This is a genomic window from Pseudodesulfovibrio karagichevae (assembly GCF_041414475.1).
Taxonomy (GTDB): Bacteria; Desulfobacterota; Desulfovibrionia; order Desulfovibrionales; family Desulfovibrionaceae; genus Pseudodesulfovibrio; species Pseudodesulfovibrio karagichevae.
Window position 1 is genome coordinate 56,270 of sequence record NZ_JBGLYH010000002.1, and the last position, 57,671, is coordinate 113,940.

At 63.4% G+C, this 57,671-nt stretch carries 50 protein-coding genes (2 of these 50 running past the window's edge); 15 read left to right on the forward strand and 35 right to left on the reverse strand.

What is annotated here, in order from left to right; translation table 11 throughout:
- From AB6M95_RS01060 to rfbC, 14 genes are all read right to left on the reverse strand, one after another.
- Positions 1 to 727 carry the 5' portion of a 2-oxoacid:acceptor oxidoreductase subunit alpha gene (locus AB6M95_RS01060; protein WP_371384876.1) on the reverse strand. 419 nt of this gene lie to the left of the window's left edge, so only the first 727 of its 1,146 coding nucleotides appear in the window; it begins with the start codon at positions 725 to 727; its stop codon lies beyond the left edge, outside the window.
- Between the two features lie 5 nt (positions 728 to 732).
- Positions 733 to 1,020, reverse strand: a complete 288-nt coding sequence (locus tag AB6M95_RS01065) for a 4Fe-4S dicluster domain-containing protein (RefSeq protein WP_338666528.1) — start codon at positions 1,018 to 1,020, stop codon at positions 733 to 735.
- 234 nt (positions 1,021 to 1,254) lie between these two features.
- The gene (locus AB6M95_RS01070; protein WP_371384877.1) at positions 1,255 to 1,893 is read right to left on the reverse strand and encodes a precorrin-8X methylmutase; all 639 of its coding nucleotides are present in this window, start codon (positions 1,891 to 1,893) and stop codon (positions 1,255 to 1,257) included.
- 147 nt (positions 1,894 to 2,040) lie between these two features.
- Positions 2,041 to 2,757 (reverse strand): amino acid ABC transporter permease, encoded by a 717-nt coding sequence (locus AB6M95_RS01075; protein ID WP_371384878.1) that lies wholly within the window; start codon positions 2,755 to 2,757, stop codon positions 2,041 to 2,043.
- A 12-nt stretch (positions 2,758 to 2,769) separates the two neighbouring features.
- The gene (locus AB6M95_RS01080; RefSeq protein ID WP_371384879.1) at positions 2,770 to 3,537 is read right to left on the reverse strand and encodes an amino acid ABC transporter permease; all 768 of its coding nucleotides are present in this window, start codon (positions 3,535 to 3,537) and stop codon (positions 2,770 to 2,772) included.
- A 78-nt stretch (positions 3,538 to 3,615) separates the two neighbouring features.
- A complete protein-coding gene (locus AB6M95_RS01085) occupies positions 3,616 to 4,422 on the reverse strand; it encodes an ABC transporter substrate-binding protein (protein ID WP_371384880.1) in 807 nt (268 codons plus the stop codon).
- 38 nt (positions 4,423 to 4,460) lie between these two features.
- A complete protein-coding gene (locus tag AB6M95_RS01090) occupies positions 4,461 to 5,189 on the reverse strand; it encodes an amino acid ABC transporter ATP-binding protein (protein ID WP_071546915.1) in 729 nt (242 codons plus the stop codon).
- A gap of 307 nt (positions 5,190 to 5,496) precedes the next feature.
- The gene (locus tag AB6M95_RS01095; protein ID WP_371384881.1) at positions 5,497 to 6,564 is read right to left on the reverse strand and encodes a TAXI family TRAP transporter solute-binding subunit; all 1,068 of its coding nucleotides are present in this window, start codon (positions 6,562 to 6,564) and stop codon (positions 5,497 to 5,499) included.
- A gap of 320 nt (positions 6,565 to 6,884) precedes the next feature.
- Complete coding sequence (qrcD, locus tag AB6M95_RS01100; RefSeq protein ID WP_371384882.1) at positions 6,885 to 8,111, reverse strand: menaquinone reductase integral membrane subunit QrcD; 1,227 nt, start codon at positions 8,109 to 8,111, stop codon at positions 6,885 to 6,887.
- An 11-nt stretch (positions 8,112 to 8,122) separates the two neighbouring features.
- Complete coding sequence (gene qrcC / locus AB6M95_RS01105) at positions 8,123 to 8,935, reverse strand: menaquinone reductase iron-sulfur cluster-binding subunit QrcC (RefSeq protein WP_371384883.1); 813 nt, start codon at positions 8,933 to 8,935, stop codon at positions 8,123 to 8,125.
- Positions 8,936 to 8,947: 12 nt separating this feature from the next.
- Positions 8,948 to 10,894: a menaquinone reductase molybdopterin-binding-like subunit QrcB gene (gene qrcB, locus AB6M95_RS01110; protein ID WP_371384884.1), complete on the reverse strand. Its 1,947-nt coding sequence runs from the start codon at positions 10,892 to 10,894 to the stop codon at positions 8,948 to 8,950.
- A 13-nt stretch (positions 10,895 to 10,907) separates the two neighbouring features.
- The gene (locus tag AB6M95_RS01115) at positions 10,908 to 11,657 is read right to left on the reverse strand and encodes a cytochrome c3 family protein (protein ID WP_371384885.1); all 750 of its coding nucleotides are present in this window, start codon (positions 11,655 to 11,657) and stop codon (positions 10,908 to 10,910) included.
- Positions 11,658 to 11,827: 170 nt separating this feature from the next.
- Entirely contained in the window at positions 11,828 to 13,258 is a 1,431-nt protein-coding gene (locus tag AB6M95_RS01120; RefSeq protein ID WP_371384886.1) for a mannose-1-phosphate guanylyltransferase/mannose-6-phosphate isomerase, read from the reverse strand.
- A 3-nt stretch (positions 13,259 to 13,261) separates the two neighbouring features.
- Positions 13,262 to 13,831, reverse strand: coding sequence for a dTDP-4-dehydrorhamnose 3,5-epimerase (gene rfbC, locus AB6M95_RS01125; protein ID WP_371384887.1), 570 nt, complete (start codon positions 13,829 to 13,831; stop codon positions 13,262 to 13,264).
- A gap of 190 nt (positions 13,832 to 14,021) precedes the next feature.
- On the opposite strand from rfbC, the gene AB6M95_RS01130 reads away from it, so the two are divergent.
- Positions 14,022 to 14,543: a CvpA family protein gene (locus AB6M95_RS01130; RefSeq protein ID WP_371384888.1), complete on the forward strand. Its 522-nt coding sequence runs from the start codon at positions 14,022 to 14,024 to the stop codon at positions 14,541 to 14,543.
- Positions 14,544 to 14,590: 47 nt separating this feature from the next.
- Positions 14,591 to 15,397: a nucleoside triphosphate pyrophosphohydrolase gene (gene mazG, locus AB6M95_RS01135; RefSeq protein WP_371384889.1), complete on the forward strand. Its 807-nt coding sequence runs from the start codon at positions 14,591 to 14,593 to the stop codon at positions 15,395 to 15,397.
- Between the two features lie 180 nt (positions 15,398 to 15,577).
- Here the strand turns inward: mazG and AB6M95_RS01140 are convergent, their stop codons facing one another.
- The gene (locus tag AB6M95_RS01140; RefSeq protein WP_371384890.1) at positions 15,578 to 15,766 is read right to left on the reverse strand and encodes a hypothetical protein; all 189 of its coding nucleotides are present in this window, start codon (positions 15,764 to 15,766) and stop codon (positions 15,578 to 15,580) included.
- A 137-nt stretch (positions 15,767 to 15,903) separates the two neighbouring features.
- Between AB6M95_RS01140 and AB6M95_RS01145 the strand changes: the two genes are divergently transcribed.
- The 3 genes from AB6M95_RS01145 to AB6M95_RS01155 all read left to right on the forward strand — a co-directional run bounded on the left by AB6M95_RS01145 (position 15,904) and on the right by AB6M95_RS01155 (position 18,273).
- Complete coding sequence (locus AB6M95_RS01145) at positions 15,904 to 16,188, forward strand: hypothetical protein (protein ID WP_371384891.1); 285 nt, start codon at positions 15,904 to 15,906, stop codon at positions 16,186 to 16,188.
- A 165-nt stretch (positions 16,189 to 16,353) separates the two neighbouring features.
- Complete coding sequence (locus AB6M95_RS01150) at positions 16,354 to 17,445, forward strand: ADP-ribosylglycohydrolase family protein (RefSeq protein WP_371384892.1); 1,092 nt, start codon at positions 16,354 to 16,356, stop codon at positions 17,443 to 17,445.
- A 9-nt stretch (positions 17,446 to 17,454) separates the two neighbouring features.
- On the forward strand, positions 17,455 to 18,273 hold the full coding sequence (locus tag AB6M95_RS01155) for a DODA-type extradiol aromatic ring-opening family dioxygenase (RefSeq protein WP_371384893.1): 819 nt from the start codon (positions 17,455 to 17,457) through the stop codon (positions 18,271 to 18,273).
- Between the two features lie 116 nt (positions 18,274 to 18,389).
- Here the strand turns inward: AB6M95_RS01155 and AB6M95_RS01160 are convergent, their stop codons facing one another.
- From AB6M95_RS01160 to AB6M95_RS01200, 9 genes are all read right to left on the reverse strand, one after another.
- The gene (locus AB6M95_RS01160; RefSeq protein ID WP_371384894.1) at positions 18,390 to 21,071 is read right to left on the reverse strand and encodes a molybdopterin-dependent oxidoreductase; all 2,682 of its coding nucleotides are present in this window, start codon (positions 21,069 to 21,071) and stop codon (positions 18,390 to 18,392) included.
- Entirely contained in the window at positions 21,068 to 22,048 is a 981-nt protein-coding gene (locus AB6M95_RS01165; RefSeq protein WP_371384895.1) for a radical SAM protein, read from the reverse strand. The genes AB6M95_RS01160 and AB6M95_RS01165 overlap by 4 nt, the downstream gene beginning before the upstream one ends.
- A complete protein-coding gene (locus AB6M95_RS01170) occupies positions 22,045 to 23,166 on the reverse strand; it encodes an ABC transporter ATP-binding protein (protein WP_371384896.1) in 1,122 nt (373 codons plus the stop codon). Before AB6M95_RS01170 ends, AB6M95_RS01165 begins: the two co-directional genes overlap by 4 nt.
- Complete coding sequence (locus AB6M95_RS01175) at positions 23,166 to 24,278, reverse strand: ABC transporter ATP-binding protein (RefSeq protein WP_371384897.1); 1,113 nt, start codon at positions 24,276 to 24,278, stop codon at positions 23,166 to 23,168. Before AB6M95_RS01175 ends, AB6M95_RS01170 begins: the two co-directional genes overlap by 1 nt.
- Positions 24,275 to 25,135: a carbohydrate ABC transporter permease gene (locus AB6M95_RS01180; RefSeq protein ID WP_371384898.1), complete on the reverse strand. Its 861-nt coding sequence runs from the start codon at positions 25,133 to 25,135 to the stop codon at positions 24,275 to 24,277. The genes AB6M95_RS01175 and AB6M95_RS01180 overlap by 4 nt, the downstream gene beginning before the upstream one ends.
- The gene (locus AB6M95_RS01185) at positions 25,136 to 26,065 is read right to left on the reverse strand and encodes a carbohydrate ABC transporter permease (RefSeq protein ID WP_371384899.1); all 930 of its coding nucleotides are present in this window, start codon (positions 26,063 to 26,065) and stop codon (positions 25,136 to 25,138) included.
- 59 nt (positions 26,066 to 26,124) lie between these two features.
- Positions 26,125 to 27,690, reverse strand: coding sequence for an extracellular solute-binding protein (locus tag AB6M95_RS01190; RefSeq protein WP_371384900.1), 1,566 nt, complete (start codon positions 27,688 to 27,690; stop codon positions 26,125 to 26,127).
- A 71-nt stretch (positions 27,691 to 27,761) separates the two neighbouring features.
- Positions 27,762 to 28,859, reverse strand: a complete 1,098-nt coding sequence (locus tag AB6M95_RS01195; RefSeq protein WP_371384901.1) for a C45 family autoproteolytic acyltransferase/hydrolase — start codon at positions 28,857 to 28,859, stop codon at positions 27,762 to 27,764.
- 82 nt (positions 28,860 to 28,941) lie between these two features.
- On the reverse strand, positions 28,942 to 30,318 hold the full coding sequence (locus tag AB6M95_RS01200) for a glutamine synthetase family protein (protein WP_371384902.1): 1,377 nt from the start codon (positions 30,316 to 30,318) through the stop codon (positions 28,942 to 28,944).
- Positions 30,319 to 30,692: 374 nt separating this feature from the next.
- Here AB6M95_RS01200 and AB6M95_RS01205 point away from each other — a divergent pair, with 374 nt between their 5' ends.
- The 7 genes from AB6M95_RS01205 to AB6M95_RS01235 all read left to right on the forward strand — a co-directional run bounded on the left by AB6M95_RS01205 (position 30,693) and on the right by AB6M95_RS01235 (position 40,084).
- Positions 30,693 to 32,585 carry a hybrid sensor histidine kinase/response regulator gene (locus AB6M95_RS01205; RefSeq protein ID WP_371384903.1) on the forward strand — a complete coding sequence of 631 codons (1,893 nt, stop codon included), beginning with the start codon at positions 30,693 to 30,695 and terminating at the stop codon, positions 32,583 to 32,585.
- A 7-nt stretch (positions 32,586 to 32,592) separates the two neighbouring features.
- On the forward strand, positions 32,593 to 33,987 hold the full coding sequence (locus AB6M95_RS01210; RefSeq protein ID WP_371384904.1) for a sigma-54-dependent transcriptional regulator: 1,395 nt from the start codon (positions 32,593 to 32,595) through the stop codon (positions 33,985 to 33,987).
- A 282-nt stretch (positions 33,988 to 34,269) separates the two neighbouring features.
- Entirely contained in the window at positions 34,270 to 35,253 is a 984-nt protein-coding gene (locus AB6M95_RS01215; RefSeq protein ID WP_371384905.1) for an ABC transporter substrate-binding protein, read from the forward strand.
- Positions 35,254 to 35,265: 12 nt separating this feature from the next.
- Positions 35,266 to 36,054 (forward strand): ABC transporter permease, encoded by a 789-nt coding sequence (locus AB6M95_RS01220; protein ID WP_371384906.1) that lies wholly within the window; start codon positions 35,266 to 35,268, stop codon positions 36,052 to 36,054.
- Between the two features lie 16 nt (positions 36,055 to 36,070).
- Entirely contained in the window at positions 36,071 to 37,921 is a 1,851-nt protein-coding gene (locus AB6M95_RS01225) for an ATP-binding cassette domain-containing protein (protein ID WP_371384907.1), read from the forward strand.
- Positions 37,922 to 38,036: 115 nt separating this feature from the next.
- Positions 38,037 to 38,735, forward strand: a complete 699-nt coding sequence (locus tag AB6M95_RS01230) for a molybdopterin-dependent oxidoreductase (protein WP_371384908.1) — start codon at positions 38,037 to 38,039, stop codon at positions 38,733 to 38,735.
- Between the two features lie 101 nt (positions 38,736 to 38,836).
- Positions 38,837 to 40,084 carry an alpha/beta hydrolase family protein gene (locus AB6M95_RS01235; protein WP_371384909.1) on the forward strand — a complete coding sequence of 416 codons (1,248 nt, stop codon included), beginning with the start codon at positions 38,837 to 38,839 and terminating at the stop codon, positions 40,082 to 40,084.
- A gap of 22 nt (positions 40,085 to 40,106) precedes the next feature.
- Here the strand turns inward: AB6M95_RS01235 and AB6M95_RS01240 are convergent, their stop codons facing one another.
- From AB6M95_RS01240 to AB6M95_RS01250, 3 genes are read right to left on the reverse strand one after another with little or no spacing between them, the layout of a single operon-like run.
- Complete coding sequence (locus AB6M95_RS01240) at positions 40,107 to 41,507, reverse strand: efflux transporter outer membrane subunit (protein ID WP_371384910.1); 1,401 nt, start codon at positions 41,505 to 41,507, stop codon at positions 40,107 to 40,109.
- A gap of 14 nt (positions 41,508 to 41,521) precedes the next feature.
- Positions 41,522 to 43,465 carry a MacB family efflux pump subunit gene (locus AB6M95_RS01245; RefSeq protein WP_371384911.1) on the reverse strand — a complete coding sequence of 648 codons (1,944 nt, stop codon included), beginning with the start codon at positions 43,463 to 43,465 and terminating at the stop codon, positions 41,522 to 41,524.
- A 2-nt stretch (positions 43,466 to 43,467) separates the two neighbouring features.
- Complete coding sequence (locus AB6M95_RS01250) at positions 43,468 to 44,655, reverse strand: efflux RND transporter periplasmic adaptor subunit (RefSeq protein ID WP_371384912.1); 1,188 nt, start codon at positions 44,653 to 44,655, stop codon at positions 43,468 to 43,470.
- Positions 44,656 to 45,015: 360 nt separating this feature from the next.
- On the opposite strand from AB6M95_RS01250, the gene AB6M95_RS01255 reads away from it, so the two are divergent.
- Entirely contained in the window at positions 45,016 to 45,294 is a 279-nt protein-coding gene (locus AB6M95_RS01255) for a hypothetical protein (protein WP_371384913.1), read from the forward strand.
- Positions 45,295 to 45,746: 452 nt separating this feature from the next.
- Entirely contained in the window at positions 45,747 to 45,968 is a 222-nt protein-coding gene (locus tag AB6M95_RS01260; protein WP_371384914.1) for a hypothetical protein, read from the forward strand.
- 371 nt (positions 45,969 to 46,339) lie between these two features.
- On the opposite strand, the gene AB6M95_RS01265 is transcribed toward AB6M95_RS01260, so the two are convergent.
- From AB6M95_RS01265 to AB6M95_RS01300, 8 genes are all read right to left on the reverse strand, one after another.
- Positions 46,340 to 46,591, reverse strand: a complete 252-nt coding sequence (locus tag AB6M95_RS01265; protein WP_371384915.1) for a hypothetical protein — start codon at positions 46,589 to 46,591, stop codon at positions 46,340 to 46,342.
- A gap of 321 nt (positions 46,592 to 46,912) precedes the next feature.
- Positions 46,913 to 48,799 (reverse strand): methyl-accepting chemotaxis protein, encoded by a 1,887-nt coding sequence (locus AB6M95_RS01270; RefSeq protein ID WP_371384916.1) that lies wholly within the window; start codon positions 48,797 to 48,799, stop codon positions 46,913 to 46,915.
- A gap of 732 nt (positions 48,800 to 49,531) precedes the next feature.
- Entirely contained in the window at positions 49,532 to 50,188 is a 657-nt protein-coding gene (locus tag AB6M95_RS01275; RefSeq protein WP_371384917.1) for a ferredoxin-like domain-containing protein, read from the reverse strand.
- Positions 50,189 to 50,291: 103 nt separating this feature from the next.
- The gene (locus AB6M95_RS01280; RefSeq protein ID WP_371384918.1) at positions 50,292 to 51,236 is read right to left on the reverse strand and encodes an aldo/keto reductase; all 945 of its coding nucleotides are present in this window, start codon (positions 51,234 to 51,236) and stop codon (positions 50,292 to 50,294) included.
- Between the two features lie 68 nt (positions 51,237 to 51,304).
- Positions 51,305 to 52,603 (reverse strand): TRAP transporter large permease, encoded by a 1,299-nt coding sequence (locus AB6M95_RS01285; protein ID WP_371384919.1) that lies wholly within the window; start codon positions 52,601 to 52,603, stop codon positions 51,305 to 51,307.
- Positions 52,603 to 53,046 carry a TRAP transporter small permease gene (locus tag AB6M95_RS01290; RefSeq protein WP_371384920.1) on the reverse strand — a complete coding sequence of 148 codons (444 nt, stop codon included), beginning with the start codon at positions 53,044 to 53,046 and terminating at the stop codon, positions 52,603 to 52,605. Before AB6M95_RS01290 ends, AB6M95_RS01285 begins: the two co-directional genes overlap by 1 nt.
- A gap of 127 nt (positions 53,047 to 53,173) precedes the next feature.
- Complete coding sequence (locus tag AB6M95_RS01295) at positions 53,174 to 54,085, reverse strand: TRAP transporter substrate-binding protein (RefSeq protein WP_371384921.1); 912 nt, start codon at positions 54,083 to 54,085, stop codon at positions 53,174 to 53,176.
- Between the two features lie 900 nt (positions 54,086 to 54,985).
- Positions 54,986 to 55,816 (reverse strand): amidohydrolase family protein, encoded by an 831-nt coding sequence (locus AB6M95_RS01300; RefSeq protein WP_371384922.1) that lies wholly within the window; start codon positions 55,814 to 55,816, stop codon positions 54,986 to 54,988.
- Between the two features lie 473 nt (positions 55,817 to 56,289).
- Here AB6M95_RS01300 and hpsG point away from each other — a divergent pair, with 473 nt between their 5' ends.
- Positions 56,290 to 57,671, forward strand: the 5' portion of a protein-coding gene (gene hpsG / locus AB6M95_RS01305) for a (2S)-3-sulfopropanediol dehydratase (protein WP_371384923.1). It continues 1,090 nt past the right edge of the window; the window shows 1,382 of its 2,472 coding nt (coding positions 1–1,382); its start codon is at positions 56,290 to 56,292; its stop codon lies off the right edge, out of view.

The following is a 57,671-nucleotide window of genomic DNA, read 5'->3' on the forward strand; positions in this document are numbered from 1 at the left end:
ACCCGTTGCGGTCGTGGGTCAGGCCGGTGACGTGGAAACGGTAGCCCGAGCCGATGGGCGGCATGGGCGGCACGCCGCGCACGGTCTCCTCGTAGGGCTTGTACCACTCGGGCGGCATGCTGGGCACGGTGCGCGAAAAGACCTCGTACTCGCCCTCGTTGGGCAGCTCGATCTTCTCGCGGGTGTGGGAGGTGACCTCGTCCAGGAGCAGGATGACCGGGGTGCGGTATTTCTCGGCCATGTTGAAGGCCGTGATGGTCATATCCAGGCACTCCTGCACGTTGGAGGCGGACAGGACGATGATCGGGTGGTCGCCGTGGGTGCCCCAGCGGGCCTGCTGCACGTCGCCCTGGGCCGGGCTGGTGGGCAGGCCGGTGGACGGCCCCCCGCGCATGACATTGACCAGGACCATGGGAGTCTCGGCCATGACGGCGTAGCCCAGGTTCTCCTGCATCAGCGAGAAGCCGGGACCGGAGGTGGCGGTCATGGCCTTGCGGCCGGACAGGGACGCGCCGATGACCGCGCCCATGCTGGCGATCTCGTCTTCCATCTGCATGAACACGCCGTTTTCCATCTTGGGCAGACGGGCGGCCATGATCTCCATGATCTCCGAGGACGGGGTGATGGGATACCCGCCGAAAAAGGTGCATCCGGCCAACAGCGCGCCCTCGACGACGGCCTCGTTGCCGAGCGCGAAAATCTCGGTGCGTTTCTTTGGTCTGGGCATGTCTCTCAAGCCCCCTTCCCGGCCGTTTTCTTCTTGGGCGGCGCTGTTTCGGCGTCCTTTTCGGACAGCCCGTTTTCCATGGGTTCCTTGTCGCTGACCACGATGGCGAAATCCGGACAATGCAGTTCGCAGAACCCGCACCGGATACAGTCTTCCTCGCGCTCGACCACGGCCTTGCCTTCCAGGCTCAGGCCCAGGACCTTGCCCGGACAGAACTCGACGCAAATGCCGCAGCCTTTGCACCAGTCCGGGTAGATGGTCACCTTGTTCTTGCCTTTGTTCTTACGGGACATGGCTCCTTCCAGGGCTGCTAAAATTCCTCAGGCTCGGCCCGAGTGAAATGGAAAAATTCTCCCAGGGCACCTCTTCCTAATGGTACCCAGCTGATTTTCTAACAGGAAATTCCGTCGTGTCCAATGATTTCAAAAAATTGATTTTCACCTCGCAAAAATCGATGGCGAAAAAACGCGAAATGCGCCCGAAGGATTTCCCTTCGGGCGCATTTTTCAACCGGATAAAATCGAAAATCAGGCGGCGAGCACGGCCAGGGCGTTGATCACCGAGGCGGCCAGGGCGCTGCCGCCCTTGCGCCCTTCCACGGAAATGTACGGGATGTCCCGGCTCATGAGCAGCGCCTTGGACTCGGCCGCATTCACGAATCCGACGGGCATGCCGACCACAAGCGCAGGGTTCGCCGCACCGTTATCCACGTGTTCCACCAGCCGGATGAGCGCGGTGGGCGCGTTGCCGACCACCCAAATATCCGGCTTGAGCTCGGCCACGGCCACGTCCACGGCCGCCTTGGCGCGGGTTATTCCCTCGTCTCTGGCGCGGTCGATGACGCGCGGGTCGTTCATCAGGCAGTGCACGGCGCAATGCAGCGGATCGAGCCTGCGCACGGGCATGCCGCGCTTGGCCATCTCGGTGTCGGTGACGATCACGGCCCCGTTTTTCAAGGCGTTCAGGCCGTTTTCCACGGCCTTTTCATGGAACCGGACCAGCGTCAGCATCTCGAAATCCGCCGTGGTGTGGATCATGCGGCGGACGACGGCCCACTGCGCGCCCTGGAACGGGCGGGGTTCGGGCACTTCGGAATCGATGATCCGGAAGGATTCGGCCTCGATATCCTCGGGTCTCTGGAAGTTCTGGAAGGTAATGTCGGTCAAGGCGGTTCACTCCCGGTACACGTTTTCAGCGTTTTCTCATTCGTTTCTTACGCAAAATCGAAACGGTCCGGAACGGTTTTCACTCGTTTCCCGGACCGTTTCGGCTTGATGCAATCGATGTTCGCGGGACTACCCCGCTCCCGTTCCCTAGCGGTCCCGGGCCTGGTAGCGCGACAACTGGGCCTCCAGGCGGCGGCTGTAGGAGGTCAGGATGTAGCAGATCATGAAGTACAGACAGGCGATGGTGATCCAGATCTCGAAGGAGGCGACCATCTCGCGGTTGTCCACCTGGATGCCGGTGCGGGTCAGTTCGATAACGCCGAGGATGGCGGCCAGGGAGGTGTCCTTGGTCAGGGAGACGAACTGGTTGACGAAGGACGGGATCATGTTGCGCAGGGCCTGGGGCAGGATGACCAGCTTCATGGCCTGCGCGTGGGACAGCCCGGTGGACCGGGCGGCCTCCATCTGGCCCCTGGGCAGCGCCTTGACGCCCGCGCGGACGATCTCGCCCACGTACGCCCCGGTGAAGACCATGAAACAGAACATGGTCGTGGTGAAGGCGGGCATGGTCTCGCCGGTGATGACCGGGGCCAGGTAGTAGAACCAGAAAATGAGCAGGAGCAGCGGCATGCCGCGGATCACTTCGATGTAGCAGACCGCCGGGATCTTGACCCACCACCGCTTGGACATGCGCATCAGCCCTGCGGCCATGCCGATCCAGAAGGCGCCGAAGATGCCGAAGAAGGCCAGGATGACGCTGGCCACCAGCCCTTCCGGGGTGTGGATGAAGGGGAAATGCCAGTCGAGGGTCGTTGTCCCGTAGAGAAAATAATCCAGGTTGTCGAGCGCGATATTCCAATGCATGACAAGCCCTCCCTAATACATGACCTGAATCATGAAGTGCTTGTTGTACATGGTGATGCAGAACGAAACGACCAGGGAGATCGCCAGGTAGATCAACAGCGCAACGGTGAAGGCCTCGAACGGCATGGCGTGGTAGGACTCGATCTGGGTGGCCTGGTACATGAGGTCGGTGACTCCCAGGACCATGACCAGGGACGAGTTCTTGATCAGGTTCAGGGCCTGGGAAATGAGCGGCGGAATGACGATGCGCAGGGCCTGGGGCAGGATGACGTAGCGGTACCCCTGCAGGAAGGAGAGGCCCACGGCGCGGGACGCCTCGAGCTGGTTCTTGGGGATGGAGAAGATGCCCGCCCGGATCTCCTCGGCGATAAAGGCCGAGGTGTACACGGTCAGGGCGATGATGCCCATGAACAATTCGACGTTGAAAAGCATCCATTCCCCGGCGAAATGGTGGCCGAACAGGGTGAACGGGCCGGGGAACCAGTAATAGAGGTCGTTCATCCAGTCGTTGATGACCTTGGGGATGACGAAGGACGACGCGTTGTACCAGAAGAAAATCTGCACCAGCAGCGGCGTGTTGCGGAAAAATTCGGTGAAGGCGAGGCTGAACCACTTGAAGGGCTTGAACGGCGTCATGCGCATGACGCAGATGATAACGCCGAGAATCATGGCGCAGATCAGGGAGATCGTCGAGATCTGCATGGTGGTGCAGAACCCTTCCCACATCCACTGGGCGGGTTCGCCCGTGAACATCCTGGCCCAATGAAAAGTATAATCCAAAATACGATCCGTAGGTTGAAGTTGCGGCAAAAACCGGGAGCGCCGTAGGCGCTCCCGGTGAATCGGGCTAAATCAGCCTTACATGGGCCAGAGTTCCATCTCCCAGCCGGCGGGCAGGTCGTACCCCATCCACTTCTTGAAGAGCTTCTGGTAGGTGCCGTCGAGCCACATCTCGTTCAGGCTCTTGTTGACGAAGTCGCGGAACGCGGAATCGTTCTGCGGGACGCCGAGGCCGTAGGGCTCGGAGGAGAAGAAGGCGCCGACGATCTCCCACTTTTCGGGATGGTCGTCACCGGCCTTGAGACCGGCCAGGATGCCGGAGTCGGTGGTCACAGCCTTGACCTTGCCCTGCTTCAACGCCATGAAGGCCTGCGGGTACTCGTCATAGGAGATGACCTGGGCCTTGGGCTGGGCGGCCTTGATGTTCTTCTCGGAAGTGGAGCCCTTCACGGTGCCGACCTTCTTGTTGGCCAGATCGTCGGTGGACTTGATGCCGGAGCCCTTTTCGACCAGCAGCTTCTGGCCGTCCATGAAATAGGTGATGGAGAAGTCGATCTGCTCGTCACGGGAGAACTTGTGGGTCATGGTGGCGGCCAGCAGATCCACGGAACCCTGGGCCAGCATGGGGATGCGGTTCTTGGAGGTGACGACCTTGAACTCGGGCTTCACGCCGAGCTTGTCGGCGATGTACTTGCAGATGTCCACGTCGAAACCGACCAGTTCCTTGGTGTTGGGATCGACGAAGCCGAACAGGTTGACGGAGTCCTTGACGCCGCAAACCAGCACGCCCTTGGCCTTGATGTCCTCGATTTTTCCCGCGAAGGCGGCGTTGGCCGCGAACGCAAAGGACAGGACCAGTGCCAGAATAAGTACCAAACGTTTCATGAATCCTCCTCTCTCTAGAGATTCCAGTGTTATGCCGATTAAAGAATTTCCTTCAGGAAGTTCTTTGCGCGCTCGTGTTGGGGATTGCGGAAGAATTCGTCCGGTGCGGCCTGCTCGACCACCACGCCGCCGTCCATGAACAGGACCCGGTCGGCCACTTCGCGAGCGAAGCCCATCTCGTGGGTCACGCAGAGCATGGTCATGCCCTCCCGCGCCAGGTCCTTCATGACGTTGAGGACCTCGTTGATCATCTCCGGGTCAAGGGCCGAGGTGGGCTCGTCGAAGAGCATGACCTTGGGCTTCATGGCCAGGGAGCGGGCGATGGCCACGCGCTGCTGCTGGCCGCCGGAGAGCTCGGCCGGATACTTGTGGGCCTGGTCGTGGATGCCCACCCGTTCGAGCAGGGAAAGAGCGATCTCCTCGGCCTGGTCCTTGGGCATGTTCTTGACCTTGGTGGGGGCCAGGGTGACGTTGCGCAGCACGGACAGGTGGGGATAGAGATTGAACTGCTGGAATACGATGCCGATCTCGGCCCGCAGATCGTTGATATTGACGTCCTTGTCCAGGATGTTCTTCCCGTCGAACAGGATCTGCCCCTTCTGGTATTCCTCGAGCCTGTTGATACAGCGAATGAAGGTGGACTTGCCGGACCCGGACGGGCCGCAGATGACCAGCACCTCGCCCTTGTTCACGGATTCGGTGATCCCCTGCAGAACGTGAAAATCGCCATACCATTTGTGCAGTTTCTGCACTTCAATCATTGCCATTTGCAGCTGTCTCCGGACCTGAATGTGATAAGAAAAATAAGAGCCCCCTCCAATCCGCCACGTGCCAAGACAGACCGACGGAGCCTCAGTCACAGACAAAAAATATTGTCTGAAATTGAAATAAAGTCAAGGCGTCCGGGGAAAAATACAACTTTGTCAACACCCGCTTCGAGACGATTTCGTGTCGGATTTCTGGGCCTGATCCGCTGCGGGAGGAACCGTTTCCATCCCCTGCCCCGGGGAATTCCGATCACGCCGGATTCCGGCCGGACAGCTCGGACACCGACCGCCGGGCTGTGCGTGGCGGCTATTCCAGCCCGGCTTCGCGGTAGTAACGCGCGGCCCCCTGGTGGATGGGCGCGGACAATCCCTGGAGCATGCCCATTTTTGTCAATCCGGCAAAGGCGGGCTGCTGCGCCTTGAAGGCCTCGAGGTTCTCGAAGACCTCCCGGGTCACGGCGTAGACGATGGACGCCGGAACGTCGCTCGACGTGACCAGCGTGGCCTTGACCCCGAAGCTCTCCACGGCCGTGCCCGCGTCGGCCGCACCGGGGTAATAGTGCATGTTGATGCTCGACGGCACATAATAGGGATGCAGGACGAACAGGGTGTCCACCCCGACGATGGGCACGATGCGCACCTTGCGCTTGCCTCGGGCGATCTTCAGGATGGCCGCCGAGGGATGGCCCACGGTGTAGAAGAAGGCGTCCAGGGTGCCCGCCTCGAGCATCTCGATGGCCTCCGTGGCCTTGACCTCCACGGCCTGGATGTCGCCGAGGTCCAGTCCTGCGGCGTTCAGGGCGTCCAGGGAATTCTGGTGCTGGCCCGAACCGGGGTTGCCGATGTTGACCCGCCTGTCCTTGAGGTCGCGGATGTCCCGGATGCCGGTGTCCTCTCCGGCCACCAGGGTTACGGTCTCGGGATGCAGCGAGAACACGGCGCGCAGCTTCTTCTGCGGGCCCCGCTCCTGCCACTCGGCGATGCCGTGCACAGCCTGGAACTGGCGGTCGGCCTGGGCGATGCCGAACTGGAGGTCGCCCGCGATGACCGCGTTGATGTTGAACACGGACCCGCCCGTGGCCTCCACCGTGGCCCGGATGTTGTACTTGTCGCGCTTGAGGTTGACCATGTTGGCGATAGCCCCGCCCGCGGGATAATAGACCCCGGAGATGCCCCCGGTGCCGATGGTCACGAAGGTCGGCTCCCCGGCCTTGTAGGCGTCGGCCGGAGCCTCCGCCGAGGCCGTTTCCCGCCCCGCCGCCCCGCCGCCCGATTCCGCCCGCTCCTCTTTCGGCGCGTCCCCGCAGGCGGACAGCAAAAGGGCCGAAGCCAACAGCACTGCAACCGCCACGATCGTCCTGACACTCGCCGTCATGGTCCCTCTCCTCCGCTGAAAGGTGTGCCGCCCCGTTCCCGCCCTCCGGTCAAGGGCAGTCTATTGCACAATGAATACGCCCTTTTCGACCATCAGGCAAACCGGGTATAAATCCTCATCAGGCACTCCGCCCCCGTCCGGGAACGGCCCGCCGCGCCTGGACAACCGGAATTCCGCCCTTCGCGCCGCGAAAAAAAAAAAGACGGGGACTCAGTGCCCTTGCACGGGAGGGGAAGGCGAGGCCGGAAGCCGTTCCGCCCTTGCCCCAAAAAAAAGACCGCTCCGGGGAGCGGTCTCTTGTTGGTGATGGGGAGACGGACCTAGTTCAGCTCGCGTTCCTGCGGGAACAGCGGCAGATAGCGGTACACCAGGGTCAGGACCAGGAAGCCGTAGGCCACGATCATGATCGAGGAGGCGTACTCCACCCAGTTGGGGGCGTAAACCTGCCAGGAGTCGAACGGCATGGCCGGGAAGGCGATGGTCTGGACGGTGAAGATGTACCGGTTCAGGGACACGCCCGCGCAGTCCAGGATGGCCGCGGTGTACAGCAGGGCCGGACGGTTGCGGATGGACGGGGTGATCAGCATGATGGCCGGAACCACGCCGCACAGGACGATCTCCGTGTAGAGCAGCCACTTGCCGTAGACCAGGCCGTAGAACATCTCGTCGAAGGTCAGGCCCACGGAGGGCAGGTAGCCGGTGGCCCACGCCCAGGTGTCCAGGATCTTGAAGAACATGTAGACGGTCAGCATGGTGCCGGCGATCTTGCCCATGAGGGCCTTGGTCTTGTAGTCCACGAGTTTCTTGCCGGTCAGCTTCTCCATGAAGGTGGCGACCAGGACGGTGAAGACCGGCCCGGAACCCACGGCGGAGAGGACGAACAGGAAGAAGGTCCACGGCCAGATGAAGAAGCCCTCGCGGAAGGCAAAGGGACGGCCGATCAGGACGCCGTACATGCCGCCCAGGGAACCCTGGTGGAAGGTGGACAGGAACGCGCCGATACCGGCGAACAGCGCCATGTTCACATGCATGTTGTGGGCCAGAGCGTGGATGAAGGGAATTTTGTTCAGCTGCTTCTGCTCCAGGACCAGCGGGATGAACTCGATGATCAGGACGGTGCAGTAGCAGGTGATGCAGAAGATGACTTCGGTCAGCATGGAGTGGACGTTCGGATGCCAGTACCCGAACCATGCGCGGCCGGGCTGCCCGATGTCGAGCGTCAGGACCAGCATGGCCCCGGAGTAGCAGATGAAGCCCACGACGACGGTCAGGTTGATGATCTTCTCAAGCTGTTTGATCTTGAGGATGTACTTGAGCAGGCCGGTGAAGAACGCGCCGGCGCCCAAGGCGATCACGGCCAGGTCGAAGGTGATCCAGGCACCGAACCCGAAGTAGTTGTCCAGGCCGGTGGTGCCGATTCCATTGTAGAGGACGAGCACGGCGGCATAGAGGCCCCACAGGAAGAAGGCCAGAATGACGGCTGTCCAAATCAGGAACTTGCCGAAAGAGCAGCGCTGCGCCCCTTCCGGGAAGAGTTTGCTATCCATTGTTCAGCCTCCTAGTGGTGTCCGCCGGCTTCGGCGTTGTAGTTGTCGCCCTGCTTGCGGACCCATTCGCGCTCGGACATGTAGTAGACCTGCGGGTGCAGACCCAGCTTCTCGAGCAGACGGAACGCGTGCGGGCTCTTGGACAGCTCATGCACCTTGTGCTCCGGGTTGTTCAGGTCGCCGAAGGTGATCGCCTTGGTCGGGCAGATGTCTGCACAGGCCGTGGTGTACGCGCCCTCGGGCAGGTTCATCGGATCCTCGCCGTCCAGGCGGGCCTTGTCTTTGGCCTGCAGGTAGCGGGAGTGGCAGAAGCTGCACTTCTCGACCACGCCGCGCGGACGCACGGAGGTGGACGGGCTCAAGCCCTTGTCCATGCCTTCCGGCCAGAGGGGATCCCACCAGTTGAAGTACCGGGCATGGTAGGGGCAGGCGGCCATGCAGTATCTACATCCGATGCAACGGGGGTAGATCTGGGAGACGATGCCGCCCTCCTCGTTCTTGTCCGTGGCCACGACCGGGCAGACGGGCACGCAGGCCGGGCTGCCGCACTGCATGCAGGGACGCGGCAGGTAGGCGGTCTCGTGTTCCGGAAACGCCTTGCCGTTGGACAGTTCGTAGACGTTCATCCACGTCAGGGTCCTGAGCTTGTTGGACGCGTCGTCGCGCGGCTTGGTCAGGGCCTGAACATAGTTATAGGGGTCGCTCTTGGTCATGGGAGCGATATTGTTCTCCACCTGGCAGCCGACCATGCAGGCCCCGCAGCCGGTGCATTTGTCAATATCAATGACCATGCCCCATCTGATTTTGAATTCTTTCGTTTGCATTGACGGTTCCCCCTAGATTTTGGCGACGTTCACAGTGGAACCGGCCCATGTGGAGGCGCCGGCGGCAGCCTCCGAGCTCACCGTGAGGATCTTGTAGACATTATCGCCCTTGCCCTTCGAGAACTCGTCGCCCACGGTGTGGCCCAACCCCAGGGGAGCGGCCACGACGCCGGGCATGACGCCTTCGAAGATCTGCACCAGGGCTTCGCATTCGCCCTTCCCGCCGGAGAGCTTGACCTTGGACCCGACGGATACGCCGAGCTGCTTGGCGGTGGCCGAACCCATCATCACGACCATGTGGTCGCCGACCAGCTGGTTGTTGCTGATGGTGCACGGCGCGTTGGGCGTGGTGGCCTGGTTGGCGGTGCCGACGTTGAGCAGGGTGTAGGGAGCCAGCCCCACGGCGCCGGTGCCCTTGACGGGAACCGCAGCCTTGCCCAGCACGTTGGCAGCAAGAGAGGCGGCCATCGGGGCCTCGCCCTCGACCACGTAAGCCTCGCCGCCCTGCAGGGCATCCATGTCCGCGCCGATGGCCTCCACCTTGGCGCCGAGGACCTCTTCGAAGGACTCGAAGCCGAGGTCGGCCAGGCCGAGGATGAAGGTGGCGGCGGAGGACGCGTCGACCGACGGTTTGCAGACCGGCACGCCCAGGGAATAGGTGGCGGCGGCCATGCCGTAGGGGCTGACCAGGTCGTCGAACCGCTCATAGGGATGCAGGCTCGGCAGGACCAGGTTGGCCGTGGCCGTGGTTTCGGTCTGGACCACGTCGAAGGCGACGGTGAAGCCGGCCTTGACCTTTTCGGGCAGGGCGTAGGCGGGGTTGGCCTCGTAGACGAACAGCAGGTCGGTGTCCACGCCTTCCAGGATGTCCGCCTTGAGCATCTCGGAGCGGCTCATGGCGGAGGGGATGGCCTTGGCGAACTCGGGCAGGGCCTTCATGGCGCCGCCGAGCAGCAGGTTCAGCGCGAACGCCGCGCCGTGGGCCGCGACCGGGCCGGCCGGAACGACCACCGGGTTGGAGGCGGTCAGCAGCTGCTTGGCCAGGGCGGCCATCTGGTCGGCCTTGACGCCGGTGGCTGCCTCGACCTTGGCCGGGGTGTACTCGCTCATGACCATGGCCTTGAACTGGCCGAAGTCGTCCGTATTGACGGACTTACCGGCCTGCAGGACATAGTAGGCGATGCCCAGGGTGAAGGCGGCCATGCCCTCGGCCGGAACCGGGACCCACTTGGAGGTCACGGAAGCGGTCTTGGTCTGCATGGGACCGGCGAAGATGAACTTGCCGGACTCGTTGGCCGCGAACGACTTGAGGTTGGCGACCGTCGGCCCCCAGGATTCCAGGGCGTCGGCCCCGGCCAGGAGGACCAGGTCGGCCCCTTCCAGGTCGTAGCCGATCTGGCCGGAGCCGCCCATCAGGCCGGTCCAGGCCTTGTCGGCCGCCTGCATGTCGCAGGGCATTACATAAAAGGCGTCGCTGCCCTTGTCGGCCAGCAGCGCGGAGAAGACCTCATTGGCGGTGCCGGTCTGATCGCCGGAGATGACCGCGATCTTGGAACCGGCGGCGGCCAGCTTTTCGGCCACGACCTCCCGGGCTTTCTCCCAGGAAATCTCTTGGCCGTCCAGCATGGGGGCCTTGATCCGGTTGGGGCTGTTCTTGACCTGGACGCCGTTGGCGCACAGGGGGCAGATGCCGCCTCCCGAGATCGGGTTGTCAACGTTGCCCATGGTCCCGAAGGGCTCACCGGCAACGGTCCGGACCTTCACGGCGCAACCGGACTCGCACATCTTGGACACGGTGGGCCTGTTCTCGACCGCCCCGTATTTCAACGTGGGGATCCAGGGCCAGTTCTGCGTCCAGATGGAGACATCATCAAGGGCTTTCCAGACCGTCGGAGTAAAAAGAATACCGACGGTGGCGCCCGCACCCAACTGAATAAAAGTTCTGCGTGCTACGCTCATTCTCAGTACCCCTTTACTTGTGACAGGTGTAGCAGGCGTTGGGCTGGCCCTTGAGGGCGTGACACCGTTCGCACTTCCACATCTTCATGGTGGTCTTGCTGTACCCGGACAGGATGTTGCGCTCCAAGGCCGGCGGCACATCGTTCGCCTGGATGTCCTTCGGATGGCAGAGGTTGCAGTTCTGCTCGGGGGCCTCGCCCTCGAAGACCGAGGGATCGACCACGTCGGACAATTCCTTCTTCAGGCTCGCCAAGTCCTCGATGGAGAGGCTCATGTGCGAAGCGTGCGAGAAGTAGACGTTGTCCGGCTGGTACTGGTAATTCAGCCAGGGGACTTCCTTGCCCTGGATAAGATACTTGACCACGTACTCGCGTTCGGCCTGCATCTTGTCCTCGTCCGAGGAAGCCAGATTGTCCTCGATGGCGCCGATGCCGGCCTTCATGATGGCGTCGTAGTCGGTCGGGTCGATGCCTTCCTCCGCAATGGCCGCCTGGGCCTCTTCGGGATCGACCGCGTGACATTCGGCGCAGACTTCGTTGGTCGGGAAACCGGCGTAGGTGCCGTCATCCCGGAAATAGTGACAGCTTTCGCAATCCATTCCCTGACCTTCCACGTGCACGGCGTGGCTGAACCAAACGGGTTGTTCCTCCTTTTCGAAGAACAGACCGGGGATAACAGCCCACCCCAAGACGCAGGTAGCCAGGAAGCCGATGATAAAGGGGAACACCCCTCCACACCGTTTTGATGCTTTTCTTTCCTCCATAACCTCGCCCCATCACTCTAAAGTTAATGTGAAAATCACACCAATTGAACTACGTTTCCATAAGGCACCAATCGTTTTGGTGTCAAGAGAATATGAAAATTTTCACGAACTCTTGAGCAGGTAAAACACTAAATATTCCAATTGGTAGCCAGCAACAATCGACCGGAAATCTATTTCTTCACCCGGCCGTAGACATCGTCGAAACGGACGATGTCGTCTTCCTCCAGGTACGGCCCGCTCTGTATCTCGATGATGTTCAGCGGGACCTTGCCCGGATTGGCCAGCCGGTGCTGGGAGGCCTTGGGAATGTCAACCGACTGGTTCTCCACCAGAATTCGCGGCTCGTTGTCCACCTCCACCTCGGCCGTGCCGTCCACCACCACCCAGTGCTCGCTGCGGTGATGGTGCATCTGCGAACTCAGGCGCGCCCCGGGCGTGACCTGGATGCGCTTGATCTTGTACTGCGGCCCCTCCTCCAGCACCGTGTAGTTGCCCCACGGGCGGTACACCGTGGTGTGGCTCTCCACCAGCCGGCTGCCCTGGGCCTTGAGGGCGGCGACCACGTCGCGCACGGTCTGCACCTGGTCCATGGGACAGGCCAGGGTGGCGTCCCGGGTCTGGACCATAATCATATCCTTGAGCCCGGACACGGCCAGCTTGCCGCCCTCGCTGATGAGCAGGCAGTTCGCGCAGTGCATGGCCAGGACGTCGCCCCGGACCACGTTGCCGTCCGCGTCCTTGTCGCCCAGCCGGTACATGGCCTCCCAGCTGCCCAGGTCGTCCCACTCGAACCCGGCCTTGACCACGGTGATGTTGTCGATCTTCTCGACCACGCCGTAGTCCACCGAGATGTTGGGGATGTCGCGGTACCCCTGGACCAGCGGGGCCTCGTCCCGGCCCATCCACCACTCCCACAGGGCAGGCTCGCACCGGGCCACCTGGGTCAAAAAATGCTTGGCCGAGAACAGGAACATGCCGCTGTTCCACAGGTGGGTGCCCTCGCGCAGGAACCGGTCCGCGGTCAGGAAGTCGGGCTTCTCCACGAACCCCTGGACCGCAAAGGCGTTGCCCCCGAGGTCCTCGCCCAGGGCGATGTACCCGTAGCCGGTCTCGGGCTTGTCCGGCTGCACGCCGAAGGTCACGAAGCGCTTTTGCGCGGCCAGCTCGGAGGCGCGCGCCAGGTCGCGGGCCCACGCCTTGCCGTCGCTGACGAGATGGTCGGACGGGAACACGGCGGCCAGGGCCTTGGGATTGGCCTCCACCACCCTGTCCAGGCCGAGCATGATGGCGGGCAGAGTGTTGCGGCCCAGCGGCTCGGCCAGGACCTGCCCTTCCAGCCCCTTGTCCAGGCCCGCCACTTGCTTGCGCACCTCGAAGACGTGCTCCTCGTTGGTCACCACCCAGATATGGTCCGGGGGGAAGACCGCGAGCACGCGGGCCACGGTCTGCTGCAACAGGGTGGACGTGCCCCCCAGGACCAGCAGCTGCTTGGGCAGCAGGTTCCGGGAGAGGGGCCACAGCCGGGTGCCGGACCCGCCCGCCAGGATGATGGCGTGGCAGTCCTCGGCGAACGACGGAGCGACCGGATCGGTTCGGGTCATGGATCAGTCCTCGAAGGTAAAGGGGGATTCGAAACCGGCCAGTCCGGGCAGCCGCCGGTCCTTTTCGGAAAGAATGGGCTCCCTGCCCTGCAGGGCGGGCGTCCAGTCCATGCCGATGTCCGGGTCGTCCCAGGCCAGGCCGCCCTCGTGGGCAGGCGAATACGGCGCGTCCACCTTGTACTGGAACTCGGTGTCCGGCATGATGGTCACGTACGCGTGGCCGAAACCCTTGGGGATGAACATGCGCTTGAAATTGGCGGCGCTCAGGATGACGTGCTCGGCCTGTCCGTAGGTGGGCGCCCCCTTGCGCAGGTCCACGACCACGTCCAGGACCGCGCCCCGCGTCACCCAGACCAGCTTGGCCTGGGCCATGGGCGGCACCTGGAAATGGAACCCGCGCAGCACGCCGACGTCCCTGGAGTAGGCGTGGTTGTCCTGGACGAACCCGCAGTCTATGCCGATCTCACGGAAATGCCCGGCGTTGTAGCTTTCCAGAAAAAAGCCCCGTTCATCCTGGAATACCTTGGGAACCAGGACGAGCAGACCGGGGAATTCCGTCTCATGGACCTGCATTCACGACTCCTTGCAAAAAGACAGGCGATTGGTGTTCATGTAGCCGAGTTCAGCAAGGGACACAACCCCGGCGCGAATTTCCCGGGACGACCCCTTGCAAAAATATGTCTCGAATCCGGTTCACATTTCAGCCTCAGTTTGCTAGGGCTCTGTGAGGAAGTTCACTTCAGCCGACCATGGGTGCATTTACATGAATTTTCTGGACATCATTCTCATCTGCATTGTCGCCCTTTTCGTCCTGCGCGGTCTCTTCCGCGGCCTGGTGCAGGAAGTCCTGTCGCTGATCGCCGTGGTCCTGGCCATTTTCCTGGCCTCCCGCTTCGACGACGCCCTGGCCCCGCACCTCAAGATGTACATCTCGAGCGACATCACGGTCAGCGCCCTGTCCTACTCGCTGATCTTCATCGGCACCCTGGTGGTGGTCTGGCTGGTGACCAAACTGATCCGCAGCGTGCTGGAGATCTCCCTGCTCGGCTGGATCGACCGCACCCTGGGCGGCGTCTTCGGCCTGCTCGAAGGCATGCTCATCTGCCTGGTGGGACTGATGTTCCTCCAGACCTTCGCCCCCAAGTCCGACATTCTCAATGAATCGTACATCGTGCCCAAGGCGCAGCACATGGTGGACAAGATGGGCGAATACGTCGACCTGCCCCAGGCCCTGGACTCGGCCAAGAGCGCGCTGGGCATCCGGCGCAGCGACGACGCCGAGTAGTGCCGGTTTTCACAACCCGCTTTCCCTTTCTTGCAAGGAGATTCGCCATGAGCGAAACGAAACATGACGCCCCGGCCCTGGCCATGCGCGAGCTGCTCGGGGTCATCGACGCCCTGATCGCGCCCGGCGGCTGCCCCTGGGACAAGGAACAGACCCCGCTGACCCTGTGCGACTACCTGGCCGAGGAGGCCTTCGAACTGATCGAGGGCATCCGCTCGGGCGACGCCCGCGAGGCCATGGAGGAACTGGGTGACGTCATGTTCATCCTCCTGTTCATGGCCACCCTGTACGAGCGGAAGGGCTCCCACACCCTGGCCGACTCGCTGAACTACAGCGCGGCCAAGATGATCCGCCGCCACCCCCACGTGTTCGGCGACAAGCACTTCGACGACATCACCGAGCTGTGGGACAACTGGGAAAAGACCAAGCGCGAGGAGAACAAGGGCACCAACCGCAAGCGGGTCTTCGACTCCCTGCCCTCGGGCCTGCCGCCCATGCTCAAGGCCTACCGCATCAACTCCAAGGCCGCCCGCAATGGGTTCACCTGGGAATCCGACCGGGACGTGGAGGCCCACCTCAAGGAGGAATGGGACGAATGGCAGGAGGCCATGGCCTCGGGCCACGCCGAGGAATCGGAAAAGGAATTCGGCGACTACCTGTTCACCCTGGTGGAGCTGGGCAGGCGCAAGGGCATCAAGGCCAACGCGGCGCTCGACTTCGCCAACCAGAAGTTCCTGGCCCGGTTCGCCAAGATGGAGGAGCTGGCCGAGATGCGCGGCCTCGTCCTGACCGACCTGGGCCTGGACGAGATGAACGGACTGTGGGACGAGGTCAAGGACTGGGAACAGTCCTAGCCGAACAGATACTCGAGAATATAGAACACGACGATACCCGCGCCGATGGCCGCGTACGTCAGCACTCACGGCGCGCAGCGCGACTTGAGCCTCCAGACGGCCAGGGCGGCCACGCCCGCTCCCGCCGCCACGGCGGCAATCAGCATCAATGTCCTGTCCATCGCTCCCTCCCAAGCGGCATCATGGCCAACCCGTGCGGCCGGTCCCAAAAAACACGTTTAATATGTAATAGGTGGCGAACAGAGTCCCGGCCAGGGTGATCCAGACGTAGAGCCTGGGCAGCACCGGCCGCTGCCAGCGGTGCAGCACCACGCCGACGACGGCGGTGATCGCGAAGGCGACGACGAGCCATATATAATCGATGTTCATGGGCCTCTCCCTATTCTCTCCATACACCCGTTTGTATTCATTGGCTATATTTTTCCTCAACCTACCCTAAAGATATACGGGAAAATGCCGAAAAGGCGGATAGGCGTTATTTCCGCCCTGAAGGCAGGAGAGTGCGTATGACCATGGCAATCGGCGGATTCGGAAGCTACTCGCCGTTCGACCAACAGACGTTCGGCGCTGCCGTGGTTTCCGAGACCCTGGACTACATGAACGACAGCGGCCCGAGCCCCGCTCCGGTGGACAAGGTCTCCGCCGAGGCGTCGCTCGTCTCGAAAACCCTGGATTACATGAACCCCGGGACCTCGACGGCGGACAAGGCCGGCCTGGCCCAAAGCTACAACTTCCAGACCGACGTCCTCGGCCCCTACGCCAAGGGCTCGGTCGTCAACACCATCATCTGACGGTTCGGAGATAACGCCCCGAAAGGACCCCCGCCCTTCCGCAATGGAGGGGCGGGGCTACTCTTTGGCGCAATGCGGAAAAAAACTTCCGAAAAATATCCATCCGCCGTACGCTGTGCATGGGACGGCGATCCGCCTTCCCCGACCGGCAACATCGGAGGCGACATGACGAACGAGGGCATGCGGGACCGCGCGGCGGGCGCGCTGATGGGCGCCTGGATCGGCGACGCGCTGGGGCTGGGCCCCCACTGGTACTACGACCTGGACGAACTGCGCCGCGACTACGGCCCGTGGATCACCGGCTACACCGACCCCAGGCCGGGCCGCTACCACGACGGCATGAAGGCCGGGCAGTCGTCCCAGTCCGGGTTCATCCTCGAACTGACCGCCCGCTCCCTCACCGAGCGCGGCGAATACGACGAGGCGGACTTCTGCCGCCGCATGGACGAAGAGCTCTTCCCCCTGCTCAACGGGCAACCGGCCAACGGTCCCGGCGGCTACACCAGCCAGTCCATCCGAGAGGCCTGGCGCAGGCGGGTGGAGCAAAAACTCCCCTGGGGCCAGACCGCCGGGCACGCCGACACCACCGAGGCCATCGAGCGCACCCTGGCCATCGCCGTGCGCTACGCCCTCGATCCGGGCCGCCTGGCCGAGGCGGTCAGCCGCAACGCGGCCCTGACCCAGTCCGACGACCTGGTCCTGTCCCTGACCGTGGCCTACGGCGCGGTGCTCGCCCAGCTCGTCCAGGGGAACGCGCTCGACGCGAGCCTGTCCGACAAGCTCATGGACCTCGTCAAGAAAAACGCCCTGCCCTTCCACGCCGTGACCCGCGACGGGCTCAAGCCCCCGCGCCCCGGCGACCCGGACCCGCCGCGCGCGGGCCGCTTCGCCTCGCCCGACGCCCTGCTCTCGCCGAGCTACATGGCCCGGGCCGCAGCCGATCCGGACATCCGCATCGAGCCCGCCTGGAAGGTCTCCCTGGTCTACGGCATGCCCTGCGCCATCTACCACATGCTCCCGGCGGCCTATTACCTGGCGGCCCGCTTCCGTGACGACTTCGAATCGGCCGTGCTGCACGCGCTCAACGGGGGCGGGCAGAACCAGGTCCGGGCCATCCTGGCCGGGACCCTCGTCGGGGCCCAGGTGGGGCTGTCCGGCATCCCCCAACGCTTCCTCGACGGCCTGGAACGGGGCGGGGAGCTGCGCGCCCTGGCCCTCGAACTGGCCGAACAGGCGGCCGAGCCGCCCGAAATATAAGGAAACGCCATGAACGATACCCGACACGGCTCCCCGGCCGTGATCTACGTCTCCCACGGGGCGGGCCCCCTGCCCCTGCTGGACGACCCCGGCCACGCGGAGATGATCGACAACCTCAAGGTCCTCGCCTCGCGCATCGTCAGGCCGTCCGCCATCCTGGTGGTCAGCGCGCACTGGGAGGAGGCCGCGCCGACCGTGACCGTCGGGGCCGACCAGCCGCTCTATTACGACTACTACGGCTTCCCGCCGGAGTCCTACGAGATCGCCTACCCCGCCCCCGGGGACGACGCCCTGTCCGGCGCCGTGCGCGAGGCCCTGGCCGCGCGCGGCTTGCCCTGCGGCACGGAGGGGGAGCGCGGCTTCGACCACGGCCTGTTCGTTCCGCTAAAGATCATGTACCCCGAGGCGGACATCCCCTGCGTCCAGCTGTCGCTGATCAAGGGACTCGCCCCGGCCGCGCACCTGGCCCTGGGCGAGGCCCTGGCCGGGCTCGATATTGAGAACCTGCTCATCCTCGGCTCGGGGTTCTCCTTCCACAACATGCGCGCCTTCTTCACCCCGGACACGGCCGAGACCACCAAGGCCAACGACGAGTTCCAGCACTGGCTCGTCGAAACCTGCGCCGACCCGGCCCTGAGCCAGGACGAACGCTCGGCGCGGCTGGTCCATTGGGAGGACGCCCCGCACGCCCGCTACTGCCACCCGCGCGAGGAGCACCTGCTGCCCCTGCACGTCTGCTGCGGCGCGACGGGCCGCCCGTGCGACGAGCACTTCCGGCTGACCATCATCGGCAAGGCCGCGAGCACCTATCTCTGGCAACCGGCCTGAACGGATTGAAGGGGAATCGGACCATTAGGCCCGGCCCCGCCGGGGAATGCCGACAAAACGACAAAAAAGGGGAGCCTCCCGGAAGGAGGCTCCCCTTTCCCTTTCGGGCGCGGGGCCTAGAGCTTGAGCCAGTTCCGGGCCACGTTCCGGCAGAAGTCCCCGGACTGCGGAACGAGCAGCGGAAACCGGCTGCGCATCTCGGCGAAAAACTCTTTGGTGAACTGGCCGCGATACTTGGCGTAGGCATCGATGTCGCCGCGCTCGAACTCGTCGAACCACGCCTGCGCACCGAGGGAATCCAGCTCCAGGTGGAACTGGAACCCGTAGGACGCGCGGCCGACGCGGAAGCACTGATTGGCGCAGTCCGCGCCCGTGACCAGCAGTTCGGCCCCCTCGGGCAGGTCGAAGGAGTCCTCGTGGAATTCCATGAGCGGCGGCACCGGCCCGGCCTGGCCCAGGACGGGGTCGGCACGGCCCGCCCCGGTCAGGGAGAGCGGCACGTAGCCGAACTCCAGCGCGGGCATGGTCCAGGCCCCGGCGCCGTGCGCGCGGGCCAGGAGCTGGCAGCCCAGGCAGATGCCCGCCACGGGCTTTCCGGCCGCGTCGAAGTCGCGCATCAGTTGCAGCAGCGCCGGGAAATGCGGCGTCTTCTCGTCGTCGAAGGCGTGCTGCGGGCCGCCCAGAACCACCAGCCGGTCGAAGCCGTCGGGCGTGGCCGGAAGCGGGTCCCCTTCCGTGGGCATGATCGTGGTCAGGACGCAGCCCTGCCGCGCCAGCTCCTTGGTGAAATTGCCGCCGGGCGACTCGTCCGAGTGCTGGACCACCAGCACGCTCGAACCGACGACGCCGTCCTTGGGGCACGGCTCCACCGTGACCCTGGACTCGTAGAACGGGGTGCCCTGGCCCACCACGGACGCGATGTCCTTGGTCAGGAAATTGAACCCGTGGCCCGCCTTGTTCCAGCCGCCGCGCTCGGTGATGAGCACGTCGTGGCGCATGGCCTCGTCCACCTTGAGCAGGGCCATGAGTCGGCCGTATGGGCTGCGCACGACCACATGGCCGCCGTCGGTCAAGCCCCGCTTGCGGGCCTCGGCCGTGCTCAGGACGACCTCCGGCAGGGCGTCGTGCTCGGCCAGGGTGCGCTCGGAACAGATGTAACCGTGAGGCGCGATGGTCAGGAGCTTGTAGGGGTACTCCGGGTCCTCGTCCTGGAGCACGGCCGGATCGAACTCGGTCATGAACCGGAACTTGCCGGACTCGGTGGGGAACATGCCGTCCGCATACGGGACCATGGGCGCTTCCAGGCGGAACGGGCCCTTGCGCAGGCTTTCGAGGTCCGTGCCCTGCTGCCAGAGCGGGGCGCAGATGGCCTGCAGCCATTGGTCCACGGACCGCTGGTATTGGCAGGCGAACGTGAACCGCCCGGCCAGTTCCTGGAACATTTGGAATTCGGATTTGGTCTCGCCCACCGGCTCGATGGCCGCATTGACCGGCCCCACGAAATTGTGGCCGTAGCTGGCCATGAGGTCGTCTTCCTCAAGAAAGGTCGTGGCGGGCCAGAATATATCGGCCAGTTCGGCGGTGTCGTCCAGGAAATGGCCGGAATAGACGACCATCTGGGCCTTCCTGAACGCCCTGACGATCTTGTCCGCGTTGGGGGCCATGCACACCGGGTTGCCCGCCGTGACCACGATCATGCGGATCTCCGGGTCGCGGGCGTTCAGGATCTCCTCGCCCACCTTGGCGATGAGCAGGGTCCGGTGGTCCGGGTGCAGGTGGTCGCCCCAGTACGCCTGATCGTAGGGGCCGTATTCCTCGAACCCCTGGCTGACCCCGCCGCCCGCCACGCCGAGGATGCCCGCGACGCCGCCGAGCGCGTCGATGGGCCGGATGGCGTAGTGGGCGTACTCGTGGCGGTGCAGCCCCCAGCCGAGCAGGATGGAGGTCGGAAACTGGTTCATCAGCGTGTCGGCCAAAAGCTCCGCGTCCGTGACCGGGACTCCGGCCAGGGAGCAGAGCTCGGGCACGGAAAAGGAATCCAGGATACCCTTGTACTCGGCCCAGCCCTCGGCCCGGTTCTCGATAAAATCGCGGTCCTCGGCCCCGGCCTCCAGGATGAGCTTGGCCGCGGCCATGGCCAGGCAGCCGTCGCGGCCGGGCTTGGGCCGCACGTGATGGGTGGCGATGTTCACGGACAGGCTGCGCGCCGGGTCCACGACCACCACGCGGCCGCCGCGCTTCTTGATGTCCTTGGCGATCCTGACCAGGGAGATGTTGGTGGACACCGGGTTGCGCGCCCACAGGATCATGGATCTGGAATTGAAGTGGTCCAGCGGGTCGTGGGACACGCGCTCGCCGAAGTCGAGGTTCTGGGCCCCCTGCCCCGCCCCGCCGCACAGGGAGCCGCGCATGGTCGTGGCCCCGCCGAGCAGGTTGAAGAAATACTTGTTCAGGAGCTTGAGGGCCGTGCGCTCGCCGTACCCCTGGTAATAGAGGACCGCCTCAGGCCCGGACTCGGCCACCACCGATTTGAGCTTATCGGCCACCAGGTCCAGGACCTCGTCCCAGGTGGCCCGCCGCCACTGCCCGTCCACCTTGCGCAGGGGGTGGGTGATCCGCTCGGCGCTGTACACGCGCTTGATGTACTTGGCGGTTTTGTGGCAGGCCGCGCCGCCGGTCAGGGGATGGTCCGGATCGCCCGAGAGCTTGACCAGCCGCCCGTTCTCCACGGTGGCGATGAGCCCGCAGGAGTTGGGACAGTCGCGGGTACAGGTGGTGACGATCTTGCGTTGGCTCATTCTTCTGTTTCCTTTTCTTGACCGTCTGAGTCCGGTTCACAACAGGCCAGGCCCGAGGCCCGGCGCAGGGCCATGCACCCGCCCTGGCAGCGGCGCATGAAGTCCCGGCATTCCAGGCAGTCCGTGGACACGTTGGCCTTGCGGATGGGCCGCACCCGCTCGGCGAAATGCCACATGACCGCGTCCTGGTTGGGGAAGGCGGTCACGTCCGGCACCGAGATGTCGCGCATGGGCAGGCAATAGGACGCGGACAGGTCCGGGTGCACGTCGATGGACGGATGGCAAACCCCGGAAAACTTCATGGACACCCGCTCCAGGTAGTTCCGATCCTCGATCCTGAGGTCGCACAATCGAACGCTGCAATCAAGCCCGGTGCGCACGCCCCGCTCCTCGCACGCCTTCACGAAACGGACGATGTGCGAGATGATCCGCCGGGTGTCGTCGTTGGTGAAGTGGTCATTGCCCGCCGAGATGGACGGCCGGGAGATGTCGTAGCGCACGGACTGCACCCCGTATTTCGCGCACGCCTCGAGCAGGTAGTCGTACTCGCAGTACCGGCTCGAGAAGTTCTTGGAGAAGGTCAGCCGGGCCCCGGAGGCCGCTATGCGCGACAGGTTCGCGTCCAGCAGCGCGGCCTGCTTTTCCGTGTACATGGACGGCTCGTTGCAGTTGACCACGAAGTTGGAGACCACGGGCGCGAGCCGGTCGGCCAGTTCCGAGGGGAACAGCCCGTTGGTGAACAGCACCGGGGAGATGCCCGCCTCGGCCGTGCGCTCGATCATGTACGCCAGCAGCGGGTGCAGGGTCGGCTCGCCGCCGATGAAGGCCGCGGCCGGGAGCTGCGCCCGTTCCATCCATTCGAGGAGCCGGTCGAAGCCGGCCTCGGTCAGGTCCTCGGGGTACTCGGCGTGCAGCTCCCTGGCGAAGCAGTAGGAACAGGCCAGGTTGCACCGGTAGGTGACGAAGATGTTGATCATGCCCGCAGCCGCAACCCTGTCTCGATGTCGAAGGCGACCATGCGCTCGGTGTGCACCGGGGTCACGCCGATGGGCTCGTTGAGCGCCAGGCCGGGCACGTCGCGGCTGTCGATGAGCACGCGGAACTCCGCGTCCTTGACGCGCACCGTGGCCACGGACTTGGGCCCGAGGGGCTCGATGTCCACCAGCTCGCCCGCCGCCGGGGCGTCCTCCGGGGAGGTCAGGGCCAGGTTCTCCGGGCGGATGCCCAGCTCGAACCCGCGGCCCTTGGCCTTGAGTGCTGCGGCCAGGTGGGCGGGAGCGGCCAGGGTGACCCCGGCCGCCGCGATGCGGACGTTGCCCGTACCTTCGTCATAAACGCCCTCGAACAGGTTGATCTGGGGCGCGCCCACGAAACAGGCGGTCTCGCGGTCGGCGGGCAGGTCGTAGATGGTCTGGGGCGCGTCCACCTGGACCACCCTGCCCTTGCTCAGCATGATCACCGTGTCGGCGATGGCCATGGCCTCGTGGTAGTCGGGGGTGGCCATCAGGAAGGTGTAGCCCTGCTCGCGCTGCATGCGCCGCAGTTCCGCGCGCAACTCGATGCGCAGCTTGGCGTCCAGGCTGGACAGAGGCTCGTCGAGCAGGAAGAGCTGGGGCGTGCGGATGAGCGCCCGGCCCAGGGCCACGCGCTGCTTCTCGCCGCCGGACATGGTCTTGGGCAGCCGCCCGAGCACGTGGCCGATCTGCAGGGTCTTGGCGATGGCCTCCACCCGCTCCCTGATAGTGCCCTCCGGCTCCCTGCGGATGACCAGGGGCGAGGCGATGTTGTCATAGCCGCTCTTGTTCGGATACAGCGCCAGGTTGTCGAAGATCATGGCCACGTTGCGGTCGCGCGGCTCCCACTGGCCCACGTCCTGCCCGCCCAGGAGCACGCGCCCCTGTTCCGGCGTCTCGAGCCCGGCGATGATGCGCAGGGTCGTGGTCTTGCCCGCCCCGGCCGGGCCGAGGATAACGGTCAGGGAGGCGTCGGGCACGGTGAAATCCACCTCGCCCAGAGCCTGGTTGTCCCGGAACCGCTTGCTCACGGCTTCCAGGCGCAGTACGGGGGGCCGGCCCCCGGTGTTGGCGGTCGTCATCAGAATAACCTCCCCGCCACGGCGATTTCCTCGCGGCGGTTGCTGTCCCCGCCGAAGAAGACCAGGGAGTCGAAGTCTATGTCCAATCCCACGGGGTCGCCCGTGCGCAGGCAGTCCGAGGGCGGCGTGACCAGGGTCAGCGTCTCGTTGCCCGTCTCCACGGTGACGACCATCTCCGGGCCGCGCGGCTCCACGTTGTGGACCCGGCCGGTGATGGCGGGCGACGGCGAAGCCGAGAGGCACAGGGCCTCGGGCCGCACGCCCAGGGTGTAGTATCCGGTGGGGGCCGAACCGTCGGCGCTCTCCCCCATGGCCAGGCGGAAGCCGTCCTTGCGAAACTCGACGGCCCCGCCTTTGGTCGCGAACTTGCCGCGCAGCAGGTTCATGGGCGGCGAGCCCAGGAACCCGGCCACGAAGGTGTGGTCCGGCCGGGCGAAGATGGCCGAGGTCTCCTCCACCTGGAGGATGTGGCCCGCGTTCATGACCGCAATGCGGTCGGCCAGCGACAGCGCCTCCACCTGGTCGTGGGTCACGTAGATGATGGTCAGGCCGATCTCGCTCTGGAGCCGCCGCAGCTCGCGGCGCATGGCCAGCCGGGCCTCGGCCTCCAGGTTGGACAGGGGTTCGTCCAGGAGCAGGATCTCCGGCTTGGTCACCAGGGTGCGGCCGATGGCCACCCGCTGGAGTTCCGAACCGCCCAGCTCACGCACGCTGACGTCGAGCTTGTCCTTCATGCCGAGCAGTTCGGCCACGCCCTCCACGGCCCGGTTGATCTCGAGCACGTACTTGCCGCGCACCTCCAGGCCGAAGGCCAGGTTCTTGCGCACGGTCATGTGGGTGAAGACCGCGTAGTCCTGGAAGACCAGCCCCACGTTGCGCTTGCCCGCCGGGGTGTTGACCACGGTGGCCCCGTCGATCTGGATGTCGCCGCCGGTGGGCTGCTCCAGGCCGACGATCATGTTCAGGGTGGTGGACTTGCCGCAGCCGCTTGATCCCAGCAGGGCCACGGTCTCCCCGGCCTCCACGGCCAGGTCGATATTGTCCACGGCGATGACGTTGCCGTCGGAATATTCCTTGCGCAGCTGCACCAGTTCCAATTTGGGTCTACTCATTGCTTGATCGCTCCGAATGTCATGCCACGGGCGAGGTGGCCTTGGATGAGGTAGCCGACGATGACCAGGGGAACCATGGCCAGCACGGCCAGGGCGGCCTGCACGCCGTACAGGGTCCCGGCCGTGGCCGTGACGTACTTGGCGAGCTGGACCGGGATGGTCGAGATGTTCGAATAGGACAGGACCAGGGCGAACATGAACTCCGACCAGTTGAGGATGAAGATGAACATGGTCGTGGCGAACAGCCCGCCCCGGATGAGCGGGATGGTCACGGTCAGGTGCGCGGCCAGCTTGCCGCGCCCGTCGATCATGGCCGCCTCCTCGATCTCGCGCGGCAGGTCGTCCACGAAGGATTTGAGCATCCAGGTGGAGAACGGCAGCGTGACCGCCACGTAGATGGCGATGAGCCCCGTGTAGCTGTCGATGAGCCCGACGTTCGAGAAGATGATCACGAACGGCACGGCGATGGCCGCGGGCGGAAACATGCGCCCGGACAGGATGATCAGCGGCGTGGACTTGGAGTTGTTCCCGTAGCGCGAGATGCCGATGGCCGAGAAAAGCCCGATGATCACGGACAGGGTGGTCGAGACGATGGTCGCCAGCAGCGAGCCGAAGACCGCCTTGGTGGCGGGCTGGCTCACGCCGCCCACGCCGTACTTGCCGAGCGCGTCCGGGTCGAACAGGGTCTGGAAGTTGACGAAGGTCGGTTCGGACGGGACCCAGATGGCCGGGGAGGCGTTCCAGTCCGTGGGCGGCTTGATGGCCGTCATCAGGATCCAGAAGACCGGGAACAGGACCACGACCAGGGACACGCCCATGATCACGGTCTGCACGGGGGTGAGTTTCTTGTCTTGCATTTACTTGTCGCCCTCCAGGAGCTGGTTGCGCACCGGGGCGAGCAGCATGTGGACCAGCAGGAGCGATCCCACCAGGACCAGGAAGGCCGCGGCCGCGCCGTAGGCGAGCTGAAAATCGTTGAAGGCCAGCTTGTAGATGTACAGGCTGATGGTCTCGGTGGAGGAGCCGGGGCCGCCCCGCGTGAGCATGTAGACCTCGTCGAAGAGCTTGATGACCTCCATGGCCCGGATGACGAAGGCCACGATGATGACCGGCTTGAGCGTGGGCATGACCACGCGCCAGAACACTTGGCGGGGGTTGGCCCCGAGGATGACCGCCGCCCGGATCGGGTTCTCGGGCACGGAGTTGAGCCCGGAGAGCAGGATCAGGAAGAAGAGCGGCGTCCAGTGCCAGACCTCGGTGACGATGACCGCCAGGATCGCCGGTGCGGCGGACCGGAACCAGTCCATGGCGGCCTGGGCCCCGAACACAAATTCGAGCATCTGGTTGATGGGCCCGTTGGACTGGAAGAGCATCCAGAAGATGTACCCCACCACCACGGGCAGGATCATCATGGGCGTCAGGAAGGCCGAGAAGAGCACGGACTTGCCCCGGAATTTCCGCAGGAACAGGACCGCCAGGCCGAGGCCGAAGGTGAACTCGAGACACAGGCTGATGCCCGAGATGAGGATGGTCCGGATGACCGCGTAGATGAACCGGGTGTCCCAGACGAGCAGTTCCGAATAGTTGTCGAAGCCCACGAACGAGGCGTCGAACAGGGAGCCGCGCGTGGGGGACCAGTCCGTGAAGCTCATGTACAATGCCACCAGAAGCGGCATGACCAGGACCAGCAGGGAGACCACCTGTCCCGGCACGGTAAAGACGCGGGCGATGGCCTTGTTGCTGAACCCCTTGCGGTTTGACGAAGTGCCGATAGCTGTTTGTGTCACGTTTTCCACCTTGCCGGTCCGGGGCGCGCGCCCCGGACCGGCTTGAGGTTAATGATTGATCAGGACCACTGGTCGACGCCGGCGGCCTTCTTGATGGGATCGGCCAGGTGGCTGGTCAGGGCGAGCCAGGCGCCCTTGACCTTGTCCCTGCCGATGCGCCGGGTGATGCGGTCGAACTTCTGGGCGGCCCGGTCCAGGGCCTCCTTGGGCTTCTTGGAGCCGGTCATGCAGGCGTGCACTTCCTTGTCCAGGGCGTCCTGGTACTCGAAACCGCCGGGCAGGCAGAAGTCGGGCACGGTGTTGACCATGTTGTTGTACAGGGTGTTCAGGTACGGCTTGGTGTAGGTCTCGACCAGCCGCTCGGTGGGCTGGAGCATGTGGTTGACGCGGTACGGGTCGGAGTAGCCGCCGAGGTACGGGATGGCGTCGGCAGAGATGGTCGGGGAGGTCATCCACTGGGCGTAGGCGTAGGCCAGCTCGGGGTTGGCGGAGTACTTGGAGACCGCGTAGCCGTAGCCCCAGCAGAACATGCCCGCGTACAGCTTGGTGCCGTCCTTGGTGTAGTCGGCGGGCATGACCGTGGCCGCGATGTGGCCGGTGGTGGCCGGGCCGGTGGACGGGGCCTTGGAGTACTTGAAGCCGGACGGCCAGACGATGTTCATGAAGCCTTCGCCGCGTCCGAACGCGTTGTAGTTGGAGGACCAGGTGAAGGAGAAGGCGTCGGGATGCAGGAACTGGTTCATGGCGAGCATGTCTTCCAGGGCCGCCACGCCTTCGTCGGAGTTGAAGGTCGGGTTCATCTCGCCGTCGAAGTAGAGCATGCCCTTGGACACGAGGCGCTGCATGAACATCCACTTGACGTAGTACGGGGAACGGTACTCCAGGGAGCCGTAGAAGCCGTTGGCCGGATCGTGCATGAAGGAGGCCAGCTCGTAGTATTCCTTCCAGGTGTCGGGCACGGCCAGCTTGCGGCCGAACTTGTCCTCGAAGGCCTTGGCCTTGGCGGAATCCTCCAGGTAGTCCTTGCGGCACAGCAGGGTGATCTGGTCGCCGTCGTTGAGCAGACCGGCCACGCGGCCGTTGTACAGCTGGGCGTGGTGGGAGGCCGGGAAGACGACGCCGTATTCCTTGTTGAACAGCTCGGGGTCGTACTTGTCGGTCCAGTCGGTCAAATCGTAGATGACGCCGGAGTCGATCCAGTCCGGGTAGGACATGGCCGTGGGCATCATGACGTCGTAACGGCCGGTCTTGGCCACGGCCTCCTGCATGCCCTTGGTGTGGACGACCTCGTCCGGCTCCTCGATGAACTCCAGGGTGATGCCGAGTTCGTTCTTCCACTTGTCCACATACGGGGTCATGTTGCCGATGGAGCCGGTGGGGATGAGCAGGGTCAGGGTCTTTTTCGTGGCCTTGGCGGCGGCCACCTTGGCCAGGGCCCAGGCGCGCTCCTCGGGGCCGTTGATGGCCGCGAACGCCTTGACCGCGCCCAGCGGCGACAGGGCCACGGCGTTGGCCACGGCCGCGGCCACGCCCAGGGTGGTCATGGTCTTGAGGAACGACCGGCGGGTCATGCCTCCGGCCTCATACTCCTGCAGGGTTTTTTCCAGCTTCGGGTTCTTTTCCATTGCACACCTCAACTTGCTTAATATGTTGAAATCGCTTGCCAGCTACCGAACATCAGCCGATTTGCGCCGCGTCAGAGGACGTGGCGCTCGTAGGTATTCTCGCAGGGGTTGCCGGAACACAGCTCCAGCCACCCCGCTTCGGGGTCCATGATCACGGCGAACACGGTGTGAAAGGCCGTCTTCGGGTCCTCGCCGGGGAACCCGTGGGCGCAGATGCACCGGGGATGGTTGGTGTGGTCCCGGGTCAGCTCCTTGAGCTTGTCGGGATTCAGCACGCCCCGATGCCTCTTCAGGAAAGCGTCGGCCACCTGTTTGCGCACCATGGAGCCGCCGTGGGACAGCCAGTTGGGGGTCTCGAAACGGCGCATGTCCCGGCCCACGAAGTGGTTCGTGTGGGCGATGCTCCCGTCGATGTCGAGAAGCTGGTAGCAGGCCGCCGAGGTCTCGGCGCAGAAGGCCACCCCGCTCCCGGCGAACTGGTAGTTGATGCCGCCCGCGCGGGGTGAAAAGATGGCCGCGCCCAGCGCGTCGCCGATGCGCATGCTCGCCAGCGCCTTGCGCATGATGAACGGGTAGACCACTCCGGGCCGGGCGTCCGTGGCCGTGACCTTGTTGATGACCGCGCCCACGCCCGCAGAGTTCAGGCCGTTCAGGCCGAGGATTCCGGCGAACGACACCACCAGCTGGGTCGGGCCGTTGTCGGGGGTGATGCGCAGCAGGCAGAGAAATTTCTCGTAGTACTTCTCCATGTCGTAGGTCTGGCCGATGTAGGCCCGGCCATTCTCCCCCGCCTCATTCGTGACGTTGAAGGTGGTGCACCCCCACAGCCCGTCGGGCAGGACCGTGCCGCCGATGCCGGGCGCGCGCAGGTCCTCCAGCTCCAGGAAGGAGTTGAGGTAGAGAATTTCCCTGAAGGTCACGCTCGCGCCGTCAGCGATGCCGCGCATCTCCTCGACGAGGTCCGGCGAGAACTTCTCCAGGAAACCGAGATTCTTCATGCAAAAGGTTTCGAGCCGGTCCTTGTCCACGCGGATGAACCCGTTGTTCATCTGGTGGACCGAGGTCACGGACTCCACGAACTCGACGATCAGGTCCTTCAGGGCCTGGCCGTGGGCGCGCCCCATTTCGAACGGGGTGCCGGACAATGCTATGACGGGGATGGTGCTCATTGATGCTCCTGTTGATGGGGTCACCGCACGGGGAGGGGGCCGTTGGAAGGAATCCCCCTCCCCGGATCGGGAGGTACGGTGCCTAAAGCAGTTCCATGTAGTAGTCCCATTCCCAGGGATCGACGCGGTTGTTGAATGCCGGGGTGCCGTAGTCCTCGAACCGGGCCCTGGCGGTCTCGATCTCGAACTTCTTCACGGCCAGGACCAGCTTGATGAACTCGGGGTCGAGCACGGCGTGCAGGTCGATGTCGTTCTCGAAGGCCTCCACGGCCTCGTCCAGGGTGAACGGGAGCCTCGGCAGGGTGTCGTCGTCGTAGGCGATGCCCAGGACCGGATCGGGCAGTTCGGGCTTGGAGCGGATGCCCTCCAGCCCGGCGGCCAGGGTGGACAGGGCCAGGAGGTACGGGTTGGCCCCGCCGCAGGCCAGGCGGTTCTCGAAGTGGGTGGACTCGCCCCGGCAGCCCTTCAGGCGGATGCCCACGGTGCGGTTTTCCATGCCCCAGGTGGCGGTGTGCGGGGCAAACGAGTTGACCCGGTAGCGCTTGTAGCAGTTGACGGTCGGAGCGGTGAACACAGTGTTGGCCCGGGCGTGCTTGAGCATGCCCGCCAGGAAGTCGCGGGCCAGGTCGGACAGGCCGCATTCGCCGTCCGGGGCGTTGAAGGCGTTCCTGCCGGTCTTCTTGTCGATGAGCGAGACGTGGAAATGGGAGCCCGAGGCGCTGGAGTTGATGAACGGCTTGGTCAGCCAGGTGGCGATGTAGCCGTGCTGAAGGGAGATCTCCTTGCAGCCCATCTTGTAGAGGAAGGCGGTGTCGGCTGCGGCCAGGCCGTCCTGATAGTAGAGGTTGATCTCCTGCTGGCCGGGTCCGTGCTCGGAGTTCTGGGTGATGATCCGCACCCCGGCCTGGTCCATCTTGCGCATCAGGTCGTAAGTGTAGTCGATGTCGAAGTTGTTCTTCAGGGTGACGAAGATGGGCTGGCCGTCGTAGACCGGCTTTTTGGTCTCCTTGTCGAGCACGTAGAACTCGAACTCGTAGCCCAGGCGGCAGATGTAGCCCATGGCGTCGAACTCATCGATGATCTTCTTGAGCAGCAGGCGCGGGGAGGCCATGGCCGGACGGCCGTCGTACCAGTACGGGTCCACGGTGATGTTGGCGGTGTTGGGCACCCAGGGCAGGACCGTGAAGGTGGACAGGTCCGGCACGGTGCAGTGGTCCTCGAAGGCGACCTCCTCGGCATAGCCCGTGCCCTTGGGGACCATGGACTGGATGTCCAGGCCGAGCAGCCCGCCGTAGAAATTCAGGCCGTTTTCTATGTAGTCCATGAACGCGCCGACCGGCACGGTCTTGCTTCGGGACACGCCGTACAGATCCGCTTGCTCGAAACGGACAAAATGGATGTCGTTGTCCCGAATCTGCTTCTTGATGCTGTCGATGGAAGTGGATTTTGGCAGGCTCATCGTCTCTTTCCCTCATTTTGGCAATTTATGGTCGCGCTTGCCCGGAACGAATCCCGAACAATTTTCATCAATGTAATTTTTCCTCTTATTACAATCGCCGTGCCATTTGCCTCCATTTCAAATTAAACCCTTTAAAACAAATGTATTAAGACAATCTCTTCAAATTCCGGCATCTCTATCTCCCCATTTAATTCTGTCTCGATTATTAAAAACGATACTTGTATTCTCAGAAATTTAATCCGCTGATCAATTCGTATTTCTAAAATAAACCACATTAAAACAGGTAATTATTTGCCATATTATTGTGATTGAAAAAAATCCTTGAAAAAACTATAGTCAGCGTAAGAGCAAAATGTAGAAAAATGTAAATCAGTATGCACAAGCAGATGAACACGCCCTCCGACCTCCAGGCATTCGCCCGGCTGAGCCCGACCCCCATGGCCGTGCTCGGCCCGGACGGAATGATCGCCTTCGCCAACAACGCCTTCAGCCGGCTGCTCCCGGCCGATGCGCCGTTCCCCGAGGGACGGCGGCTGGGAGCCCTCCCCTTCGGGCTCCGGTTCCTGCGCGCCCTGGAGGACGGCCTGGCCCAGGTCGCCCTGACCGGTGCGGAGGAGCTGGTGGAGATCGGCGACCCGGCGGCCCCGGACCGACAGATGGTCTCCTGCCGCCTGGTGCCCCTGCGCGGCGGCGAAATAGTCATCGAGGTCCACCGCCACGCCGAGGTGGAGCGGCTGCGCAACGCCCTGCGCGACGAGAAGGTCCTGCGGCGGCAGTCGGACATGCTCCGCGAGCGCGGCCGCCAGCTCTTCTTCGACGTGGTCAACGAGTTGCCCGTGTTCGTCTACATGCAGCGACGCGACTACTCCGTGGCCTACGCCAACAAGAAGACCCTGGCCTTCTACGGCGAGGCGGGCGGACGGCGCTGCTACCAGATGTTCGGCGGCCGCGACGACCCGTGCCCGCACTGCCCGACCTTCCGGGTCTTCGACACGGACGAGCCCGTGGACTGGCAGTTCACCGACGACGCGGGCCGGACCTTCCACATCTACGACTATCCCTTCGAGGACGAGAACGGGGAGCCCCTGGTCATGGAGCTGGGGGTGGACATCACCGAGCTGAAGCGGGTGGAGCGGGAGCTGTTCCAGGCCCAGAAGATGCGGGCCATCGGCGTGCTCGCGGGCGGCATCGCCCACGACCTGAACAACAACCTGGTGCCGATCATCTTCAATATAGACTACGCCCTGGGCAAGGCGGACGGGACTGCCATGGAGGCCCCGCTGTCCGAGGCCCTCAAGGCCGCGTACAAGGCCTCGGAGCTGGTCGAGCAGGTCCTGGAGTACAGCCGCCAGCAGGAGGTCACCCGCTCGCCCCTGCACCTGAGCCCCCTGGCCCGCGAGAACCTGGCCATCCTGCACGGCACCCTGCCCGACCACGTGGCCCTGGACATGGACTGCTCGGCCATGAACGACTGCGTGCTGGCCAACCCCTCGCAGATCCAGCAGGTCCTGCTCAACCTCTGCCGCAACGCGGTCCAGGCCATGCCCGGCGGCGGCACCCTGTCCGTGCGCCTGTCCAACCTCCACCTGGACTCGCAGAAGGAGGCCCCGCACTCGGGCCTGGCCCTGGGCGACCACGTGGTCCTGACCGTGACCGACACGGGCCACGGCATCGAGCCGGGCACGGCGGAGCGCATCTTCGAGCCGTTCTACACCAGCAAATCCAAGAGCGGCGGCACGGGCATGGGGCTGGCCGTGGTCCACGCCATCGTGACCTGCAACGGCGGGTCCATCCACGTGGACTCCACGCCCGGCCGGGGCACGACCTTCACGGTCTACCTGCCCTGCACGGCCACGCCCGAGACCAAGACCCTGGCCCGGGACACCCGCCCGGCAGCCCGGTCCACCGGCCGCCTGCTCCTGGTGGACGACGACGCCGGGGCGCTGCAGGCCATGCAGCGCGTCCTGCGCGACGCGGGCTACGAGGTCTTCACCGCCAACAACGGACGGGAAGGGCTCAAGGAATTCTTCCGGGGCAAGGGGCGCTTCGAACTGGTGGTCACGGACCAGTCCATGCCCGCCATGACCGGCATGGAGATGGCCGCCCGCATCCTGGAGAACGCGCCGGACTCCAAGGTGGTCATCTGCACCGGTCACGTGGAGCCGCAACTGGAGGCCCAGGCCCGCAGGACCGGGGTGGCCGGGTTCATCATGAAGCCCATGTCGCCCCGCACGCTGGTGGAAAACGTCAATAAATTCCGCTCATAGGATCACCATGGCACGCATACTGATCATCGACGACGACGAACTCATCTTGAGCGGCCTGTCCCGCTGCTTCGGCGACCTGGGGCACGAGATCCTGACCGCCGACAGCCTCGGCCGGGGGCTGGTCCGGGCCCGGACCGGCGTGGACGTCATCTACCTGGACCTGAACCTGCCCGACGGCGACGGGCACATGTCCATCAACGAGCTTTCCGCCGCGCCCGGCGGCCCGGAGGTTATCGTCCTGACCGGCCTGAAGGACAACTTCGGGGCCCAGGAGACCCTGACCAGCGGGGCCTGGGACTACATCCAGAAACCGGCCACGCCCTCGGTCCTCAAGGCGTCGCTGGAGAGTGCGCTCAAGTACCGCAGCGACAAGTTCGCGGCCCAGGCCCCGGCCCGTGCCTTCGACGACGGGGGCATCATCGGCAAATCCCCGGCCATGGACCGGGCCCGGCAGCTCATGGCCCGGGCGGCCGAGAGCGAGGCCGGGGTGCTCATCCTCGGCGAGACCGGCGCGGGCAAGGAGCTGGCCGCCCAGGCCATCCACCGCAACAGCGCGCGGCGCGACAAGCCCTTCGTGGTGGTGGACTGCTCCAACCTGACCGAGACCCTGCTCGAGAGCGTGCTCTACGGCCACGTCAAGGGCGCGTTCACCGGTGCATCGGCCGACCACCGGGGTTTGGTGGCCGAGGCCGACGGCGGCACCCTGTTCCTGGACGAGATCGGCGAACTGCCCCCCTCCCTGCAGAAATCCTTCCTGCGCGTGCTCCAGGAGCACCGCTTCCGGCCCGTGGGCTCCACCCGCGAGCAGGCCAGCGACTTCCGGCTCATGGCCGCCACCAACCGCGACCTGGAGGCCATGACCCGCGCCGGGACCTTCCGCTCGGACCTGCTCTTCCGGCTGCGCACCCTGGAAATCCCCCTGCCGCCCCTGCGCGAGCGCGGCCAGGACGTCCTCCTCCTGGCCCACCACTTCGTCAAGGCGGCCTGCGGCCGCTACCGGCTGCCCCCCAAGAAGTTCTCCAAGCAGCTGGAAAAGGTCCTGCGCCCCTACACCTGGCCCGGCAACGTCCGCGAACTGGGCAACGTCATGGAGGCCGCGGTCATCAACGCGGGGCAGGAGCCGGTCATCTACCCCAAGCACCTTCCCGGCCACATCCGCGTCTCCTCCCTGGACAAGGCCAAGCCCAAACGCCAGCCCGCCAGGCCCCAGACCGGGCAGGCCACGGACGGCCCCATCCAGCCCTACCAGGACTACAAGGCCCTGCGCGACCAGGCCTACTTCCGCCAGCTCATGGACATCTGCGACTTCGACATCCCCGAGGCCAGCCGCCTGTCGGGGCTGAGCGTGCCGAGCGTCTACCGCCACCTCTCCCTGGCGGGCATCCGGCGCGGCAGGAAGTAGCCCCGCCCCCGTCTCCGCTCCCCGGAAAAGCCCGCCCCGCGGGGCTCCGCCGATCACATGTCACGCGTATTCATATTTCCGTGACGACATTGCCGGTTCCAGCTCCCGGAACTACATATCGAAACTTGTTCACCGGCGGATTCCGCCCGGTGTTCCCGTTCCGTATCCACCCCGTGCGCGGCGTCTCCGGACAACGCGTCACCCAATGGCGGCCCCGGGGGAGGCGCACTCGACGCCCTCCGTTCCCGAGGGTACGCATGCCGCCCGCAAGGAAGTCCACCGATGATCACACGCAGGAATTTTCTGACCATGAGCGCCCGGGCCCTGGCCCTGTTCCCCTTCCTGACCGCCTCCCAAGCCCTGGCCGGAGCCCCGTCCAAGCTCGCGCTGGCGGGCCCGCCCGCGCCGCTCAGCCTCCCCCTGGTCCGCCTGGCCCAGCAGGAACCGTCCGCCGCGCTGCCTTCCATGGAAATGAGACAGTGGCGCAACCCCGACATCATGCGCGCTTGGATGGTCTCGGGCGAGGTCCAGGTCTCGGCCGCCCCGGCCAACGCGGCGGCCATCCTCTACAACAAGGGCCTCCCGGTCCGGCTCCTGGACACCAACAACGGCGGGAGCCTGAGCCTCGTCACCAGCAGCCCGGACATCAAGAAATTCACGGACATCAAGGGCAAGAGCCTGCTCCTGTTCTTCCGGGGGGACACCCCGGACATCATCGTCCGCTACCTGGCCACGAAAAACGGCATCAACCCGGATGCGGACCTGACCGCGTCCTATGCGGACTCGCCCTTCGAGGCGCTGCAGATGCTGCTCTCCAAACGGACCGACACGGCCCTGCTGCCCGAGCCCGCCGCCACCGCCGCGATCCTCAAGGGCAAGGGGGCCGGTGTGGAGTTCCGGCGCATCGTCCTCCAGGACGTCTGGGAAGAGGTCACCGGCAGCACGTCGCTCATGCCGCTCGGCGGGACCATGTGCCAGGCCTCCCTGGCCACGGACTCCCCCGAGACCGTGGCCGCGTTGCAGACCGGCATCGGCGAGGCCGTGGACTGGATCAACGCGCACCCGGCGGACGCCGCCCGGCTATGCGCCGACTTCTTCGGCCTCAAGGCGCCGGTGCTGCAAAAGTCCCTGGAGACCTTCCCCATCCGCCGCAACCCGGCGGCCACGGCCAGGAAGGACCTGGAATTCTACTATTCGGCCCTGATGGGAATGTCGCCCAAACTGGTGGGCGGCAAGCTGCCCGACAAGGGTTTCTACCTGGCCTAGGCCGGAGGAAGCATGGGGCGCGCAGCCGGTGCGATCCGGTCCAGATTGAGGGACCTCCGCTACCCCGTCCTGGGCGTGGGGCTCTTCCTCGCCCTGTGGTGGGCGGGGAGCCTATGCTACGGCTCCTTCATCCTGCCCTCCCCCCGGGAGGCGTGCGCGGCCCTGTGGCGGCTGACCCTCACGGGCGCGGTGGGCAAGGCGGCGCTGGTCACGGCCTGGCGCGCGCTGGGCGGGTTCGCCATTGCGGCCCTGCTCGGCAGCGGAATCGGCATCCTGGCCGGACTCCGCCCCGCCCTGGCCCAGACCCTCAGGCCGGTGACGGCCATGCTCCTGGGCATCCCGCCCATCGCCTGGATCGTCCTGGCCATGCTCTGGTTCGGCACCACCGGGCTGACCCCGGTATTCACCGTGGTGGTCACCGCCCTACCCATCGTCTTCGCCGTGGCCGTGGAGGGCGCGCGCACCAGGGACCGGGGGCTGGAGGACATGGCCCGCTCCTTCGGCACCCCGCCGTTGATGCTCTTCCTGGACGTGCGCCTGCCGCACCTGCTGTCCTATCTCTTCCCCGGCTGGGTGACCGCCCTGGCCCTGTCCTGGAAGGTCGCGGTCATGGCCGAACTGCTCGCCTCCACCGACGGCATCGGCGCGAGCATGGCCCTGGCCCGGATCAACCTGGACACCGCCGACGCGCTGGCCTGGGTCATCGTCCTGCTCGTCATGCTCCTGGCCGTGGAACTGCTCGTGCTCGAACCGCTGCAGCGGCGCATGGAACCCTGGCGCGACGTCGCCGCATCCGCGTGACGGCCGGAGCCGGACCATGCTGACCTGGGAGAACGTCTCGCACGACTACGGGACCGGGCCGGTGCTGACCGGCGTCGGCCTGCGCGTCCCGCCCGGCGAGGTCCTCGCCCTGGCGGGCCGGTCCGGCTGCGGCAAGACCTCCCTGCTGAACATGGCCGCCGGGCTGCTCGCGCCGACCGCAGGCCGGGTGGCCAACACCTTTTCGCACACGGCCTGCGTGTTCCAGGAGCCCCGCCTGCTTCCCTGGCGGCGCACCGTGGACAACATAGCCTTCGGGCTCAAGGCCCTGGGCCTGCCCAGAGCCGAACGGCTGGCCTCGGCGCGCCGCCTGGCCGGGCGCATGGGGCTGGCCCCCGGCGACCTGGAAAAGTATCCCGGCGCACTGAGCGGCGGCATGCGCCAGCGGGCTTCCCTGGCCCGCGCCCTGGCCGTGGAGCCGGACCTGCTCCTGCTGGACGAGCCGTTCAGCGCCCTGGACGTGGGCCTGCGGCGCGAACTCCAGGACCTGGTCCGGTCCCTCATCGACGAGCGCGGCCTGGCCGCCGTGTTCGTGACCCATGATCTTTCCGAGGCGGTCCGGATGAGCGACCGCATCGTCATCCTGGCCCCGTCCCCCGGCCGCGTGGTCCTTGAACAACGCATCCCCGAGCCATTCGCGGCCCGCGACGCGGACTTCGTCCGGCGGACTGCAGACCGACTCCAGGCCGCACCGGCCGTGCGGACGGCCTTCGGACGGGCCGGAACCGCCCCCGTCGGGCGGACCGGCATTTTGACGGCATCAACCGGCATACAGGCCGCAACCAACGAGGTGAGTATGGTGGAATTCAAGCCCGTGCACCTTCCTGAGACGACCCTGGCCACGGACATGGCCGGGCGCAAGGTCCTGGTCAAGACCCGGATCGAGCGGGTCTTCGGCTACAATCCCATGGTCACGTCCCTGCTCTTCGCCCTGGCCCCGGACCGGATCGCGGGGCTGGGCATGCCGCCCATGCCGCCCGAGCGCATGCTGGCGAGCCCGGAGTACCTCTCCCTGCCGGTCCTCGGGGTCATGGGCGGCGATTTCGGCGGCGGCAAGACCACCTTCGACAGGGACGCGGTCCGGCAGCGCGGCGTGGACCTGATCCTCTCCCTGACCCTGTTCGCCCTGGACGAGGTCGAAGCGGGCGCGGCCGACCGGCTGCAACAGGAGCTGGGCATCCCGGTGCTCGTCTACGACGGCGGCCTGGACCGCACCGGCGAGGTCCTGCGGCGCGTGGGCGCGCTCCTCGGCGTCCCGGACCGCGGCAACGTCCTGGCCGATTATTTCGACGAGAAGTTCCGCCACATCGCCCAAACGGTCGCCGGAATCCCGCCGGGCGAGCGGCGCACGGTCTACTACGCTCAGTCGTCCACCGGCCTGCTGACCGAGCCCCGGCGGTCCCGCCACGGCGAGATCATCGAGTACGCGGGCGGGGTGAACGTGGCCGAGGTCTTCGAGCAGCGCGGCTGCGGCCGCACGCCGGTCTGCGCGGCGGACCTGGCCCGCTGGGACCCGGACGTGGTCATCATGCTCTCGGACGAGGGCAAGTCGCCCCAACGGCTGTACAACCGGCTGCGGACCGACCCGTTCTGGTCCAGGCTCAAGGCGGCCCGCGACAACGCCGTGTTCGAACCACCGGCGGGCATGTACAACTGGTTCGACCGGCCGCCGTCCGTGAACCGGCTCATGGGCCTGATCTGGCTGACCCACCTGCTCTACCCCGAGTGGTTCGGCTGGGACCTGGTCCGGGAGACCCGCGAGTTCTACAAGCTGTTCTACCGCATGGACCTCGGCCCCAAGCAGGTGGAGACCCTGCTCGGCCCGAGCCTGAGGGGGCTGGCCAACTAGCCCGCGATTTCCCCTTGTCCTTTGCGCCGCTCTTTGCGACCATGTAGAAATGGCGAAGTGCCGTGCCCGCGCGGGCACGGCCCCGGCCATGCGACATCAACCGCAAGGAGCCGTCATGAGGGAAGAGAACCTGTTATCCAGGCGTGTGTTTCTGGCCATGGCGGCGGGTACCGTGGTCAGCATCGGACTGCCCGGCGTGTTCGCCACGGTCGGGGAGGCCCGGCAGCAAGAGCTCGCCGAGGCGCTGAGGCCCGACGGACGGCTGCGGGTTCCTCCGGGGCAGACCGCCATCGAGCAGATCGAGGACATGGGCGGCAGGCCCGGGTCGCCCCGGCCCGAGGACTTCCGGCTGCGCGTCCACGGCGAGGTCGGCAATCCCTTTGATCTCGACTTCGAGGCGCTCACGGCCCTCCGACAGCAGGACTTCACCTGCGACATCCACTGCGTGACCGGCTGGACCCTGCTGGACTCCACCTGGCGCGGCGTCCCCATGGCCGCCCTCCTGGACCGGGCCAAGCCCACCGGGGACGCGAAATTCCTCGTCATCGAGGCCGCCCACGGCTACACCACGAGCATCCCGCTCTCCGAGGCCCGGAAGCCGGACGTGTTCCTGGCCCACACCCTGTTCGGCAGCCCCCTGCCCGGCCCCAACGGCGGCCCGGTGCGCGCGGTGGTCCCGGACCGCTACTTCTACAAGAGCGCCAAGTGGGTGGAGGGGTTGAAGATCGTCTCCAGGGACGAACTCGGCTTCTGGGAGACGCGCGGCTACAGCAACTCCGCCGATCCCTGGAAGGAGGAGCGCTACTCGCGATAGGCGGCCGCGCATCAGTCCACGCATTGGCCACGCATCGGCCACGCATCGGCCGCGCCGGAAGCGGCTTGACGGGGTGACGGTAGCGCCGTTAGCGTGGTGGAATGAAAAAATACCTATTCTGCCTGGCGGTCATCGTGTTGGCGGCGGCGACCAGCGCCCCTGCCGAAGAGGAAAAGGCGTTCGACGCCCACGCCACCTCGTTCAGCTATTTCTTCAAGGACACGGACATGGATTTCCACTTCGGGAATCTGGTCCTCGGCGCCACGCGCAACGGTGGCGCGGAGATCGGCGAGGCGTTCTACGCGGCCTCGCGGATCAAGGACGGCGACGCGGCCGATTGGCAGCGGGAATGGTTCGACCTGGCGGGCCGCGTGGAGGCGCGGGGCCTGGAGTCGCTTGCGGCGGGGCACAAGATCAGCGCGCGCGACCAACTGCTGCGGGCGGCCTATTACTACCGCCTCTCCCTGCTGGCCATGCTGCCGTCGGACCCGGAATTCACGGCGCGCGGGGAAAAGAGCCGCGCCCTCATGCGCAAGGCCGGGCCGCTGTTCGACCCGCCGCTGGAATATGTCGAAATCCCCTTCGAGGACACCGTACTGCCCGGGTATTTCCGCAAGGCCGACAATTCCGGCAAGTCGGCGAAGACCCTGCTGATGATCGGCGGCGGCGAGACGTTCATCGAGGACCTGTTCTTCTACATCGAACCCCAGGCCCATGCGCGCGGCTACAATTTCATGACCGTGGACCTGCCCGGCCAGGGCATGCTCCCGGCCTCGGGACACGTCTTCCGCACGGACACCTTCGTGCCCATGAAAAAGGTCGTCGACTACGCCCTGAGCCGCCCGGACGTGGCCCCGGACAAACTCGCGGCCTTCGGCATCAGCGGCGGCGGGCTGTTCGTGCCCCAGGCCGCCATGCACGACCCGCGCATCAAGGCGGTGATCATGAGCGCGGCCGTGGTGGACGCCCACCGGCTGTTCGCGACCATGCCGGCCGCCGTGGCTTCAAAGGAGGAAGAGGCCGCCTGGACCTCCTTCCACGCCGGGATCGTCAAATCCATCTGCGAGCGCTACGGCGTGAGCGCACCCGAGGGCCTCATCGAGGCCAACCGGGGCAACACCTTCGACGCGAGCAGCATCGCGGCCCCGGCCCTGCTCGTCGTGGGCGAGGGCGAATACCGCAGCGAGGAGGTCAAGAGCCAGCAGCGGACCGCCCTTTCCGGCTTCCCGGACAAGCGCGGCAGGCTGGTCGTCACCCCGGCGGACGAGGGCGCGACCAACCACTGCATCATGGAGAACCGCAGCCTGGTCGGCCAGGTCGTGTTCGACTGGCTGGACGGAATCTTCTGATCCGGCCGTCCGCCCGTTCCGCTTATTGGGCCTGCCGCCCGGCACCAACGGCCGCGGCGGTCCCGGGCTGCGCGGGCTCGCCGCCCAGAGCCTGGTACAAGGTGACGTAGTTGGCCAGCCGGTTGTAGAGGTTCTCGGCCACGGACTGCTCGGCCGTGCGCCGGGTGCTCTGGGCGTCCAGCCAGTCCTTGAGGGTCCCGGAGCCCATCTTGTAGCGGACCTCGTAGATGCGCTCCACCTCGCGGGCGGCGGTCAGATTGTCGGCCAGGTGCCTGGCCTGCTCGGCCAGATGGTCGCGGTTGGACAGCGCGTTCTCCACCTCCTTCATGGCCTCGTACAGGGTCTGCCGGAAGTTGACCACGGCCTCGTCGAAGTCGGCCTGGGAGACCTTGAGCTGGAGCTTCAGGGTATTCCAGTTGAGGAACGGAAAGGTCAGGCTGGAGACCAGCGCGGCCACGGGATTGTTCAGCAGGTCGGACAGCTCCGTGCTGGCGCTGCCCAGACTGCCGGTCAGGGTCAGGGGCGGATAGAAGTCCGCCTTGGCCGCGTCCGTCTTGGCCAGGTACTCGCGCAGGCGCAACTCCGCCGCGCGCAGGTCCGGGCGGCGGCCCAGGAGCTGGGCGGGCAGGCCTGCCGGGATGGTCGGCAATTTGGCCATGGACAAGTTCTCGGGGTCGGCCATGGTCTTGCCCGGAGGCATGTCGAAAAGCACGGCCAGGGCGTTGATGTCCTCCTTGCGCGACTGCTCCAGGGTCTGCCGCGTGGACAGCAGGTTGGCCAGGTCCTGCCTGGCCTGGTTGACTTCCAGGGGCGAGGTCGCGCCGAACTGCTCCTGGGACTCGGTCAGGGCCACGGTCTGACGCGAGGACTCGATGTTGCTCCGGCTGAGCTGCAACCGCACGTTGTCGTAGGCGATCTCCCAATACAGCGTCATGGTCGTGCCCACCAGGGACAGGGCCGTGCTCCGGCGGTCCTGCTCCGTGGCCAGGGCCTCCCATTCGGCGGCGTCGCGGGTCCGGGCCAGCCGGCCCCACAGGTCGGCTTCCCAGCTGACGCCGAACTTGGCGGAATAGGTGGTCTCCCAATCGCCCCGCTTGAGCGACTTCTCGCTGTCCGTACCCAGGGAGGCCGACAGGTTCGGGGTCATGTCCTCCCAGGCCAGGCCCGCCTGGTACTGGGCCTTGCGGACCTTGATGGCGGCTGCGGCCAGGTCGTTGTTGCGCTCCAGCGCCAGGGCGACCAGCCGGGCCAGCTCCGGGTCGCCGAAGTCCGTGGGCCAGTCCGCGGGCGAGGCCTCGGCCGGGGCCGAGGCCCACTGCGCGGGCGTGGCCGTTTCCGGGGGCGAGAACTCGGTCTTGAGCAGCGCCCCGCACCCCGAAAGGGGCAGAAGAAGGAGCAATATCAGGATCATATATTTTTTCATGGACTTCTCGCTTTCTATTCGCGGACCAGGGCGTCGACCGGGTCCAGGCGCGATGCGTTCCGGGCCGGAAGGAAGCCGAAAACCACGCCGATGAGGGTGGAGCAGACAAAGGCCAGGACCATGGAGGAGGTGGAGTAGACCATGGAGTAGCTGCCGCCGCTTTTTGAAACCGCCAGCCCCACGGCCAGGGCCAGGAGGATGCCGAGGACGCCGCCCAGCAGGCAGACCAGCACGGCCTCGATGAGGAACTGGCTCATGATGTCGGCCCGCCGCGCGCCCACGGCCATGCGCACGCCGATCTCGGGGGTGCGCTCCGTGACCGACACGAGCATGATGTTCATCACGCCTATCCCGCCGACCACCAGGGAGATGACCGCGATGGCCGAGATGAGCAGGGTCATGGTCTTGGTGGTGCTCTCAATGGTCTTGCGGATGGTGTCCGTGTTCATGATGAAGAAATCCTTGAGCTTGTGCCGCCGGGTGAGCAGGTTCCGGATGCCCTGCTCGGCGGCCTGCATGGGCGCGCCGTCCCTGACGCGCACGGTGATGCTCCCGAGGTAGGACTGTCCGAGCATCCGGTGCATGGCCGTGGTGTACGGCACCCAGATGTTCAGGGAGTCGCTGTTGCCGAAAAAGGACTGCTTCGCCTTGGTCACGCCGATGACCCGGCAGGGCACGGACCCGAGGATGACGACCTTGCCCAGCGCCTCGCCGTTCTCGCCGAACAGCCGCTTGCGCGTGTTCGGGTCGATGACCGCTACCTGGCCGATCTTCCGCACCATGTCGTTGTCGAAGGTCCGGCCCTCGTCCATCTCGTAGCCGTAAACCCGGAAATAGCGCTCGTTCACGCCGGTGACCGAGGCGTTCACATCCACGTTGCGGTAGCGCAGGTCCACCGTGGTGGAGACCTTGGGGGTCACGCTGTCCACATAGGACTGCTTGGACAGGACCTCGGCGTCCGTGGGCACCAGGGTGTGGATGTTGGACGACCGACGGTCGCCGAAGTCGTTGCCCGGAAAGATGTCGATGACGTTCGTGCCGATGGCGCTGATGTTGTTCAGCACGCGCTGCTGCGAGCCCTGGCCCAGAGCCACCACCGAGACCACCGAGGCGATGCCGATGATGATGCCGAGCATGGTCAGGAAGGTGCGCAGCTTGTGCGAGGCCATGGCCGAGACGGCCATGCGCAGCAGTTCGCGCGCCTGGTCCAGCCAGGCGACGGCGCTGCGTCTGACCGGCGCGTGGCGGGTCTCGGCGGGCACGGCAGCCGGGGCGCTCTCGTTGGCCCGGTCCGAGATGATCTCGCCGTCGCGGATCTCGATGATCCGGCGGGCGAAGGCGGCCACCTCCATGTCGTGGGTCACGACCACGATGGTGTGCCCCTCGGCGTTGAGCTCGGTCAACAGCTTCATGGTTTCCCGGCCGCTGTGGCTGTCCAGGGCGCCGGTGGGTTCGTCGGCCAGGATGACCTGCCCGCCGTTCATCAGGGCGCGCGAGATGGACACCCGCTGCTGCTGGCCGCCCGAGAGCTGGCCGGGCTTGTAGTCGAGGCGGTCCCCGAGGCCCAGCCGCCGGAGCAGTTCGGCCGCCCGTTCCCTGCGGTCCGCCGGGGCCATGCCCTCGTAGATGGCGGGCATCTCCACGTTGTCAAGCGCCGTCAGCGAGGACAGCAGGTGGTAGCGCTGGAAGATGAAGCCGAAGTGCTCGCGCCGCAGCCGGGCCAGTTCGTCGGCGTCCAGTTCGGAGACGTCGCGGCCCGCGATGCGGTAGGAGCCGCTGGTCGCCCGGTCCAGGCAGCCCAGGATGTTCATCAGCGTGGACTTGCCCGAGCCCGAGGCCCCGACGATGGCGACCATCTCCCCGGCCTCGATGCTCAGGTTCACGTCCTTGAGCACCGCCATGGGCCGGTCGCCCGCAGGGTATTCCTTCCAAAGATTCTCGATTTGCAGCAGCGGCATGGCTACAGCCCCATGGGCGAACGATGGCGGTTGGATTCCTGCCGGACCACGGCGTCCGCGTCCGCTTCGCCCAGGATCACGCGGTCGCCCTCCTTGAGTCCGTCGAGCACCTGGATGTTGACGGAATCCGACAGGCCCACCTTCACGCTGCGGGTCTCGGCCCGGCCCTCGGCGTCGAGCACGCGGACGGTGTAGCCCCCCTTGGCTTCCTTGGTGCCCAGGGCGCTCTCGGGGATGAGCGGCACGCCCTTGGCCTCGTCGAGCACGATGGTCACCTCGGCGGTCATGGAGATACGCAGCTTGTGGTCGGGGTTGGGCACGTCGAACAGGGCGTTGTAGTAGATGGCCTCGTCCGAGGAGCTGGTCGTGGTCGTACTGTCGCCATCGTCGGCTATGGAGGACGGCGCCGGCTCGATGCTCCGCAGGGTGGCCTCGTACTTGTTGTCCGGCTCGCCGAGGATGGTGAAGAAGACCTTCTGGCCGGGCTTGACGTGGACCACGTCCGCCTCGGAGACCTCGGCCTCCACGGTCATGGTGTCGAGCTGGGCCAGCTTGACGATGGTCGGCGTGGACTGCGAGGCGTTCACGGTCTGGCCTTCCTTGGTGATCACGGCGACGATCACCCCGTCCATGGGCGCGGTGATCTTGGTGTAGCCGAGGTCGACCTTGGCCGTATCCACGTCGATGGCCGCGGCCACGATCTGGGCGTCCAGGGAAGCGATGTCCGCCCTGGTCTCGGCCAAGGTCGCCTGGGCGTCCTCATAGTCCTGCCGGGAGGTGGCCTTGGACTTGAGCATGCCCTGCTGACGCGTGAACTCGGACTGGGCCTGTTGCAGCGTGGCCACCTTGGCCGCCCGCTCAGCCTTGATCTTCTCCAGGTCCGCCTCGGCGATGCTCAGGGCGTTCTTCTGGGACTGGGAGTCGATCTCGGCGATGAGTTCGCCCTCCTTGACCGCGTCGCCAAGCTCCACCTTCAGGGACTTGACCTGGCCCGAGGCCTGCGCGCCCACGCTGACCTGCTTGAAGGCCGTCAGGGTCCCGGTGGCCAGCACCGTTTCCTGCACGTCTCCCCTGGTCACGGGCGAGGTCAGGTATTGCATCGGCTGCGCTGTGGGGAAGAAGAACATCTTGCCCCCCACCCCAAGGCCGATCAGGACGACGGCGGCGGCCGCCTTGTATAACCATTTCATATGGACTCCGGAATCTATTGTGGTGTTTCCCGCGCCGGTGGCGCTTCATCTCGCAAACTTCATAGGACATTCTTCGATGTTCAGGGGTTAAAAGATGCTCAGGAATTGTAAAAATATGTAAAACGACCCGCCTCGCGACCCGCATCGACGCCTTTCACATCGGCACGCGACACGCCTGCGGATACAAAAAATGTCGTTGCCTGGGGAGAAAACCAAAAATCCCGGGAAAGAAGGCCCCGTATCTCGCTTCCCGGACCGAGCGGCGGTCAGCCCGCTCGACAGGAAGACCGGGCTCGCCGTCGGACGGAAAGTCCGGTCCGCCGATTGCCTCCGCCGGGATAAAATTATAGAAGCGTTCCCATGAGCCACCTACATGAGACAAAATCCAAGGAAGCCGTGGTCGCGCAGGCGGTCCGCCACATCAACCATCATGGCGGCGGACTTGGCGCATGGTTCGTCGGCATCGAGGAAAAAGGTTCGGACCGCGATGCCCGGAGCAACCGCCATCCCATGCACTATGAACTGCCCTCCGAGGACGAGGCCAAGTCCGCCATGTCCCTGCTGCTCGACCTGGGCCTCCAGGCCGACGACGAGTACGGCGCGCAACCGACCGTTTTATTTGTGTATACACAAAAATAAGCGCTTCCCGCCCAAACCGACGGAAGTGAACGAACGGCTTGTCCCGATCGGGGCGAGCCGTTGTTGTTCCGGATCATGCCTTGAATTTTGAAAGAAATATCCCGCCAAAAAACACATCCCCTTTTCATTGAATATTCTCCCACAGTATATTGCGCCCAGGCCTACGGCAAAGCCACTCTCCCCGCCAATACACATAAATTATTGTAGAATTGACCGGCGCACAACAAATCAACACCCCCCTTCCACTGGGGACACGTTGAAACGGGCCGGGGATTAACCGGACTCCCTGGTGGCGACCATCTCCTGCCCTTGCGAGGCGACGAAAGCTCCCTGTCGCCCCACTCTTGCTGGACATTCCCGGACAACGGATTACATCCATGGAAACGAAGCACGGAGAGTAGCAATTCAAGGCGCTCTCCCGTCAAATCGTCAGCAATAACCGGAGGTTTGATATGGCTCTTTTCAGGAACAGGAAGAACGGCAATCTCTATTTCGCACTGGGCACCGTAACCAACGCGACCAACGCCCAGGACGATCAGGAGATGGTTCTCTATCGTCCGGTCAAAAGCGAAAGGCTGTTCTGCCGGGAACGGGAAGAATTCAATCAGAAATTCGAGAGCGTCGATGCGGACAAGATCGTGGATTTGCTTGGCCCGGTCAAAAATAATCCCTAGACGACGCTACAAGTACGACAGCGTGACGAACGAGACGGCCATGGCCAAGGCTCCGGCCGTCACCATCGGCGACATGCCCGCTTCAAGGATGGACACGTCCACGGCCAGGTCATGCAGGCCGCACAACCGGCACAGGGCGAGAGCCGCAAGCGGAGCTGCAGCCAGCTTGCCCGCCCCTCCTTGCATCCCCTTCACGGCCGGCGCGGGGTACGGACACGAACGAAACGCCAGACCGACAACGAGCGCAATGGTGGGAGGGAAAAGAATGGCCCGGCGGAATGATCAGGGGAATGTTGATCCGGGTGTTGCTCCCGTATACGGACAACATCGCCGAATCGTAGAGGGTGAAGATCAGCAACGTGCCGATCTGGTCATGGACGATAAGCGGCGGCAGGACCTTGTCCCCCCCCCCAGAAGGCCATGCCCATGGGCACGATCAGCAGCCGGCCCCCGGTTGCCGCCCAGGTCCACTTGAACAGCCGTCCCAGCCTGAGCACCAGGGCCGCGGGAAAAAACAGCATTACCCAGGGAATGACGGCGGGCACGGCCATCTCCCTGGAAAAGGCGATCTGTGGCGCCTTGAGCAGGATCACCGCAGGCAGGACGATGTGAAGCGCAAACATGTTGAGGACATGGTCCGTTTGCTTTGGGAACACCGGGAAGCGCCGGAGCAGCGCTCCTATCACGACGAGGATACAGATAAAAATGAATTATTCCATGTGAAGGCCGGAGTCAGATCAAGGTTGTGACGGGTATTGCCCAACGCAAGCGATTGGCCCGGGGCCAGCGTCATTGAAAACGGGCCTTCGCCAAACGCCCGGCATTTTGCAATACACGGTGTGACAACGACACGGGAACAGCCACGGCGTCCGGTCGGTTTGTCGGCTCGCAACAAGGGCATGGAGGCCTCCCCTCCATGCCCTTACCGCAATTCCAAGGTCACGCTAGAACCGATCGTAATCGTCGTTATTCATGCCCACCGCCGACGATCCGGGAAGCCTGGGGGGCGCGACGAAGCTTCTGGCCACGGTGGAGATGGTTCTGGCACCACTATCGTCGTCTATCTTGAAAAAGGCCACAGTATCGCTGAGGTGGGCCGCCTGGGCGTTTAGCTCTTCCGAGGTGGACGACACCTCCTCCGACGAGGCGGCGGATTGCTGGATAACCCGGTCCAACTGCTGGATGGCACTATTGACGGTATCCGCACCCGCGCTCTGCTCGGCGCTGGCAGAGGATATCTCCTGAATCAGGGCGGCGGTACGCTGGATATCCGGCACCATCTTGTTCAGCATCTGTCCGGCAGCCTCGGCCACGGCAACACTGCTGGCCGACAGTTCCCGGATCTCGGCCGCAGCCGTACCCGAACGTTCGGCCAGCTTGCGGACCTCGGCCGCCACCACGGCAAAGCCCTTGCCATGTTCTCCTGCACGGGCCGCTTCGATGGCCGCATTCAGTGCGAGCAGGTTCGTCTGCCGCGCGATTTCCTCGACAATGGATATCTTGTCCGCGATCTCGCGCATGGCCGAGATGGTTTCGGTCACGGCCTGGCCGCCCTTTTCAGCCTCTTCCGCAGTGTTGAGGGAGATGTGTTCTGTTTTGAGGGCGTTTTCCGCATTATGGCTGATGTTGGCAACCATCTGTTCCATGGAGGCCGCCACCTCTTCTATGCTGGCCGCCTGTTCGGTGGCTCCCTGGGCCAGGGATTCGGAGGTCGAGGACAACTCCTGTGAACCACCGCCAACGGAGCCGACGGCCAAGCGCACCTTGCTCACCACGGACAAGAGTTTCTGGCCCATGTTATCCAGGGATTGGATCAACCGCCCGATCTCGTCCTTGCGGGCATACCCTTCGACCCGGTAGGTGAGGTCCCCCTGTTCAATGCGGGCCAGGCCGATTTCCACGGCCTCCAGAGGATTGAATATGAGTTTTTTAACCAGGAAAAGAACCATCAGAACGGACAGGACGAGAGCGATCACTGCCACGATGATGTTGAAGATCAGGTTGTCGATCGAGTCGGCGGCGATGGCCTGCTGTTTCTTGTATGTCCAGACCTTCCATCCCAAGGCGTCGATGTTGAACACACGCCCCTCAAACGCCTCGCCGTTCATCTGGAACAGAATTCTGTCCGCAGGCGTCGCATCCTTGTATTTCTCGAGGGCGGGCACCTCTTGCCAGAGGCTCTTTCCGATCTGCTCCTTGTCGGGGCTGGCCATGATATAGCCGTCCGCCCGGGACAGGAACACGTCCTTCATGTTCAGGGTGTTCTGGGTCACCTCGGTGATGGTGGTCAGGGGCAGGTTGAGGCACAGCACCCCCTCGGTCTGGTCATGGTTGAACAGCGGGACGGAGACTGCCATGACGGTCTGCCCGATGGAGGACACGTACGGCGTTGTGATGATGCGTTTTTCACCGCCGAAGATGCGGATGTACCATTCCCGCTGCTTGGCCTTCTCATTGAAGTTCGGCACCAGTCCCTTGGCCCCGATGGAGTACGTGGAACCGTCACGCAGACAATAGTAGGTGTCCGTAACCCCGGCCTGCTTGGCCAGTTGTCCAAGCAGATTTATCCGGTAGTTCAAATTGGTCTGTCCATCTCCCGACGGCGTGTCGGGATAGAGCTTGGCTATGAGTTCCAATTCGCTGAAATAGGTATTGGTTTTCTCTGCCACGGCCTTGGCGATGGCCTGCGAAGCCGTACTCAGCTGGTTCAGCTGATTGGTATAGGAGGACTCCCTGAAATTTCGGTAGGAGAAAATCGACAGGACCGAAATAATGATCGCGAAGAACAGGAAGACACTGAGAACGATTTTGTTTTTGGCACTCATCGTCATGGGAACATCCAAAGTGTTGAGTTAGAAGATTCATGAACGCGTATCCGCCGCCCCCAAAGAGCGTTGCATCCGATGCCCTCAAGGCTCAGGCCCATGTTCGGATCAACTCTCTCAACCACCGCCAACGGGGAATCACTTCGAATGAGTCCGAATCACTGTGCCTCTGTCGTCACCACTCTTCGCTTTTTGTGCATGACGCACAAAATTGCCGTAAAGCGGTTTGCCCACATTGCATTCCTGTTACGGGAATAGCCTTGATCGCATCCCGAGGGATGCAAAGCAATGAAAGTGCTTGATTGATCAGTTCGGTACTACTGAATCAAATTTGCAGGCAATAAATACGTTGCAAATGACATGCCTTTTAATATATTGATATATTATAATATTAATTTTGTTCCATCCACCGGTAATGATCAGAAAAAGAAACCTGTTTCAAATCGATAAGAACAAGGCTGAGTGGCACCGAAACAGTGCATACTGTTTAAATACGCTTTACTGATAGCCACTTTTGTTGCACTACGACAACATCACAGACGTATTTCGGGCAATACAACTTTCAATCAGCTAATACCATTATCGAAAAACACTGTTGTTGCACGCAGGCAACAGTTGCACCAGCGCAACAGACCCACCACATCTCATGCCGACCGGGACATTCAGCTCGAGGGTCCGCGCGAACGTAAAAACCCCTTTTACTCAGCTAAGTTAAATGCTCATGCCATCGGCGTGCGCCTAGGCCAATGCGGCCAGGACAGCGTCACTGCCGAGGCGGCTGACCATGATGCCGAGCCGTTCCTTTTTCCCGCCGTGTTCCTTGTAAAATTCCAGCCCTCTTGCGACCAGTTCCAAGGCTTCGTCCGCGCCAAGCCCCTTTGCCAGAGCGAGCCCGGGTGCTGCGCGGTGCCGGGCGGAACCGCCATAGAGCACCATCCATCCCTGCGCACCGCCCACTAGGCCGAGGTCACGGATAAAACTCAATCCGCACCCCTCGGCACAGCCTGAAATCCCGCTCTTGACCTTGAACGGATACGGCGCATGGCATTGCAGCACGACCAGCAGCCGATTCGCCATGGCGCGCGTCTCCTGCTGTCCTAACTTGCACTGCGCCCCGCCGCTGCAGACGGAGATGGACGGGGGACACTTGGCGACCCGCGTGCCCAGCATTTCAATCACGGCATCGAGCCTGTCGGCCGGGACCCCTTCCAGGTTAAGCCTCTGTCCGGTGGTGGCCCGCAGATCGTTCAGCTGGAAGGCATCCATGACCTCCTGCACCCGTTGCAGCATGTCCCGGTCCAGCAAGCCCTGGTGAAGACACAGCCGCAGGGCGTAGGTCCCATCCTTCCGTTCCACCGGCATCACGCTCAACGCTTGGCTAGCGGTGTTTCCCATTTGAACACTCCTTGGGCATCGCCCGAAGTCCGACTGATTTTTTTTGCAACCGTTGGCTGCCCTAGAGCCATTTTCCTCCACGGGGCAGGCTCGGAATAAACGGTTATTCCCCGTCCCAGATATTCTCGAGGGTGTAGGGGGAGCCCTCCAGCATCCAGTGCGATCCATCGAGAAAGCGGTAGCCCATATCCATGGCCGAAATGAGGGCCATGTCGGCTTCGCCCAGTTCAAGGTCGGCGGCCGCAAGGTTCTGCCGGAGCCGATCCGGATTGGTCGACTTGGGGATGACGGATGTCCCCCTGGTGACGGCCCACCCGAGCAGTATCGAAGCAGGAGTGGTACCAAGCCTCTCCGACATGGCGACAATTTCCGGATGATCGAGCAGGCTCGGCTCTCCCTCCCTGTGTTGGTGTGCCGGACGGTGTTTGGAACCAAGCGGGGCGAAACCGGTGACGGCCAGGCCGTTTGCCCGGCAGAAGGCGCGCATCCCGTCCTGCTGGAGATAGGGATGCATCTCCACCTGACTGACGGCGGGCCGGATGGACCCGTTGTCGAGCAGGACCTGGATCTTTTTCGTGCTGAAATTCGATGTGCCGATGTGCCGCACCAGCCCGGACCGGACGCAAGCTTCCAATGCGTTCCAGGTTTCCAATGCGTGTTCCGTGGTCCAGGCGATGAAGTCCTGCCTGGACTGCGGATACATGACCGTATGCGCCAGCTGCACGGGCCAATGGATCAGGTAGAGGTCGAGATAATCCAGACCGAGCGCCTTCAGGGACTGTTCCAAGGCGGGACGGACATCCTCGGGGCGCTGGGCATTGTTCCATAGCTTGGAGGTGATCCACAGCTCCTCGCGTGCAACGGATGTGGCCTTCAGGGCCTCGCCCACTTCGGCCTCGTTGCCGTACACCTGGGCACAGTCCACGTGACGATAGCCGAGGTTCAGGGCTTCGGTCACGGCCCTGCCCACTTCTCCCTTGTCCGCGCGCCATGTGCCGAGGCCGAGGGCGGGCATTTTCGCCCCGGTATGCAGGGAAAGATATTTCACGGTCCACCTCGCAAGACCGGCTCCGCCAGAATCTGACGGAGCCGGTTGTGGTTATTGAAGGTTGAGCGTTATTGCCCCGCGCCGATGGCTGCTGGCAGCCACGTGCTGAGGAAGGGGCAATAGACGACGATGATGATGCTGATGGTCAGGACGAGCAGGTACGGCAGCACCGCTATCGAGATCCGTTCCACCGACAGGTTCGCGATGCGCGAGGCCACGAAGAGGTTCACGCCCAATGGCGGCGTAAGCATGGCGACCTCGTTGGTGATGACCATGATCACGCCGAAGTGGATCGGGTCGATGCCAAGGCCGGTGACCATGGGCAACAGTACCGGGGCCAGGATGATCATGGTGGACAGGGTCTCCATGAACATGCCCAGGAAGTACAGGATGGCCACGATCATCAGCAGGACGATCGCCGGATCCTTGGAAACCCCGAGGACCATGTTGGCCAGGCGCAGCGGCGCCTGCTCGTAGGTCAGGATCTTCCCGAAGAGCGTGGATGCGCCCACGATGAACAGGACCGTACCGCAAAGCATGGCCCCTTCCAGCAGGGACAACTTGATGTGCTTCCATCTCAGGGCCTTGTTGATGACGATACCCACGAACAGCGCCCAGACAATGGCGATGACCGAGGCCTCGACAGGCGTGGCCATGCCCGAATAGATGGCCCCCAAGATGATGAACGGAGTGGCCAGGGCAAAACCGCCTTTGGAAAGGCTCTTCAAGAAGACTTTCAGGTTGAACGGCGGCTGCTCGGTATCGGTCTTGACGCCCTCCATCTTCGCCTTGACCATGGCCATGGTGGTCATGAACACTGCCACCATCAGACCGGGAACGATACCCGCGGTGAACATGGCGGTCACGGACACATTGGCCAAAATGGCGAAGATGATCATCGGGTTGCTGGGAGGCAGCAGTATACCGATGGTACCGCCCGATGACGCCGAGGCCGCTGCATAGGACGAAGTGTATCCGCTGCGCACCATGGACGGGATCATCAGGGTACCGATGGCGGCCACGGTTCCCGGTCCCGAGCCCGAGATGGCGGCAAAGAAGGTGCAGGCCATGATGGTGGTGATGCCGAGGCCGCCGGGCAGGCGTCCCACGAGTTGCTTGACCACGTCGATGATCTGCTTGGTGATGTTGCCGTGCTCCATGAGCGTACCGGCTATGACGAAGCAGGGAATGGCCAGCAGCGGGAACAGGTTCACTCCGTCGAACAGCGAGTTGTGGATGATGGACAGCGGAAGATAGCCGCAGGTTCCAATGGCGATGGCGGCTGAAATGATCAACGACATGAAAATGGGCATGCCGATGAAGAAACAGACGATCAGGGTCACGATGGTTATGGCGAGGGTGGACACTATGCTTCCCCTCCGCCGATTTGGGCAAGGCCCATCAGTTCATGATTCCTGATGAGATGCCAGTATTTCATGATCAGCCTCAGGTTCATCAGCAGGAAGCTGGCCGGGAGCATGGCCTCGACATAGCCTTTGACGATGCCCAGGGTCGGTGAGATCTCGGGGAATTCAAAGGCGCACTTCAGCACCTCGACAGACTGGTAGGCGATGAAGAAGTTGGCAATGATCCAGAGCGTATCCGTGAACATGAGCACGGCGACCCTGCATTTAGGCGGCAGAACCAGGAGCTGGGCCGTGATGCGCACATGCTGCGAATGCTTCACGGCCAGCACGCCACCCATGTATACGGACCAGATGAAGCTGTAGCGGGACAGCTCCTCGGTCCAGGCCAGGGACGAGCTGAAGACGAAGCGCATGAACACTTGCAGCGTGAGAGCGAACACCATGGTCGCAATCAGAATCATGCAGGCGCCTTCCTCGAAGTTTGCAAAGAATTTCTTAATTGTAGACATACTAGGATTACCGTCGCGGGAGATTATGGGCGGGCCGCAGCCCGCCCGATTGCTTTCATTTCTAGTTCTGGCCCATGATTTTCAGAGCGTTGTCGATCTTGTCCTTTCCGCCCACGGCTTCATAGTAATCCGGCCACAAGGCACGGGCCTTGCTCATCCAGACGTCCTCATCGGTGAGTTCCTCGAGGACCATGCCGTGCTTCAGGCAGTTGTCCAGAGCGGTCTTGTTCTGCTTGGCGACCCACTCCCACTCATACTGGCAGGCTTCGGTGGCGGCCTTCTTGACCAGGGCCTTGGTGTTCTCGGGGAGGCATCTGAACCACCGCTCGGACACGAGCAGGGGGCCGACCCAGAGCATGTAATGCAGATCGGTGATGTACTTCTGCACTTCCCAGAACTTCTGGTCCTGGTTGATGGAGTGCGGGTTTTCCTGGCCATCGGCCACGCCCTGCTGCAGGGCATTGAAGGTTTCGGACCAGGCCAGGGGATGCGGTTCAACGCCCCAGGACCGGAAGGAATCGAGCTGGATGCGGACCTTGGGCACGCGAATCTTGAGGCCCTGCAGGTCATCGATCTTGGTGATGCTGTGCTTGGAGTTGGTCAGCACGCGGTAACCGCCGATCAACCAGCCCAGGGGGCGGGTCTGGCTCTGAGTGGCCACGGCGTCGCCGAGTTCGGAGACGAACTGTTCATTGCCCAGAAGCGTGTAGGCGTTTTCGATCTTGGGGAAAAGGTAGGGAAGAATGGTAATGGTCGCAGCCGGGGCAAAAGGCGTCAGGTTGCCTGCGGCCAGCACCGCAACGTGCAGCTCGGCATCCCGAAGCTGTTTGACGTTGGCTTGTTCAGACCCCATGGAGCCGCCCAGGAACAGGTTTACCCGGACCTTACCGTTGGAATCCTTTTCAACTATTTCCTTGAACTTTTCCAATGCGACGGCATGAAGGCTGCCGGTGGGATTGGCTGTGGCAGCCATTATCATAGTTCCCTTGTAATCTTCCGCAAAAGCGAACGAAGAAGCTACCAACAACGCTGCGGTCATAATCAGGATCAATGTTTTTCTCATTAGAGGCTCCAGATTGACAGGTTTAGAAGTAAGCCTTCCGGCAAGAGGCTCTTTACCGCGATGCAAAGGCATCACAAATCACCAGGTCAGTCCATCGGTTATCAATTTTACCCTTAGTTTCCGAAGACATCATAAAACGGCAACCCACGGGACTGTATTAAACTCTTGTCGGCGACCGGTTCACTGCTCTGACTGTCACCCCTTCTTTGAATGGGCTCCACACCTGAATGCGAAAGGGACTTCGGTTCGGCAGGTTCCTCGACCGCACGATTTGTTCTTAATTTTGCAAGGAGGGTGCCTCTCTTGTGAAAACGAGAACAATACGCAGCCAATTGAACAACTTTTTGCGTTATATAGTAGGGATAACTAAACACTTTATGTGCACAACATCCTAAAATCCATAGACCTAGAGAAATTGATAGTTTTCAGTGATGAGATTTTTAATTTTTTGGTGTTTCACATTGGGCCGATCGGTCTATTGTGAAGTTTGGGGCAATCGAGACAAGGAAAAAAAGCTCTTGTGTTTCCGCAATGCAACAGACAGTTTTCCTGCCCCCGTATGGTCAGGCTATTATTTTGTTTTAATTGTATAAAGATACAATTGTTGCACCACGGCAACGGTTGCGCCGTGGCAACAACCAATGCGAATTTTGGCTTAACAGACTAGAAGGGGGGAGGCAAATCAACCTCACAGTGGGAGATTTTTCACATATAGACGGATGTACATCGCCGCTTCGCCACATAGGCTGCGGCCACAAAAAAAGGGACGTTTTCACGTCCCTTTGGGCAATGCGGCTGGTCTTCGGAATTCTATAATCCGAGGACCTCCCGGGCATTTTTGAACATGATTGCTTCAAGGACATCTTCAGGCAGCCCAAACCCCTTGTACATGGCGATGGCATCGCGGAAATCGGCTCCGGGATGGGCGCTGGCGAAAAGCAGCTTGTCGCCTATCAGATTGGCCGCAGCGTTGACATAGGATTCGCCACCGGGATGACGCTCATATTCGGATAACTCCATGTATACGTTCTTATTGCGTTCCGTAACCATGATCGCCTCTTCAACCCATGGGTATCCGCCATGGCTGATGATGATCTTCAATTCGGGAAAATCGCGGGCGACATAGTCGATGTACCGGGGAGCAGCATGTTCCATGACCGCGCCGGGAACCAGGGTTCCGGGGCCGGTGGACACGACAATGGGGATATTCAGCTCACAGCACTTGGCGTATATCGGATAATACTTGGCATCATTGACAAATATCTTCGCCAGATAGGGATCGATGGCCGCACCGTGCATTCCTTCTTCCTGGATTTGACGGGTCAGCTCGTAAACTCCATCCATGCCCTTGTGAGGATCGACGCCCATGAATCCAAGGAATATGTCGGGAAAAGCCTTAACGAAGGATATGACGCCACCGTTATTCGCTGCCGCATCATAGGTCATGGAGCAATCCCGGCCCGTGATAACGGCCTTTACCACATTGTGTTCCTTGATCATTTCGACAACCTCAGGAACCTCCTGGGCCACGAGGTGGGTCAAATCTATCTTGGCGAACATGCCCTTGAACATGGTGCTGTTGGTAAAGCCGTCAATGGTGGCCTGGGTGTTCGGCCGAAAGCGAAAATCGATAATCTGCACGGGTATTCTCCTTTTGTTGGTGTGCGTTCGATTGGTTCCGCCGGACTGCAAGGGCAGTGCCACGGTTCCGCCAGCAAACCGACTTCAGGCAAGCGGCATGCAATGAGATGGCCGCTCAACTCAGATCGTCGATGCCATACTCTTTTATCAGCTCGAACGGGAAGTATCCCTTTGGGGGGGGGCGGACCGAGGGGATTGTGCGCCATTGCAACAAGGCCTGCTGTGCGTCGATGCAACAACTATCGCATCTAGCTAGAATTACTTATAAAAAAATGAAGTGGTTGTCGAACTGCAACAACGCCGTAAAATTCAAAAAACGCAGGCAAAAATGCCTATTCACTTCTATACGAATGATTACAGTATGTTATGAGATTGGCACGATCGGTGCTTATGAGCAAGTGCGCTGTGAGCGCGTGGCTCCACCACCACTGTTAGCTAGTAAATATAAGAAACGTCCATTTAGGAGAACTGAAATGACCAATTTTGATTGCTGCTTGTCCCCTCAGGAGGCACGAATTGCGAACAGCGTCGACACTCGTGCCGGCCGTGAACGCATTTACGCGATTCTCGATTCCTTCCATATGACCACCCCGTTCATCGACATTGAGCGCGCCCGCTACTTCACCGAATCCATGAAAGCCACCGAGGGCCAGCCCCTGGTGCTTCGCTGGGCCAAGGCATTGCAGAACTGCGCCCAGAAGATGACCGTGTACATCACCCCCGGTTCCCTGATCGCCGGTCGCGCAGGCAAGCTCGGTCGTTACGGCATCCTGTATCCGGAAATCGACGGCGACTTCTACTCCATCCTCGGCGAGCTGGACAAGCGCGAGAAGAGCCCGTTCAAGATCACCAAGGAAGAAGTCGACATCGTCGTCAACGAGATCGCTCCCTACTGGAAGGGCAAGACCTATCACGAGCACCTGAACGGCGCCATGCCCGACGACCTGCGCGGCGTGACCTATGATGACGATATGGGCCTGAAGTCCAAGTTCGTCGTCTCCGAGACCTCTTCCTACCGTTCCGCCCTGCAGTGGGTCCACGACTACGACAAGGTCCTCAAGCGCGGCTTCAAGGACATCAAGCGCGAGGCCGAGGAACGCATGGCCGAACTCGACGCCATGAGCCCGGTCCTGATGTGGGAAAAGCGTCCCTTCTACGAGGCCATGGTCATCATCTGCGACGCCATCATGCTGTGGGCCCATCGCCACGCCGAACTGGCCCGCGAAATGGCCGCCAATGAAACCGACAATATCCGCAAGGCCGAACTGCTGGCCATGGCCGACCGCTGCGAGCGCATGCCCGCCGAGCCCGCCAAGGACTTCCGCGACGCCATCCAGTCCCAGTGGTTCGTGCAGATGTTCTCCCGCATCGAACAGAAGGCTTCGGCCATCATCTCCAACGGCCGCATGGACCAGTACCTGTTCCCCTACTACGAACAGGACATCGAGGCAGGCATCCTGACCTCGGCCCAAGCCAAGGAACTGCTCGAAATGATGTGGGTGGAGATGGCCCAGTTCATCGACCTGTACATCAACCCCACCGGCAACGAATTCAACGAAGGTTATGCCCACTGGGAAGCCGTCACCATCGGCGGCCAGACCCCGCAGGGCGAGGACGCCACCAACGAGCTGTCCTACCTGTTCCTCGAGTCCAAGCGCGAGTTTCCGCTGAACTACCCCGACCTGGCCGCCCGCATCCACTCCTGTTCCCCGGAACGGTTCCTGGCCGAAATCGCTGAGACCATCAAGGACGGCTCCGGCTTCCCGAAGCTGATCAACGATGAAGAGGTTGTCCCGCTGTACACCGCCAAGGGAGCTCCCTACGACCAGGCCATGGATTACTCCGTGTCCGGCTG

Coding starts and splice junctions, on each gene's coding strand:
- AB6M95_RS01065 (WP_338666528.1), bottom strand. CDS start 1,020: ATGTCCCGTAAGAACAAAGGCAAGAACAAGGTGACCATCTACCCGGAC.
- AB6M95_RS01075 (WP_371384878.1), bottom strand. CDS start 2,757: ATGCATTGGAATATCGCGCTCGACAACCTGGATTATTTTCTCTACGGG.
- AB6M95_RS01085 (WP_371384880.1), bottom strand. CDS start 4,422: ATGAAACGTTTGGTACTTATTCTGGCACTGGTCCTGTCCTTTGCGTTC.
- AB6M95_RS01090 (WP_071546915.1), bottom strand. CDS start 5,189: ATGGCAATGATTGAAGTGCAGAAACTGCACAAATGGTATGGCGATTTT.
- AB6M95_RS01095 (WP_371384881.1), bottom strand. CDS start 6,564: ATGACGGCGAGTGTCAGGACGATCGTGGCGGTTGCAGTGCTGTTGGCT.
- qrcD (WP_371384882.1), bottom strand. CDS start 8,111: ATGGATAGCAAACTCTTCCCGGAAGGGGCGCAGCGCTGCTCTTTCGGC.
- qrcC (WP_371384883.1), bottom strand. CDS start 8,935: ATGCAAACGAAAGAATTCAAAATCAGATGGGGCATGGTCATTGATATT.
- qrcB (WP_371384884.1), bottom strand. CDS start 10,894: ATGAGCGTAGCACGCAGAACTTTTATTCAGTTGGGTGCGGGCGCCACC.
- AB6M95_RS01115 (WP_371384885.1), bottom strand. CDS start 11,657: ATGGAGGAAAGAAAAGCATCAAAACGGTGTGGAGGGGTGTTCCCCTTT.
- AB6M95_RS01120 (WP_371384886.1), bottom strand. CDS start 13,258: ATGACCCGAACCGATCCGGTCGCTCCGTCGTTCGCCGAGGACTGCCAC.
- rfbC (WP_371384887.1), bottom strand. CDS start 13,831: ATGCAGGTCCATGAGACGGAATTCCCCGGTCTGCTCGTCCTGGTTCCC.
- AB6M95_RS01130 (WP_371384888.1), top strand. CDS start 14,022: ATGAATTTTCTGGACATCATTCTCATCTGCATTGTCGCCCTTTTCGTC.
- mazG (WP_371384889.1), top strand. CDS start 14,591: ATGAGCGAAACGAAACATGACGCCCCGGCCCTGGCCATGCGCGAGCTG.
- AB6M95_RS01140 (WP_371384890.1), bottom strand. CDS start 15,766: ATGAACATCGATTATATATGGCTCGTCGTCGCCTTCGCGATCACCGCC.
- AB6M95_RS01145 (WP_371384891.1), top strand. CDS start 15,904: ATGACCATGGCAATCGGCGGATTCGGAAGCTACTCGCCGTTCGACCAA.
- AB6M95_RS01150 (WP_371384892.1), top strand. CDS start 16,354: ATGACGAACGAGGGCATGCGGGACCGCGCGGCGGGCGCGCTGATGGGC.
- AB6M95_RS01155 (WP_371384893.1), top strand. CDS start 17,455: ATGAACGATACCCGACACGGCTCCCCGGCCGTGATCTACGTCTCCCAC.
- AB6M95_RS01160 (WP_371384894.1), bottom strand. CDS start 21,071: ATGAGCCAACGCAAGATCGTCACCACCTGTACCCGCGACTGTCCCAAC.
- AB6M95_RS01165 (WP_371384895.1), bottom strand. CDS start 22,048: ATGATCAACATCTTCGTCACCTACCGGTGCAACCTGGCCTGTTCCTAC.
- AB6M95_RS01170 (WP_371384896.1), bottom strand. CDS start 23,166: ATGACGACCGCCAACACCGGGGGCCGGCCCCCCGTACTGCGCCTGGAA.
- AB6M95_RS01175 (WP_371384897.1), bottom strand. CDS start 24,278: ATGAGTAGACCCAAATTGGAACTGGTGCAGCTGCGCAAGGAATATTCC.
- AB6M95_RS01180 (WP_371384898.1), bottom strand. CDS start 25,135: ATGCAAGACAAGAAACTCACCCCCGTGCAGACCGTGATCATGGGCGTG.
- AB6M95_RS01190 (WP_371384900.1), bottom strand. CDS start 27,690: ATGGAAAAGAACCCGAAGCTGGAAAAAACCCTGCAGGAGTATGAGGCC.
- AB6M95_RS01195 (WP_371384901.1), bottom strand. CDS start 28,859: ATGAGCACCATCCCCGTCATAGCATTGTCCGGCACCCCGTTCGAAATG.
- AB6M95_RS01200 (WP_371384902.1), bottom strand. CDS start 30,318: ATGAGCCTGCCAAAATCCACTTCCATCGACAGCATCAAGAAGCAGATT.
- AB6M95_RS01205 (WP_371384903.1), top strand. CDS start 30,693: ATGCACAAGCAGATGAACACGCCCTCCGACCTCCAGGCATTCGCCCGG.
- AB6M95_RS01210 (WP_371384904.1), top strand. CDS start 32,593: ATGGCACGCATACTGATCATCGACGACGACGAACTCATCTTGAGCGGC.
- AB6M95_RS01215 (WP_371384905.1), top strand. CDS start 34,270: ATGATCACACGCAGGAATTTTCTGACCATGAGCGCCCGGGCCCTGGCC.
- AB6M95_RS01220 (WP_371384906.1), top strand. CDS start 35,266: ATGGGGCGCGCAGCCGGTGCGATCCGGTCCAGATTGAGGGACCTCCGC.
- AB6M95_RS01225 (WP_371384907.1), top strand. CDS start 36,071: ATGCTGACCTGGGAGAACGTCTCGCACGACTACGGGACCGGGCCGGTG.
- AB6M95_RS01230 (WP_371384908.1), top strand. CDS start 38,037: ATGAGGGAAGAGAACCTGTTATCCAGGCGTGTGTTTCTGGCCATGGCG.
- AB6M95_RS01235 (WP_371384909.1), top strand. CDS start 38,837: ATGAAAAAATACCTATTCTGCCTGGCGGTCATCGTGTTGGCGGCGGCG.
- AB6M95_RS01240 (WP_371384910.1), bottom strand. CDS start 41,507: ATGAAAAAATATATGATCCTGATATTGCTCCTTCTTCTGCCCCTTTCG.
- AB6M95_RS01245 (WP_371384911.1), bottom strand. CDS start 43,465: ATGCCGCTGCTGCAAATCGAGAATCTTTGGAAGGAATACCCTGCGGGC.
- AB6M95_RS01250 (WP_371384912.1), bottom strand. CDS start 44,655: ATGAAATGGTTATACAAGGCGGCCGCCGCCGTCGTCCTGATCGGCCTT.
- AB6M95_RS01255 (WP_371384913.1), top strand. CDS start 45,016: ATGAGCCACCTACATGAGACAAAATCCAAGGAAGCCGTGGTCGCGCAG.
- AB6M95_RS01260 (WP_371384914.1), top strand. CDS start 45,747: ATGGCTCTTTTCAGGAACAGGAAGAACGGCAATCTCTATTTCGCACTG.
- AB6M95_RS01265 (WP_371384915.1), bottom strand. CDS start 46,591: ATGTTTGCGCTTCACATCGTCCTGCCTGCGGTGATCCTGCTCAAGGCG.
- AB6M95_RS01270 (WP_371384916.1), bottom strand. CDS start 48,799: ATGACGATGAGTGCCAAAAACAAAATCGTTCTCAGTGTCTTCCTGTTC.
- AB6M95_RS01275 (WP_371384917.1), bottom strand. CDS start 50,188: ATGGGAAACACCGCTAGCCAAGCGTTGAGCGTGATGCCGGTGGAACGG.
- AB6M95_RS01290 (WP_371384920.1), bottom strand. CDS start 53,046: ATGGTGTTCGCTCTCACGCTGCAAGTGTTCATGCGCTTCGTCTTCAGC.
- AB6M95_RS01295 (WP_371384921.1), bottom strand. CDS start 54,085: ATGGCTGCCACAGCCAATCCCACCGGCAGCCTTCATGCCGTCGCATTG.